Annotated in this window: 46 protein-coding genes (2 of these 46 cut by a window edge); 16 read left to right on the top strand and 30 right to left on the bottom strand. The window is 59.1% G+C overall.

What is annotated here, in order from left to right; all coding sequences use genetic code 11:
• Positions 1 to 370: the 3' portion of a sulfite exporter TauE/SafE family protein gene (locus tag ACA052_RS19290; protein ID WP_497646314.1), read on the top strand. Its footprint begins 380 nt before the window's first position; only the last 370 of its 750 coding nucleotides appear in the window; its start codon lies beyond the left edge, outside the window; the stop codon is at positions 368 to 370.
• Here ACA052_RS19290 and ACA052_RS19285 read toward each other — a convergent pair.
• The gene (locus ACA052_RS19285) at positions 360 to 1214 is read right to left on the bottom strand and encodes a LysR substrate-binding domain-containing protein (RefSeq protein WP_497646313.1); all 855 of its coding nucleotides are present in this window, start codon (positions 1212 to 1214) and stop codon (positions 360 to 362) included. The two genes, ACA052_RS19290 and ACA052_RS19285, sit on opposite strands and share 11 nt — an antisense overlap.
• Positions 1215 to 1309: 95 nt before the next feature.
• Here ACA052_RS19285 and ACA052_RS19280 point away from each other — a divergent pair, with 95 nt between their 5' ends.
• Entirely contained in the window at positions 1310 to 1525 is a 216-nt protein-coding gene (locus ACA052_RS19280) for a DUF1127 domain-containing protein (protein ID WP_497646312.1), read from the top strand.
• Between the two features lie 64 nt (positions 1526 to 1589).
• Positions 1590 to 2819, top strand: a complete 1230-nt coding sequence (locus tag ACA052_RS19275; protein ID WP_497646311.1) for a winged helix-turn-helix domain-containing protein — start codon at positions 1590 to 1592, stop codon at positions 2817 to 2819.
• Positions 2820 to 2909: 90 nt separating this feature from the next.
• Here ACA052_RS19275 and ACA052_RS19270 read toward each other — a convergent pair whose 3' ends face one another.
• Positions 2910 to 4256 (bottom strand): class II 3-deoxy-7-phosphoheptulonate synthase, encoded by a 1347-nt coding sequence (locus ACA052_RS19270; RefSeq protein ID WP_461954042.1) that lies wholly within the window; start codon positions 4254 to 4256, stop codon positions 2910 to 2912.
• A gap of 147 nt (positions 4257 to 4403) precedes the next feature.
• On the opposite strand from ACA052_RS19270, the gene ACA052_RS19265 reads away from it, so the two are divergent.
• On the top strand, positions 4404 to 5159 hold the full coding sequence (locus tag ACA052_RS19265) for a spermidine synthase (RefSeq protein ID WP_497646310.1): 756 nt from the start codon (positions 4404 to 4406) through the stop codon (positions 5157 to 5159).
• A gap of 176 nt (positions 5160 to 5335) precedes the next feature.
• On the opposite strand, the gene ACA052_RS19260 is transcribed toward ACA052_RS19265, so the two are convergent.
• Positions 5336 to 6127, bottom strand: a complete 792-nt coding sequence (locus tag ACA052_RS19260) for a crotonase/enoyl-CoA hydratase family protein (protein ID WP_497646309.1) — start codon at positions 6125 to 6127, stop codon at positions 5336 to 5338.
• A gap of 432 nt (positions 6128 to 6559) precedes the next feature.
• Between ACA052_RS19260 and ACA052_RS19255 the strand changes: the two genes are divergently transcribed.
• Complete coding sequence (locus ACA052_RS19255; protein ID WP_008146183.1) at positions 6560 to 8233, top strand: DEAD/DEAH box helicase; 1674 nt, start codon at positions 6560 to 6562, stop codon at positions 8231 to 8233.
• A 247-nt stretch (positions 8234 to 8480) separates the two neighbouring features.
• On the opposite strand, the gene ACA052_RS19250 is transcribed toward ACA052_RS19255, so the two are convergent.
• The 7 genes from ACA052_RS19250 to minC all read right to left on the bottom strand — a co-directional run bounded on the left by ACA052_RS19250 (position 8481) and on the right by minC (position 15359).
• Positions 8481 to 10634, bottom strand: coding sequence for a mechanosensitive ion channel family protein (locus tag ACA052_RS19250; RefSeq protein WP_497646308.1), 2154 nt, complete (start codon positions 10632 to 10634; stop codon positions 8481 to 8483).
• Positions 10635 to 10712: 78 nt separating this feature from the next.
• On the bottom strand, positions 10713 to 10889 hold the full coding sequence (locus tag ACA052_RS19245) for a hypothetical protein (protein WP_497646307.1): 177 nt from the start codon (positions 10887 to 10889) through the stop codon (positions 10713 to 10715).
• Between the two features lie 154 nt (positions 10890 to 11043).
• Entirely contained in the window at positions 11044 to 12333 is a 1290-nt protein-coding gene (locus tag ACA052_RS19240; protein WP_497646306.1) for a M18 family aminopeptidase, read from the bottom strand.
• Between the two features lie 206 nt (positions 12334 to 12539).
• The gene (locus ACA052_RS19235) at positions 12540 to 13175 is read right to left on the bottom strand and encodes an RluA family pseudouridine synthase (protein WP_497646305.1); all 636 of its coding nucleotides are present in this window, start codon (positions 13173 to 13175) and stop codon (positions 12540 to 12542) included.
• 179 nt (positions 13176 to 13354) lie between these two features.
• Positions 13355 to 13609, bottom strand: a complete 255-nt coding sequence (minE, locus tag ACA052_RS19230) for a cell division topological specificity factor MinE (RefSeq protein ID WP_007944431.1) — start codon at positions 13607 to 13609, stop codon at positions 13355 to 13357.
• Positions 13609 to 14421 carry a septum site-determining protein MinD gene (gene minD / locus ACA052_RS19225; RefSeq protein WP_150631077.1) on the bottom strand — a complete coding sequence of 271 codons (813 nt, stop codon included), beginning with the start codon at positions 14419 to 14421 and terminating at the stop codon, positions 13609 to 13611. Before minD ends, minE begins: the two co-directional genes overlap by 1 nt.
• Positions 14422 to 14621: 200 nt before the next feature.
• Complete coding sequence (minC, locus tag ACA052_RS19220) at positions 14622 to 15359, bottom strand: septum site-determining protein MinC (RefSeq protein WP_497646304.1); 738 nt, start codon at positions 15357 to 15359, stop codon at positions 14622 to 14624.
• Positions 15360 to 15476: 117 nt separating this feature from the next.
• Between minC and ACA052_RS19215 the strand changes: the two genes are divergently transcribed.
• Positions 15477 to 16409, top strand: a complete 933-nt coding sequence (locus tag ACA052_RS19215; protein ID WP_497646303.1) for a lipid A biosynthesis lauroyl acyltransferase — start codon at positions 15477 to 15479, stop codon at positions 16407 to 16409.
• Positions 16410 to 16444: 35 nt separating this feature from the next.
• Positions 16445 to 17599, top strand: a complete 1155-nt coding sequence (locus ACA052_RS19210; RefSeq protein WP_497646302.1) for a patatin-like phospholipase family protein — start codon at positions 16445 to 16447, stop codon at positions 17597 to 17599.
• Between the two features lie 88 nt (positions 17600 to 17687).
• Here ACA052_RS19210 and ACA052_RS19205 read toward each other — a convergent pair whose 3' ends face one another.
• The 7 genes from ACA052_RS19205 to puuE form a co-directional block, all read right to left on the bottom strand.
• The gene (locus ACA052_RS19205) at positions 17688 to 18473 is read right to left on the bottom strand and encodes an outer membrane protein OmpK (protein WP_497646301.1); all 786 of its coding nucleotides are present in this window, start codon (positions 18471 to 18473) and stop codon (positions 17688 to 17690) included.
• 590 nt (positions 18474 to 19063) lie between these two features.
• Positions 19064 to 20422, bottom strand: coding sequence for a nucleobase:cation symporter-2 family protein (locus ACA052_RS19200; protein WP_497646300.1), 1359 nt, complete (start codon positions 20420 to 20422; stop codon positions 19064 to 19066).
• A 138-nt stretch (positions 20423 to 20560) separates the two neighbouring features.
• Positions 20561 to 21862 carry a urate hydroxylase PuuD gene (locus ACA052_RS19195; RefSeq protein WP_497646299.1) on the bottom strand — a complete coding sequence of 434 codons (1302 nt, stop codon included), beginning with the start codon at positions 21860 to 21862 and terminating at the stop codon, positions 20561 to 20563.
• A gap of 61 nt (positions 21863 to 21923) precedes the next feature.
• Entirely contained in the window at positions 21924 to 22427 is a 504-nt protein-coding gene (locus ACA052_RS19190) for an ureidoglycolate lyase (RefSeq protein ID WP_497646298.1), read from the bottom strand.
• A gap of 137 nt (positions 22428 to 22564) precedes the next feature.
• Positions 22565 to 23560, bottom strand: a complete 996-nt coding sequence (alc, locus tag ACA052_RS19185) for an allantoicase (protein ID WP_150656316.1) — start codon at positions 23558 to 23560, stop codon at positions 22565 to 22567.
• Positions 23561 to 23646: 86 nt separating this feature from the next.
• Positions 23647 to 24162 carry a 2-oxo-4-hydroxy-4-carboxy-5-ureidoimidazoline decarboxylase gene (gene uraD / locus ACA052_RS19180; protein WP_497646297.1) on the bottom strand — a complete coding sequence of 172 codons (516 nt, stop codon included), beginning with the start codon at positions 24160 to 24162 and terminating at the stop codon, positions 23647 to 23649.
• Entirely contained in the window at positions 24159 to 25085 is a 927-nt protein-coding gene (gene puuE / locus ACA052_RS19175) for an allantoinase PuuE (RefSeq protein ID WP_008031461.1), read from the bottom strand. The genes uraD and puuE overlap by 4 nt, the downstream gene beginning before the upstream one ends.
• Before the next feature lie 430 nt (positions 25086 to 25515).
• Here puuE and uraH point away from each other — a divergent pair, with 430 nt between their 5' ends.
• From uraH to ACA052_RS19160, 3 genes are all read left to right on the top strand, one after another.
• Positions 25516 to 25869, top strand: coding sequence for a hydroxyisourate hydrolase (gene uraH, locus ACA052_RS19170; protein WP_008031462.1), 354 nt, complete (start codon positions 25516 to 25518; stop codon positions 25867 to 25869).
• Positions 25870 to 26133: 264 nt separating this feature from the next.
• Complete coding sequence (gene hexR, locus ACA052_RS19165) at positions 26134 to 27000, top strand: transcriptional regulator HexR (RefSeq protein WP_008027445.1); 867 nt, start codon at positions 26134 to 26136, stop codon at positions 26998 to 27000.
• 180 nt (positions 27001 to 27180) lie between these two features.
• The gene (locus ACA052_RS19160) at positions 27181 to 27393 is read left to right on the top strand and encodes a PA3496 family putative envelope integrity protein (RefSeq protein ID WP_497646296.1); all 213 of its coding nucleotides are present in this window, start codon (positions 27181 to 27183) and stop codon (positions 27391 to 27393) included.
• On the opposite strand, the gene ACA052_RS19155 is transcribed toward ACA052_RS19160, so the two are convergent.
• Positions 27335 to 28297: a LysR family transcriptional regulator gene (locus ACA052_RS19155; protein WP_497646295.1), complete on the bottom strand. Its 963-nt coding sequence runs from the start codon at positions 28295 to 28297 to the stop codon at positions 27335 to 27337. The genes ACA052_RS19160 and ACA052_RS19155 overlap by 59 nt on opposite strands.
• A 190-nt stretch (positions 28298 to 28487) precedes the next feature.
• Between ACA052_RS19155 and ACA052_RS19150 the strand changes: the two genes are divergently transcribed.
• Positions 28488 to 29903: an acetyl-CoA carboxylase biotin carboxylase subunit gene (locus ACA052_RS19150; protein ID WP_046030798.1), complete on the top strand. Its 1416-nt coding sequence runs from the start codon at positions 28488 to 28490 to the stop codon at positions 29901 to 29903.
• A gap of 100 nt (positions 29904 to 30003) precedes the next feature.
• Positions 30004 to 31812, top strand: a complete 1809-nt coding sequence (oadA, locus tag ACA052_RS19145) for a sodium-extruding oxaloacetate decarboxylase subunit alpha (protein WP_497646294.1) — start codon at positions 30004 to 30006, stop codon at positions 31810 to 31812.
• Positions 31813 to 31891: 79 nt separating this feature from the next.
• Here oadA and ACA052_RS19140 read toward each other — a convergent pair whose 3' ends face one another.
• Together ACA052_RS19140 and ACA052_RS19135 are read right to left on the bottom strand one after the other, a co-directional pair.
• Complete coding sequence (locus tag ACA052_RS19140) at positions 31892 to 34189, bottom strand: autotransporter outer membrane beta-barrel domain-containing protein (RefSeq protein WP_497646293.1); 2298 nt, start codon at positions 34187 to 34189, stop codon at positions 31892 to 31894.
• A 200-nt stretch (positions 34190 to 34389) separates the two neighbouring features.
• Complete coding sequence (locus ACA052_RS19135; RefSeq protein ID WP_497646292.1) at positions 34390 to 37359, bottom strand: autotransporter outer membrane beta-barrel domain-containing protein; 2970 nt, start codon at positions 37357 to 37359, stop codon at positions 34390 to 34392.
• A gap of 234 nt (positions 37360 to 37593) precedes the next feature.
• Between ACA052_RS19135 and ACA052_RS19130 the strand changes: the two genes are divergently transcribed.
• Positions 37594 to 38916 carry a HipA domain-containing protein gene (locus ACA052_RS19130; RefSeq protein WP_497646291.1) on the top strand — a complete coding sequence of 441 codons (1323 nt, stop codon included), beginning with the start codon at positions 37594 to 37596 and terminating at the stop codon, positions 38914 to 38916.
• Positions 38913 to 39191 carry a transcriptional regulator gene (locus ACA052_RS19125; protein ID WP_497646290.1) on the top strand — a complete coding sequence of 93 codons (279 nt, stop codon included), beginning with the start codon at positions 38913 to 38915 and terminating at the stop codon, positions 39189 to 39191. The genes ACA052_RS19130 and ACA052_RS19125 overlap by 4 nt, the downstream gene beginning before the upstream one ends.
• A gap of 37 nt (positions 39192 to 39228) precedes the next feature.
• Here the strand turns inward: ACA052_RS19125 and ACA052_RS19120 are convergent, their stop codons facing one another.
• Positions 39229 to 40068 (bottom strand): amino acid ABC transporter permease, encoded by an 840-nt coding sequence (locus ACA052_RS19120; RefSeq protein WP_497646289.1) that lies wholly within the window; start codon positions 40066 to 40068, stop codon positions 39229 to 39231.
• Positions 40065 to 40886, bottom strand: a complete 822-nt coding sequence (locus ACA052_RS19115) for an ABC transporter substrate-binding protein (RefSeq protein ID WP_497646288.1) — start codon at positions 40884 to 40886, stop codon at positions 40065 to 40067. Before ACA052_RS19115 ends, ACA052_RS19120 begins: the two co-directional genes overlap by 4 nt.
• 112 nt (positions 40887 to 40998) lie before the next feature.
• Between ACA052_RS19115 and ACA052_RS19110 the strand changes: the two genes are divergently transcribed.
• Positions 40999 to 41898, top strand: a complete 900-nt coding sequence (locus tag ACA052_RS19110; protein WP_497646287.1) for a homocysteine S-methyltransferase family protein — start codon at positions 40999 to 41001, stop codon at positions 41896 to 41898.
• 94 nt (positions 41899 to 41992) lie between these two features.
• Here the strand turns inward: ACA052_RS19110 and ACA052_RS19105 are convergent, their stop codons facing one another.
• Genes ACA052_RS19105 through ACA052_RS19095 form a run of 3 tightly spaced genes read right to left on the bottom strand, consistent with a single transcriptional unit; the run spans position 41993 to position 43761 of the window.
• Positions 41993 to 42664, bottom strand: coding sequence for a GNAT family N-acetyltransferase (locus ACA052_RS19105; RefSeq protein WP_497646286.1), 672 nt, complete (start codon positions 42662 to 42664; stop codon positions 41993 to 41995).
• A 17-nt stretch (positions 42665 to 42681) separates the two neighbouring features.
• Complete coding sequence (locus ACA052_RS19100; protein WP_497646285.1) at positions 42682 to 43128, bottom strand: GNAT family N-acetyltransferase; 447 nt, start codon at positions 43126 to 43128, stop codon at positions 42682 to 42684.
• 9 nt (positions 43129 to 43137) lie between these two features.
• A complete protein-coding gene (locus ACA052_RS19095; protein WP_497646284.1) occupies positions 43138 to 43761 on the bottom strand; it encodes an FMN-binding negative transcriptional regulator in 624 nt (207 codons plus the stop codon).
• Between the two features lie 90 nt (positions 43762 to 43851).
• Here ACA052_RS19095 and pdxR point away from each other — a divergent pair, with 90 nt between their 5' ends.
• The gene (gene pdxR, locus ACA052_RS19090) at positions 43852 to 45378 is read left to right on the top strand and encodes a MocR-like pyridoxine biosynthesis transcription factor PdxR (protein WP_497646283.1); all 1527 of its coding nucleotides are present in this window, start codon (positions 43852 to 43854) and stop codon (positions 45376 to 45378) included.
• Positions 45379 to 45383: 5 nt separating this feature from the next.
• On the opposite strand, the gene ACA052_RS19085 is transcribed toward pdxR, so the two are convergent.
• The 5 genes from ACA052_RS19085 to ACA052_RS19065 form a co-directional block, all read right to left on the bottom strand.
• A complete protein-coding gene (locus ACA052_RS19085) occupies positions 45384 to 49901 on the bottom strand; it encodes a dermonecrotic toxin domain-containing protein (RefSeq protein WP_497646282.1) in 4518 nt (1505 codons plus the stop codon).
• Between the two features lie 293 nt (positions 49902 to 50194).
• Positions 50195 to 54748, bottom strand: a complete 4554-nt coding sequence (locus ACA052_RS19080) for a hypothetical protein (RefSeq protein WP_497646281.1) — start codon at positions 54746 to 54748, stop codon at positions 50195 to 50197.
• A 549-nt stretch (positions 54749 to 55297) separates the two neighbouring features.
• Positions 55298 to 56398, bottom strand: coding sequence for a polyamine ABC transporter substrate-binding protein (locus tag ACA052_RS19075; RefSeq protein WP_497646280.1), 1101 nt, complete (start codon positions 56396 to 56398; stop codon positions 55298 to 55300).
• Between the two features lie 13 nt (positions 56399 to 56411).
• The gene (locus ACA052_RS19070) at positions 56412 to 57443 is read right to left on the bottom strand and encodes a histone deacetylase family protein (RefSeq protein ID WP_497646279.1); all 1032 of its coding nucleotides are present in this window, start codon (positions 57441 to 57443) and stop codon (positions 56412 to 56414) included.
• A 211-nt stretch (positions 57444 to 57654) separates the two neighbouring features.
• On the bottom strand, positions 57655 to 57671 hold the final stretch of the coding sequence (locus ACA052_RS19065; RefSeq protein ID WP_497646278.1) for an AraC family transcriptional regulator. Its footprint extends 976 nt past the window's final position; only the last 17 of its 993 coding nucleotides appear in the window; its start codon lies beyond the right edge, outside the window — the gene reads right to left on this strand; the stop codon is at positions 57655 to 57657.

Here is a 57671-nt window from a genome sequence, read left to right as displayed (position 1 = left end):
TTCGCAAATGAATTATTCATGGCCATGGTTGGGCGTACTCGGTGCGGCATCCGGCGCCATGGGTGGGTTGTTTGGCGTGGGCGGGGCCGTGGTGGCGACGCCGGTACTGACCAGCGTGTTCGGTACCAGTCAAGTGGTTGCCCAAGGATTGTCACTGGCGCTGGCGTTGCCCAGCACGGGAGTCACTTTGGTGACCTATTCGGTACACCACCAAGTGGACTGGATAATCGGCGTGCCCTTGGCGGTCGGTGGCCTGATGAGCATCAGTTGGGGCGTGAAAATCGCCCACGCAATGCCAGAACGGCTGTTGCGCGGCCTGTTCTGTGGCTTTCTGGTGCTCTGCGCGGTGATGCTCGCCTTTAAAGTTTGAAGCCCTCGACGATGTGTTCGGCCAGGCATTCGGTGATGGGCGAAGGGTTGTGCAGGTTGCGCACCAGCATGATGCTGGCCTCGGGCAGCACCGGCAGACCTTCGGCCTCACCCAGAATGCGCATGTCGGGTGTGATCAGGCTTTCGAGTTGCGCGGTGACGGCCAGGCCGGCGCTGACCACCGCCATGATCGCCGACAGGCTGTCGCTGTTGTACGCCACGCGGTAATCGCGCCCCATGGCATCGAGGGCATTGCATGCCCACAATCTGCAGAAACAATCACTGTTGAACATCGCCAACGGCAGCGGCGTCTGCTCATGGGCGCTGAAACATTGCGCTTCGGCCCAGACGAAATGCTCCTTGCGCAACAATTGGCCGATTTCGCTGCCTGGTTCGCGGGTGACGATGGACAAGTCCAGATCCTGGCGCATCAGCAATTGTTTTGAAGATTCGCAGTGCACCTCGATCTGGATCAGCGGATAGGACTGGGCGAATCGCCGCAGGATCCCCGGCAGGAAACGCATCACATAATCGTCCGGCGTGCCGATGCGGACCATGCCCACCATGTGCGGCTCGCGCAAGGTGTTGAACACCTCGCTGTGCAGCTTGAGGATGCGTCGGGCATAACCCAACAGCACCTGGCCCTCGGCTGTCAGGCGTACCTGCCGTCCGTCACGCTGGAACAGCTGACGCTGCAACACATCCTCTTCCAGCCGCTTCATCTGCATGCTCACGGCCGACTGGGTGCGATTGACCAATTCGCCGGCCCGGGTAAATCCGCCCTGGTCGGCGATGGCGACAAAGGTGCGCAGCACTTCGGTGTCGATACTTGGGAAGGCTGACATTCATCAATCTCCGAGATATGTGACATCAGAAACATTCGTTGGATTGATCTTAGTCCTGGGGCGAGACTGGAACCACCTAAACGGAGGGCAACAAGATGAAAGGTCAACATGAGTATCCAGTCGTAGAAAAACACTCGGTCCACCTGGTATCCAACCTGCTGCATAAATTCAGTCGCTGGTACGAACTTCACCGCGAGCGCGAGCTGTTGGCGAGTTTGAGCGACGAAGCACTGAAGGACATCGGCATGAGCCGTGCGGAGGTGGAGTTCGAGTCGATCAAACCCTTCTGGAATGATCCGATGCACAAATGAGTAACGCACAACTACACAAACCGTCTCCCGGTGAGGTAGGTTGCGAGCAGACAAGGAGATGCTCATGCCCGCAACGCTGTCCTTTTCCCTCAAACAGGCTCGACGCCTGGCGCTGGCCGCCCAAGGGTTCAACGGGCGCCAGCCGCCAGCGGCGATCAAACCGCTTCAGCTCAATCGTCTGATCGAGCGGCTGGGCATTCTGCAGATCGATTCGGTCAATGCGTTGGTGCGTTCGCACTACCTTCCCCTGTTTTCCCGTCGTGGTCATTACTCATCCGACTTGCTCGACCAGGCTGCCTGGAGTTCGGGCCGGCGGCGTACGCTATTCGAGTACTGGGGCCATGAAGCTTCGTTGCTGCCGTTGTCGCTGTACCCGTTGATGCGGTGGCGCATGCTGCGGGCGACCCGTGGCGAAGACATCTATCAGCAACTGGCGCGATTCGGTCGTGAACAGCAGGACACCATCCGCCGGGTGCTGGCCTCGGTTCAGGAGCTGGGTGCGCTGGGCGCCGGAAGCCTTTCGACCCGGCAGGAGCGGGCAGGGCCCTGGTGGGACTGGAGCGCGGAAAAGCATGCGCTGGAGTGGTTGTTCGCCGCTGGTGAAGTGACTGTGGCCGGGCGCCGTGGATTCGAGCGCCTTTACGATCTGCCGGAGCGGGTGCTTCCTTCGGCGATTCTGCAGCAACCGTTGGTGAGTGAGGCTGAAGCCCAGCGGGGCCTGTTGCTGCATGCCGCGACAGCGCTGGGCGTGGGCACGGAAAAGGACCTGCGCGACTATTTTCGCTTGAACCCGACTGACAGCCGTCCGCGCCTGGCGGAATTGCTCGAGACCGGGGCGTTGCAGGCGTGTGAAGTCCAGGGCTGGCGTCAACCCGCGTACTGTCTGCCCGAACCGAAAGTGCCACGCAAAGTCGAATCCAGTGCCTTGCTTTCACCCTTCGATTCGTTGATCTGGGAGCGCAGCCGTACTGAGCGGTTGTTCGATTTTCGATATCGGCTGGAGATTTACACGCCACAGGACAAGCGGGTCTATGGCTATTACGTGTTGCCGTTTTTGCACAACGAACGAATTGCCGCGCGGGTGGACTTACGAGCAGAGCGGGCGCTGGGGAGGCTGGCGGTGCATGCCGTGCATGAGGAAGAGCCAGGGTTGGATGACGAGGGGATGACGGCGTTGGCGGTGAATCTGCGGCAGATGGCGGATTGGCTGGGGCTTGAGCGGGTGCAGTTGAATTGCCAGCGGGTGAGCGCGGCGCGATTGCGGGTGGCATTGGCCAGTATTGGCGGTGATTGATCAGACGCCTTCGCGGGCAAGCCTCGCTCCTACAGGGGTTCGTGTTCATTTGTAGGAGCGAGGCTTGCCCGCGAAGGGAACGGCGCGATGTTAACGTCGGACTTGCTTCAGGGTCTCGGCAATCAAAAACGCCAACTCCAATGACTGGTCGGCATTCATCCGCGGATCGCAATGGGTGTGATACCGGTCCGACAACCCATCCTCGGTAATCGGCCGTGCACCGCCAATACACTCGGTGACATTCTGCCCGGTCATCTCGATGTGGATGCCGCCGGCGTACGTGCCTTCGGCTTCGTGGACCTGGAAGAACTGTTTAACCTCGCCGAGGATCTGCGCAAAATCGCGGGTCTTGTAGCCGCTGCTGGCCTTGATGGTGTTGCCGTGCATCGGGTCGGAACTCCAGAGCACCTGCTTGCCTTCACGTTGCACGGCGCGAATCAGCGCCGGCAAATGATCGCCGACCTTGTTCGCGCCCATGCGCGCAATCAGGTTCAAGCGACCCGGATCGTTGTCCGGATTAAGCACGTCGATCAGCCGAATCAGGTCTTCGGGATTCATGCTCGGCCCGACTTTAACCCCGATCGGGTTGTTCACTCCGCGTAGAAATTCGACGTGAGCACCGTCCAGTTGGCGGGTGCGATCACCGATCCACAGCATGTGCGCCGAGCAATCGTAGTAGTCGTTGGTCAGGCTGTCGCGGCGCACGAAGGCTTCTTCGTAATTCAGCAGCAACGCTTCGTGGGCGGTGAAAAAACTGGTCTCGCGCAGTTGCGGCGAGCTGTCCATGCCGCAGGCGCGCATGAACGCCAGGGTTTCATCGATGCGATCGGCAAGGTGGCTGTATTTTTCCGCCAGCGCCGAGTTGGCGATGAAATCCAGGTTCCACTTGTGCACCTGATGCAGGTCGGCAAAACCGCCCTGGGCGAAGGCACGCAGCAGGTTCAAGGTGGCGGTGGACTGGTGGTAGGACTGGAGCAGACGCTCCGGGTCCGGCACACGGCTTTTCTCATCAAAACCAATGCCGTTGACGATGTCGCCACGGTAGGCGGGCAACGTCACGCCGTCGATGGTTTCGTCATTGGCCGAACGCGGTTTGGCGAACTGACCGGCCATGCGCCCAACCTTGACCACCGGGCAGCCGGCAGCGAAGGTCATGACAATCGCCATTTGCAGCAGCACTTTAAAGGTGTCGCGGATTTTTGCGGCGGAGAACTCGGCAAAGCTCTCGGCACAGTCGCCGCCCTGCAACAGAAACGCTCGGCCCTGGGTCACTTCGGCAAACTGACGTCGCAACTCCCGGGCCTCACCGGCAAACACCAGCGGTGGATAGCTGGCCAGCGTCTGCTCGACGTGCAGCAGATGCGCCGCGTCGGGGTAGTGGGGTTGTTGCTGGATCGGCAGGGCGCGCCAGCTGTCAGGGCTCCAGGGTTGGCTCATCACGGTCTCTGTTGTTTTACGCTCGGACGTTCATGTTATCAGCAATTAGTGCGTGACCTGTTCCCGTCGCTTCGCGGACAATCGCGCCTTTGCCGCTGCATGTTGCGGCGTTTGCGTTGCCGGACCCGGTGACGATCAGGAGACGAAATGACTGAGGAGCGCGTCGAGCATCTGCTCGCCGAGGTACAGGATGAGTTCGGCGTGATTCGCGTGCTGGAAGTGGCCGACTACCGTTTTCTCGAGTTCGGCGATGCCATCGAACAGAGCTGCGTGTTCACGGCCGACCCGAGCTGGCTCGAATATGATTACACCCGTGCGATGCTGATCGGCGCGTTGTGCCACGAGCAACCGGAAAGTGCGCTGTTTCTTGGCCTGGGTGCCGGAACGCTGACCCAAGCCTGCCTGAAGTTCCTGCCGCTGGAAGATGTCGAGGCCATCGAGCTGCGCCCCGACGTGCCGCGCCTGGCGATCGAATACCTTGGGCTGGACGATGACCCGCGGCTGTATATCCGCGTCGGCGATGCGCTGGAGCTGCTGGATACCGCCGAGCCGGCAGACCTGATTTTTGTCGACCTCTATACCGACGTCGGGCCGGGCGTCGGGCACCTCGCGTGGAGCTTCCTCGAAAACTGTCAAAAACGCTTGAATCCTGGCGGTTGGCTGGTGATCAACCAATGGGCCACCGACGACGGTAAACCGCTAGGCGCGGCCTTGTTGCGCGGGCTTTATCACCGGCATTATTGGGAGCTGCCGGTGAAGGAGGGCAACGTGATTCTGATCGTGCCTTCAGAGCTGGATCAGGAATTGGACATGCACGGCCTGATCGCCCGGGCCGAAGGGCTGGCGCCGAGATTGGGCTATTCGTTGCAGTCGTTGATCAAGGCCATCCGCCCGGCTACCTAAAGTTTCGAAGGGCACTGTGGCGAGGGGATTTATCCCCGTTCGGTTGCGCAGCAGTCGTAAAATCCGGCTGATGCGGTGTAGCTGTTATCACCGGGTTGAATGGTTTTGGGGCTGCTTCGCAGCCCAACGGGGATAAATCCCCTCGCCACGGAAACCCCCTCACCAACGGTTAGACGTCAGCAGCCTTTGAAAACGCCCGGCCGCTTCTCAAGCATCGACCGCACCCCCTCCTTGGCGTCCTCACTCGCCAACAATTTCTTCACCAGTGGCGGCAATCCCTGGGCCGCTGCGGTTTCCCCTTCATAGCGCGCCTGCCGGGCAGACATCAACGTTGCCTGAACCCCCAGCGGCGCTTGCCGGGCGATCCGTTCAGCCAGTTCAATCGCCCGCGGCAGCAGATCCTCGCTGGCCATGACTTCCTGCACCAACCCCAGGTGCAGCGCGTCATGGGCGTCAAATTCATCGCCGGTCAGCAACCAGCGCATGGCATTGCCCCAGCCGGCGACCTGATGCAGGCGCAACGTGGCGCCGCCGAACGGAAAGATCCCGCGCTGCACTTCTTTCTGGGCGAAGCGAGTGTTACTGGCGCAGAGGTTGATATCGGCGGCCAGCATTAATTCGATACCGATGGTCAGGCAGTAGCCCTGCGCAGCGACAATCACCGGTTTACTGACTCTCGGCCCCGCAAACACACCCCACGGATCGCAGCCGCCGGATGGCGCCTGCCAGCCTTCGGCGAGGGCCGCGCTGGCATTGACCAGGTCGAGCCCTGCGGTGAAATGCTCGCCATGGCCAAAAACCACCGCGACACGCAGTTCGCTGTCGGCCTCGAACTCGCCATAGGCCAGACTCAGTTCGTTGAGCAGGTCGAGGTCGAATGCGTTGCGCTTGGCCACCCGATCCAGGCCAATCAACAGGACATGACCGTGTCGTTCACGGCTGACGCGACTGGAGCTGGGCTCATTCATAGTGCATTTCCTTGGGCGGGAAGGGGCGGGATGGGCGATGTGAGATCGCGGGTCTGCGTCACAACGGTGAACCGTTTTAGCGCTATCGCCAGCAGGGCCGGGCCTTTGAAAAATAGACCGTTGCACGATTATCCGCAAAGCCTGTGACACAACGGTGTATCCGTCAGTTTTCCGACAAATAATGCTCCCTTTTCGGGCGAATTCCGGTATAGTGCGCGCCGGCCTTTAACCGGGCCGCGTTTAGGTAGCGCAATTCCCCGAAGCCAGCTTCGGCTGCACATCCGCACAGCGGACTCTCCCTTGACGAATCTTTTTCATTCATTCGTTTTCGCAAATCCCCGCCGACAAAGCAGCCAGGGCGACTCTTGAGTCTTACACGGCATGCGCAGCTTTGGAGCATGGGTCTTTGCGGATGCACTTAGAGGCAGACCCATGACCCAGGAAACCGGCGGCTTCGCCGCTTTTAATCTTAATCCGAACATTCTTGCAGCCGTCATCGCGACCGGCTACGAAGAACCTTCGGCTATTCAGCAGCAATCGATCCCGATCATCATGGCCGGCCACGACATGATTGGCCAGGCGCAAACCGGTACGGGTAAAACCGCCGCGTTCGCCCTGCCGATCCTGCATCGCATCGATCCTGCCAAGCGCGAGCCGCAAGCCCTGATCCTGGCGCCAACCCGTGAGTTGGCGCTGCAAGTAGCAACCGCTTTCGAAACCTACGCCAAGCAAATGCCGGGCGTTACCGTTGTGGCCGTTTACGGCGGCGCCCCTATGGGTCCACAACTGAAAGCAATCCGTAATGGCGCACAGATCGTTGTCGCCACTCCGGGCCGTCTGTGCGACCACCTGCGTCGTGACGAAAAAGTGCTGTCGACCGTGAACCACCTGGTTCTCGACGAAGCTGACGAAATGCTCAAACTGGGTTTCATGGACGACCTCGAAGTTATCTTCAAGGCTCTGCCGCCAACCCGTCAGACCGTATTGTTCTCGGCCACCCTGCCGCAGTCGATCCGTGCTATCGCCGAACGTCACCTGCGTGATCCGCAGCACGTGAAGATCCAGACCAAGACTCAGACCGTTACCGCGATCGAACAGGCTCACCTGTTGGTTCACGCTGACCAGAAGACCTCGGCTGTATTGAGCTTGCTGGAAGTCGAAGATTTCGACGCCCTGATCATGTTCGTGCGCACCAAGCAAGCGACCCTGGACCTGGCCAGTGCCCTGGAAGCCAAAGGCTACAAAGCCGCTGCGCTGAACGGTGACATTGCTCAGAACCAACGTGAGCGCGTGATCGAATCCCTCAAGGATGGCCGTCTGGACATCGTTGTGGCGACCGACGTAGCAGCTCGTGGCCTGGACGTTCCGCGCATCACTCACGTATTCAACGTTGACATGCCGTACGACCCGGAATCCTACGTTCACCGTATCGGCCGTACCGGCCGTGCCGGTCGCGAAGGTCGTGCACTGCTGCTGGTGACTCCGCGTGAGCGCCGCATGCTGCAAGTGATCGAGCGTGTAACCGGTCAAAAGGTTGCCGAAGTTCGCCTGCCGGACGCTCAAGCTGTTCTCGATGCTCGCATCAAGAAGTTGACCAACAGCCTGTCGCCGCTGGTTGCTGATGCCGAATCGACCCACGGTGATCTGCTGGATCGCCTGACTGCCGACATCGGTTGCACTCCACGTGCACTGGCCGCTGCTCTGCTGCGCAAAGCCACCAACGCCCAGGCGCTGACCCTGGCCGCGATCGAGAAAGAACGTCCACTGGTGCCTAACAACGCACCGCGTGGCGATCGTCCAGAGCGTACCGGTGATCGTCCGGACCGTGGTGATCGTGAGCGTCGTGCTCCGGTTCCATTGGCTGAAGGCCGTGCTCGTTGCCGTACCGCGCTGGGTGCGCGTGACGGTATTGCTGCCAAAAACCTGCTGGGCGCCATCCTCAACGAAGGTGGCTTGGCTCGTGAAGCGATCGGTCGCATCCAGGTGCGTGACAGCTTCAGCCTCGTCGAGCTGCCGGAAGATGGTCTGGAGCGTCTGCTGACCAAGCTGAAGGACACTCGCGTTGCTGGCAAGCAGTTGAAGCTGCGTCGCTACCGCGAAGATTGATCCGCTCTCGAGCTGATTGATCGAACATAAAAATCCCCGACTGGTTCGGGGATTTTTTTTGCCTGCGATTTTGGAGCCGCTTGTAGCAGCTGCCGAGCCTGCGAGGCTGCGTCCGGCTGCGCAGCAGCCGTAAAATCAGGCGCCACGGTCTTGCAGATATACCGTGCATGCAGGGTTTACGACTGCTGCGCAGCCGGACGCAGCCTCGCAGGCTCGGCAGCTGCTACATGGGATAGGGTTTCGGCAATTACTCCGTTACTTGCCCACCACCCGCAGTGACCACTTGCACGCTCATGCGCGGCGTCGCCAGGTCGAGTCCAGCCTCATCCAGGTGCCGTTTCAGCGACAGGTTAAACGCCCGGGACACTTCCCACTGCTTGATCGGCGCCGTCTTGAACCGGGCTCGGAGAATGGCGTTGCCGGACTCGAAGCTTTCCACACCTTGAATCTCCAGTGGCGACCAGATGTTGCGGCGCTGCAACGGATCGGTGCGCATCTTCTGGCCGACTTCGCGCATCAGTTTGATCGCATTATCGATGTCCATGTTGGACGGCACCGCCACGCGGAAAATGGCGTAGCCGAATTCCCGCGAGTAGTTCTTGATGCTTTTGATTTCGCTGAACGGGATGGTGTGGACGATGCCGTCGATGTCTCGCAGGCGCACGGTTCTGATGGTCAGGCCTTCGACCGTGCCCAGGTGCCCGCCGACATCCACGTAGTCGTCGATGGCCAGGGAGTCTTCGATGATGATGAACAGCCCGGTGATCAGGTCGGCCACCAGCGACTGCGCGCCGAAACCGATGGCCAGGCCGATCACGCCGGCACCGGCCAGCAGTGGCGTGACGTTCATTCCCATGTTGGCCAGCGCAACAATCAGCGCAACGATAAAAATCGCCACGAACAGTACGTTTCGGATCAGCGGCATCATGGTTTGCGCCCGGGCGTTCGCCAGGCCTTTGCGCGAGCGAGTCAGGGCGTGGTGCACCGCGGTGTCGCTGAGAATCCAGATCAGCCAGGCAAAAATCAGTGTGCCGGCGAGGCTGAACAGTTTGACACTGACTTCATGGCCTTCGCCCTCGGTGAAGGTGATCAGCGACATGCCCCAGACCCGCAGGCCGAGTTCGATGAACGTCAACCACACCAGCAAGTGGGCGAGGGTGTAGAAGAAGCTTTTCAGCCGATCCGAATACAGCGCATGACGTTTCACGCCGCGCTGCGGTTTCAGCGAATGACGGCGCACCAGCCCATTGATGACCATGCACAACACCAGCAACACGGTGCAGATCAGCGCCTGACGCAGCGCGGTGCTGGTGTCGCCGGCCGATACGAACGTGGCGAACAGCGAGATGCACACCAGCACCAGGGCCGGAACGTACCAGAAGGTGCCAAGAATATCGATGGTGTCACTGAGGGCGCGGCGAGTCAGGCGCCGGGACAGCGGCTGGTTGCGGATCAGGTGGGCGATGGGGCGACGGAATCGCAAGATAAACAGCCCGGTAGACAGCGCGGCCAGGACATTCGCAACCGTGGCGGCGGTGTGAGCCAGGTGGCTGCCGAGGCTTTCGACCAGGCGCGGATCGTTCAGGGCTTCGCCGAAAGCGGCGAAACTGCCGATCAACCACAGCGGGCGGAACGCTTGATGTCGCAGGATGTAAAGCGCGCGATGGCGGTGGGAGCCGTCGAGCACGGAAAATGCGATCACGCAGATGGCGGAAAAGCAGGTGCCGACCACCAAGGCGTAGGCCAACACCATGGCCAGGCTTTTACCCAATGACGAAGGCAGGGCATAGCTCATGTAAACGGTGATCACCAAGGCTATCAGCCATGGCCCGAGTTTGCGCAAGGCGAAACGCAGCATGTCCAGGGCCTTGGGGTGTTGAGGCAGTTCTTCGGTCAGGCCGAAGCGCATCCGTACTCGGTGACCGAGCCAAATCAATGCGGCAGCCAACAGGCTCCAGACCATCAGAATCATGGCGAAGGCGAAGATGATCGGCAGCCATTCATTGGCCGGCATCATCAGAGCCTTCAATTCGTCTGCGGCCAGGTCAAACTCTTCCGACCAGCGTGTGATCGGGCTGTCTGCCCCGGAAAATTGTTTTTCGAAATTGGCCAGCGTGCCGCCAATCAGGCCCAGCACGCCTTCGTCGGTGCCGGGTTGGGCTTTCTTGGTGGCATCGCGGAGTTTCTTCAGATCGGCGAGCAGTTTGCTGCGCTGCTGATCGTTTTCCAGGGACTTGATGACCTCATCCAGCGATTGCCCCAAGGGTTCCTGGGCTTCTGGCTGAGCCTTCGTGGAGTTGAGCAAGCTCGGCAAACCGACTGCCTGGGCAGGCGCCGTCGGCAGCAACGTCATGAGGCAGACAAGGAAAAAACACGGCAGGGCGAAAAGACGAGCGAACACTAGGCGGTCAACCTTGGAATATGCAGATCGACCGAGTGTACGAGCCCGCCTAAATCAATGCGAGCCGGGGGCGAGGATTTATTCGTTGAGCTTGGCGAGGATCTTGAACACCACGGTGGCGAGGATCATCAGCATGCCGATCCACATCGCGAAGACACCGGCGTTCTTGTCGCGGAAGTTGAAACCGACTGCCAGCATGATCATCCCGGCGAGAATCGGGACCAGCATGGCGTGAAATGAAGACAGAGAGATCATGGCGACTGCCTTGTCGAAAAGAATAATTTAATTGTAGGAGCTGCCGCAGGCTGCGATCTTTTGATCATGAAAAATCAAGATCAAAAGATCGCAGCCTGCGGCAGCTCCTACATGGAATGGTGGCGCCGCCCGAAGACGGCGGTGTTTTGGGGAGTTATGGCAAGTCTTGGCAGGCGTAGAACGCGCTCAGCACTTTGACCAGGTGTGCCAGGTCATGACTGCCGCACAGTTCACGGATCGAGTGCATGGCGAATGTCGGCAGGCCGATGTCCACGGTGCGCACGCCCAGATGGCTGGCGGTGATCGGGCCGATCGTCGAACCGCAGCCCATGTCGCTTCGCACCACGAAGCTTTGTACCGGTACTTCTTCGGCCATGCACAGGTGGCGGAAGAAGCCTGCGGTTTCGCTGTTGGTGGCGTAGCGCTGGTTGCTGTTGACCTTGATCACCGGGCCGGCGTTGAGTTTCGGGCCGTGATTGGCATCGTGCTTGTCGGCATAGTTCGGGTGCACGCCGTGGGCGTTGTCGGCCGAAACCAGCAGGGATTTCTGAATGGTCCGGACGAATTCATCACCTTCAGGCAGCAGGCGACGCAGGGTTTGCTCAAGCATCGGGCCGTCCGCGCCGCAGGCCGAGCAGGAGCCGACTTCTTCGTGGTCGTTGGCGACCAGGACACAGGTTTCGTCGGTTTCGGCAGTCAGCAACGCTTGTAGGCCGGCGTAGCACGACAACAGGTTATCCAGGCGGGCGCCAGCAATGAAATCGCCATGCAGGCCGATGACGGCAGCGCTTTGGGTGTCGTAGAAACTCAACTCGTAATCGAGTACCACGTCGGCGTTCAGGCCGTGCTCGCGGGCAAGTTGGTCGGTGAGCACTGCGCGAAAGTCCACGCGTTCGTCACCGGCGAATTGCGCGAGGATCGGCGGCAGTTCGGTCTGGGCATTGATCGCCCAGCCCATGTTGGCTTCGCGATTGAGGTGAATGGCCAGGTTCGGAATGGTGGCAATCGGTGCCCTGAAGTCGATCAACTGGCTCTCGACCTTGCCGTCGCGGCGGAAGGTCACGCGGCCGGCCAGGGACAGGTCGCGGTCGAACCACGGCGCCAGCAGTGCCCCGCCGTAGACTTCGACACCCAACTGCCAGAAGCCCTGGCGCTGCAGTTCCGGCTGGGGTTTGACCCGCAGGCATGGGCTGTCGGTATGGGCGCCGACCAGGCGAATGCCGCCGTGCAGAGGTGAGTGACGGCCCATCTTGATGGCAACGATCGAAGAGTCATTACGGGTGACGTAATAGCGGCCGTTGGCTTCGGTAGTCCATGGCTCACGCTCATCAAGACGCTGATAGCCTGCCGCTTCCAGGCGCTGAACAAGGCTGGCGGTGGCATGGAATGGGGTAGGGGAGGCCTTGAGGAAGTCGATCAGGCCTTGGTTCAACTCTTCGCGCATAAATAGCTCCAGACAGCAATGGCGCCAGTTTACCGTATTGGTCACATTTTTGGCGGTGGGCGGCTGTAGAAGATCCCTGTAGGAGCGAGCTTGCTCGCGATGGATCTGAGAACGCCGCGGGGTGTCAGGTTTCCAGCGTTATCGTTGACGACCTTCGTCGGAGCGCCGCCCGGAGCAAGCTCGCTCCTACAGTTTTCGGGCAGACATCAGAACGGTGCAGGGCACTCGAAGCGCAGGCGTTCGCCGCTTTGCGGATGAGTGAAGCTGAGCATGCTCGCGTGCAGGCACAGCCGTGGCCAGGCGGCCAGCGCCTGTTCGTGGGCATAAAGCCCGTCACCCAGCAGAGGATGGCCGATGGAAAGCATGTGTACGCGCAACTGATGGGAGCGACCGGTGATCGGTGTCAGTTCGACACGGCACCAGTCGCCGCAACGTTCCAGTACACGCCAGAACGTCAGGGCATGTTTGCCGAACTCATGGTCCACCACATGGCGTGGCTTGGTCGGCGGATCGTAGCGCAAGGGCAAATCGATGCTTCCACTGTCCAGCCCAGGTTGGCCCCAACACAGGGCGGTGTAGGCCTTTTCTGTTTCGCGGTCGTGAAATTGCCGAGACAGCTCGCGATGCGTATCCGGGTCACGGGCCAGCAGGATGATGCCGGAGGTTTCCCAATCCAGCCGATGGACGATTCGCGCTTCCGGGTAGCCATTTTCTTGCAGGCGGGTAATCAGGCAGTCCTTGTTGTCGTCGGCCCGGCCAGGGACGGAGAGCAACAGGGTCGGTTTATCCACCACCAGGACGGCGGCGTCCTGATGGATGATGCGGATGTTGGACAACGGCATTAAAACAGCCTCGTAACAAACGCCAACGGCGACTCAAAACCTTGATTGTCCCCTGTAGGAGCTGCCGCAGGCGGCGATCTTTTGATTTTGCTTTTGAAACAAGATCAAAAGATCGCAGCCTGCGGCAGCTCCTACAAGGGCCCGAAGGTTCTGAGCCGCCGTGGCTCCTGACTGATCGACTAGCGGTCAGGCAGGGTGATATTGAGTTCCAGAATCGAGCAGCTGCCCTGGTTTTCCAGTGCGACGTGCACGTCATCGGACCCGATATTGACGTACTTGCGGATCACTTCGACCAGTTCCTTTTGCAAGGCTGGCAGGTAGTCCGGCGTACTGCGTTGGCCGCGTTCATGCGCCACGATGATCTGTAGACGCTCTTTCGCTACCGAGGCGGTACTTGGCTTCTTATTAGCCCGAAAGAAGTCAAAAATGTTCATTACCGGCCTCCAAACAGACGCTCAAAGAATCCTTTCTTCGTCACATCGAGAAACCGATGCTCCACGGTTTTGCCCAGCAGACGATCCACGGCATCGCTGTACGCCTGGCCGGCGTCGCTCTGGTCGTCAAGGATCACCGGCACGCCGGAGTTGGAAGCCTTGAGGACCGCCTGGGATTCCGGAATCACACCCAGCAGGGTAACGGCAAGAATTTCCTTGACGTCTTCGACGCCAAGCATTTCACCGTCACTGACGCGTTGCGGGTTGTAGCGGGTCAGCAGCAGGTGTTCCTTGATCGGTTCTTCGCCGTTTTCAGCGCGGCGCGACTTGCTGGCCAGCAAGCCCAGCATGCGGTCCGAGTCACGAACCGAGGACACTTCCGGGTTGGTCACGACAATCGCTTCGTCTGCGAAGTACATGGCCAGGTGGGCGCCTTTCTCGATGCCCGCTGGCGAATCGCACACCACGAATTCGAAATCTTCTTTGAGTGCCATCAGCACTTTTTCCACGCCCTCCACGGTCAGCGCGTCTTTATCGCGGGTCTGACTGGCGGCCAGGACGTAGAGGTTTTCCAGGCGTTTGTCTTTGATCAGGGCTTGCTGCAGGTTGGCTTCGCCGTTCACCACGTTGACGAAGTCATACACCACGCGACGTTCGCAACCCATGATCAGGTCGAGGTTACGCAAGCCGACGTCGAAGTCGACGATGACTGTTTTGTGACCGCGCAATGCGAGGCCGGTACCGATAGCGGCGCTGGTGGTGGTCTTACCCACACCACCCTTGCCGGATGTAACCACGAGAATCTTGGCCAAGGTGTTTCACCCCTAAGGAAAAAGGACTTTTAGCCCCTGAAAAACATCTCTTGAAAAACTACTGCAGTCGGACAGCCTTGGTGAAATCGGGCCCTTAACGGCGCTTACCTCCGGTAAACACTGCTTTTGGCCTTTTTCCTACTTCGTTTGAGCCGTTTTCGCTACGTTTTAGAGATGCTTGGAAAATGCGGCAGTATCCGTTAAAGCCGAATGATGTTCAACACATCGCCCGACAGACTCACTTGCACGCCGGCCCCCCATAAAGGATCGCGGCGCAGATCTTCGGAAACCTTGTAGTGGCCTGCGATGGAGACCAGTTCAGCGCTCATTTGCTGACAGAAAATCCTGGCTTTCGTATCGCCTTTGACCCCGGCCAATACGCGACCGCGCATCGGCCCGTATACATGGATGTTCCCATCGGCGAGAAGTTCCGCCCCCGGGCTGACGGAGGAGATCACCACCAAATCGCAACCCTGGGCATAAATCTGCTGGCCGCCGCGGACGGGCGACGTGATGATTTTCGTCGGTTTGACGGTCGGCTCCGGTGGTTTTTCCGGTTTTTTCTTCACTGGCGCTTCGTGCGTCTCCAGTGGTCGCTCCCGGGCACCGGACGGCGGTAGCACGGGCAGGTCGACCGCGATGGCCGCTGCGATGTCTTCGATGCGGCTGGCGCGGATTGCCAGGGTGCGCAAGCCATGCTGGCGGCAAACGCGCATCAGCCCTGGCAGATCGACGGCACCTTCACTGGCCGGGAGCTTGTCCAGGGCCAGCACCAGCGGCGCGTTACTGAAAAAGTTGGGCGCCTGGGCGACTTTCGCGGCCAGCTGCCGATCGAGGCTCTCGAGGTCGTTGCGGGCCAGCTCCAGCACGGTAATGGCGAGCATGCTGCCCTTCAACTGGAACACGGGATCTTGGTCTAGCGGTTCGGTTTGGCTCATGTCGGCATACAACGGCTTGTCACTAAAAGTGCCGAGACTTATAACGAGAACGCCCGCGAGCCGCAAGCCGGGTCGAACGATGTAGAATGCGCGGCCATCGTCTTATCGGAAGCTTTAATGGATCGCCCGCGGTTTCGAACAGCATTTCTTTCCCCACGTTTCTGGCCGCTGTGGTGTGGCTTGGGGCTGTTGTGGCTGATTGTTCAGTTGCCGTATCCGGCGTTGCTGTTTGTCGGTCGCGTCCTCGGTGCATTGATGTATCGAGTGGCCGGCGACAGACGGCGCATCGCCAAGCGTAACCTCGAGCTGTGTTTCCCTGAGAAAACCGCCGACGAGCGCAAGCGCCTGCTCAAGGAAAACTTCGCCTCCACCGGCATCGCGTTTTTCGAAATGGCGATGAGCTGGTGGTGGTCGCGCGAGCGTCTGGCCGGACTCGCCCACGTCGAAGGGCTGGAGCATCTGAAAAAAGCCCAGCGCGAAGGCAAGGGCGTGATTCTGATGGCCGTGCATTTCACCACGCTGGAAATCGGCGCGGCACTGTTGGGTCAGCAGCACACCATCGACGGCATGTACCGTGAGCACAAGAACCCGCTGTTCGATTTCATCCAGCGAAGTGGCCGCGAGCGGCACAACGTTGATTCGCTGGCCGTCGAGCGCGAAGACGTGCGCGGCATGCTCAAGCTGCTGCGGGCCGGTCGGGCGATCTGGTACGCACCCGATCAGGACTACGGCGCCAAGCAAAGTATCTTTGTGCCGCTGTTCGGGATTCAGGCTGCGACAGTCACCGCCACCAGCAAGTTTGCGCGATTGGGCAAGGCGCTGGTGGTGCCGTTCACCCAGGAACGCCTGGCGGACGGCAGCGGTTATCGACTGGTGATCCACGCGCCGCTCGATAACTTCCCCGGTGAGACTGATGAAGCCGATTGCCTGCGGATCAACCAATGGATCGAAGGCGTCTTGCGTGAGTGCCCGGAGCAATACCTCTGGGCCCATCGCCGCTTCAAGAGTCGTCCACCGGGCGAGCCGAAGTTGTACAAGAAACGCGGTTAAGTATTCGACCCCCTTAAGCACCATGGAGCGTTGCGATGAGTCCTGCTGAACCGGTTACAGGGTTGATTCTTTCCGGCGGCGGGGCTCGGGCGGCTTATCAGGTCGGGGTGCTGGCGGCGATTGCCGAGCTGTTGCCGATCGGTGCGAACAATCCGTTTCCGGTGATCGTCGGCACTTCAGCCGGTGCGATCAACGCCGTCAGCCTCGCCAGTGGGGCGATGGACTTCCGTGGCGCTGTCGAGCGCCTGACGGCCTTCTGGCAGGGATTTCGCAGTCATCTGGTGTTACGCAGTGACTGGCCGGGGGTGATCCATCAGGCCAGCCGTTTTGTCGGGCACAGTTTGCTCGGTATCGGCGCGCAGGTTCCCGTGGCCCTGCTCAACAGTTCGCCGCTGCGCAGGTTGCTCAACGACAAACTGCACATGACCGGCATTGCCGACGCCATCGCCCAAAAGCAGTTGCAGGCGGTAGCGGTGACGGCATTCGGCTACGAATCCGGCCAGGCCGTCACGTTCTATCAGGGCGGCGGGACCATCGATGCCTGGTTGCGTCATCGGCGGATCGGCATTCCGATGCAATTGACCGTCGACCATTTGCTCGCCAGTTCTGCCATTCCCCTGTTGTTCGCGCCGGTGAAAATCGGCGAAGAGTATTTCGGCGACGGCGCGGTGCGTCAGTCGGCCCCCATCAGCCCGGCCCTGCACCTGGGCGCCAGTCGAGTGCTGGTGGTGGGGGTCAGTGGCAATCCGCGCGGTGTCGATCCGCATCAGCCGCTGCAACGCGCCTACACCGGTCAACAGCCAACGCTGGCGCAGATTGGCGGGCACATGCTCAACAGTACGTTCATCGACAGCCTGGAGAGTGACATCGAGTTGCTGCAGCGCCTGAATCAGTTCAGTCACCTGTTGCCCGACGGCACGCCGACCCGCGCGCTCGGTGTGGCACCGGTGGAGGTCCTGGTGATTTCGCCGAGCCAGCCGATCGATGAGATTGCGGCTCGGCACCGGCAGGAGTTGCCAGCGGCATTGCGCCTGTTTTTGCGTGGGCCGGGGGCGACCAAGACGAGTGGGGCGGGGGTGTTGAGCTACCTGCTGTTCGAGGCGGGGTATTGCAGCGAGTTGATTGATCTTGGGCGGCGGGATGCGTTGGCCAAGCGGGATGAGTTGTGCCGGTTTCTCGGGTTGTCATAAAGCAAAAGATCGCAGCCTGCGGCAGCTCCTACAAGGGAGTGCGTACCCCTGTAGGAGCTGGCGAAGCCTGCGATCTTTTGACTTCAAATCAGAAGTGGAACTTCACCAGGAAGCTCGTGGTGCTCTGGTCGGTTTTGAAGCCCTGACTGTCTTCAATACCGTACTTGTTTTTCCAGTAGTCATACTCGACACCCACGTACAACTGCTTCTCGCCCAGGCTCAGCGCTTTGCCCAAGTCGTACTTGATCTGCGGATTGAAGTGCAGGTTGGCGTGGTATTCGCCTTTTTTGTTGACGTCGTTGTCGACCACCCAGTCCATGAAACCGTCGATCAGGATGTTCGAATCGCCCACCGGGATGGTGTAGGACCAGACCGGCGTGACCTGCCAGATATTGTCGCCTGGACGGTCGCCTTCGGTATGACGGTTGTAGAAGTTCAGCTGGAAGTAGTCGAAGCCCGGTATGGCCAGGTCGAAACCCGGACCGATCAAGTAGGACTCGGTATCGTCTTCACCGAACTCGTAAGTCATGGCCAGCAGCACGTCTTTGATCGGGCCAAACTCGAGTTTCTGGTCGAAGATCTTGCCGAAGGACAGGCGCGGGCTGATTTCGCCATAGTAGGTGTTCTCACCCGCGAAGGCGTCTTCCTTGCCGTTGTAGTAAATCTTGTCGATGAACATGAAGTTGTCGCCGTACTTCCAGCCATCGGCGTGTTCGAAGGTCACGGTCTGCTGAATGCGCGGGTTGACCTGGAAGTCCTTGCCATACAGGTAGGACAGGCTGTTGTTCTGCCATTGCAGCAAGTCGCCGGCCATGGCCTGGCCCCCAGCCAGCAAAGATCCCGCCAGCATCAGGCTAGTGCACGTGCGTTTCATTCGGTTGCTCCCAAAAAGTAGGTGGTTCCACATTATTTTTCTAAGGTCGGCGCTCTGGTGTGGCGCCTTTTTCTGTAGCTGTAAAAAAATCATCCATTCGGTCAGCTTTAGTGCTGTTAGCAAGAGCTGAGCCAAGGCTTTAAAAAAGCAAAAAAACTCCCGCTCGGCTGCTCAAGAACAGTCGATTGAGTGGGGTTTTGGAGTGCCTTGGTACCGTCCAGAGCCGGGATAAATTGGCTTTCTGGTCAGGAATTAAATCCGGGCTTTTTTTTAAAGCGGATTCAGGCGGCCGCGGAGAATACTGACTCCTTGGCCAGGTCTCAAGTGCCCCGCAACAGCGCACCGACGACAGGTTTGGGGCACGGTTGTCGGCGGTGGGCCTGTTATCGCTGGACAGCAGGCTTGAGTCGGTAAAAACCATCTGTTGCTCCCTCTTGTTTTTATTCTTCAAGGCGCAAGAATCCACCGACCCTGTAGGAGCGAGCTTGCTCGCGATGGTCGCTAACGATGACGCGTGCTATGTGGATAAACGCGGTGCTGATGCGTTCATCGCGAGCAAGCTCGCTCCTACAGGGTTGTGGGGTTTTCAGTCAGTTCGGGTGAGCGTGGCAATCGTTGATGGCCGCGCGTTCGGCGCCACCAAGGATGTTGAACAGCAGGTTCAGCGCCAGCGCACTCAACGTTGCCATCGCAATTCCGCTGTGGGTAATCGGACTCATCCACAGAGGCAGGTGCGCGAAAAACTCCGGGCGCACCACTGGAATCAACCCCATGCCGATGCTCACCGCCACCAACAACTGATTGCGACGGTCACCAATGTCGGCTTCCTGCAGAATCTTGATCCCGGTGGCGGCGACCATGCCGAACATCGCGATCGCTGCACCGCCGAGCACGGCAGGCGGAATCGATGCCACCAGGAACGCCGCTTTCGGCAGCAGGCTCAGCACCACCAGCAAACCGCCGGCGACGATAGTGACCGAACGGCAGCGCACGCCGGTCATCTGTACCAGGCCGATATTCTGCGCGAAGGAGGAGTGGGTGAAGGTGTTGAAGAAGCCGGCGAAGAACGAGGCGCCCGCATCGCAGAGCAAGCCGCGACGGAGCATGCGTGGGCAGACTTCCTGGCCGGTGATTTTGCCCAGCGCGAGGAACATTCCGGTGGACTCGACGAAGATGATTACCACCACCAGGCACATGGACAGGATCGGTGCCAGTTCAAATTTCGGCATGCCGAAATGCAGCGGGGTGACGATCTGCAGCCAGGGTGCTTGAGCCATGCCGCTGAGGTCGACCATGCCGATCAAACCGCAGGTGATATACCCGAGGCACATGCCGATCAGCACGGAAATGTTGACCCAGAAACCGCGCATGAAGCGGTGGACCAGCAGGATGGTGGCCAGCACCAGTGCAGCGATCGCCAGGTAAATCGGTGAGCCGAATTGAGCGGCGCCAGCACCGCCGCCCGCCCAATTCACGGCCACGGGAAACAGCGACAAACCGATCGAGGTGATGACGGTGCCAGTCACCAGCGGCGGGAAAAAGCGCACGACTTTGGACATGAACGGCGCGATGAGCATGCCGAAGAAACCGGCAGCGATAGTAGCGCCGAAGATGCCTTGCAGACCGATGCCCGGCATGCCGGCCATGGCGACCATGCTGCCGACGGCGGCGAAACTGGCGCCCATCATCACGGGCATGCGGATACCCATCGGGCCGATGCCCAGCGATTGCACGATGGTCGCGATGCCGGCGACCAGCAGGTCGGCGTTGATCAGGAAGGCGATTTCTTCACGATTCAAGCCAGCGGCCTGTCCGATGATCAGCGGCACCGCGATGGCTCCGCCGTACATCAGCAAAACGTGTTGCAGGCCGACCAGGATCAGTTGCAAAAGGGGTAAACGCTGAATGGCGGGTGCGTCGGGGATGCGCGCTTCGGATAGCTCGGACATGCAACACCTCGGATCTTTTTTATTCTTGTGATTTTGTGCGTCAGGTTGACCGCGTTGCGGCCATTCGCGAGCAGGCTCGCTCCCACACAGGCCATACAAATCCTGTGGGAGCGAGCCTGCTCGCGAAGCTTTTGTTACTTAATTGGTCTGGGCTCCCTGGACAATCCATGCGCCGATCAGGTCACGTTCCTGCTGGGTCATCTGCGTGATGTTGCCCAGTGGCATGATCTGGCTGGCGACGGCTTGCGCCTGGATACGCGGGGCGTTCTGGCGGATTTGCTCGGGGGTATCGAACATCACTCCGGCCGGTGCGGCACTGAACAGCGGGCTGGTCGGTTTGGCCGAATGGCACACCGCGCAACGTTCCTGAATCACGCTGTGAACCTTGTCGAAACCAGGGCCGGCGTTGGACGCTTGCGCCGGTGCGGCGGCAGGCGCTTCTGCTGGCTTGTCTTCAGCCGGTTTCAAACCGCCACCCAGTGCCGTTTCCGGCAGCGGTTGGTATTCGATTTTAGCCGGTGCCTTGGCCACGTCCGGAGTCATCATCGGCGCTGGGCCGGTAACGTAAGCCAGGCTGATCATCCCGACCGCTGCCACTGGCAGTGTCCAGGCAAACTTGTGGCTGTCGTGACGGGTGTTGAAGTAGTGACGCACCAACACCGCCAGCACCGCGATCCCGGCCAGGATCAGCCAGTTGTACTGGCTGCCGTAGGTGCTCGGGAAGTGGTTGCTGATCATGATGAACAGCACCGGCAAGGTGAAGTAGTTGTTGTGGCGTGAACGCAGCAAACCTTTGGCCGGCAGTGCCGGATCGGGTGTGCGGTTCTCGGCAATCGCCGCCACCAGTGCGCGTTGCGCCGGCATGATGATGCGGAACACGTTGCCGACCATGATGGTGCCGATAATCGCGCCGACGTGCAGGTACGCACCACGACCGCTGAACACTTTGCTGAAGCCGTAGGCGGCGCCGATGATCAGCACGAACAGGATGAAACCGAGCAGGGCAGGGCGTTTGCCCAGTGCCGAGTCACAGAGGAAGGAATAGACGAACCAGCCGATGAACAGCGAGCCGATACCGATGGCCACGCCTTCAGGACCGCTCAGGGTGCTGCCCGGAGCCAGCAAGTAGAGCGTCGGGTTGGAGTAGAACACCACGCACAGCAGCGCGATCCCCGACATCCAGGTGAAGTAGGCTTCCCACTTGAACCAGTGCAGGTTGTCCGGCATGGTCGGTGGGGCCAGTTTGTATTTTTCCAGGTGATAGATACCGCCGCCGTGGATCGCCCACAAATCGCCCGCCAGACCGCTTTTCGGGTTGACCCGATTGAGGTTGTTTTCCAGCCAGACGAAATAGAACGATGCGCCGATCCAGGCCACGCCAGTAATCATGTGAACCCAGCGCACGCTCAGGTTCAGCCATTCCAACAGATGTGCTTCCACAGTCTTTACCTCTCGCTTGTCACTCTGTTGTCGAGTGATCGGAGCGCTTTTTGGGTGGGTCTTATAGGTGGGGGGCAAGGATCAAACGCTCATCCTCTTTGAAAAAATGCTCATCGCAGTTATTGCCTGTGCCACTGCGATCAACCACCAGGAAGTCATCCCGCTTTTCGATCGTCAGCACCGGATGGTGCCAAACGCCGCGATGGTAATTAATGCCCTGCCTGCCGTTGGTGACGAAGGCGCGGACCAAGCCTGATACAGGTTCATCGCCAAGTGGCGCGACCACGATCAGAAAGGGGTTGCCGAGCAGCGGGATGAAAGCCTGGCTGCCCAACGGGTGACGCTCCAGCATGCAGACGGTCAGCGGCATGTCCTGCGCGTCGGCGCGGAAGATGCTGATGATCGCGTTGTCTTCTGGCGTGGCGGTTTCAACCGTAGCCAGTTTATGGAAGCGCATGGTCGAACCGTTGTTGATCATGAAGTGATCGCTGCCGTCGGTTTCGATCACGTCACCGAAAGGGGCGAAGGCTTCTTTGGTCAGCGGTTCAATCGTCAGTGTGCGCATGCTGGTCTTCTTATCCCATTTCGTTGTTGGTTCACTGCACCCCTGTAGGAGCTGGCGAAGCCTGCGATCTTTTGATTTTGACCTTAAAAAACAAGATCAGAAGATCGCAGCCTGCGGCAGCTCCTACAGGCTCAGCATTACTTCGCGACCTTGCCCAAAACGCGCAGGCGGCTCACACCACCGTCCGGGAACACGTTCAGGCGGATGTGGGTGATCGGGCCCAGCGCTTTGATCTGTTCGGCGAAGGTGTGTTCGGCGTGCATTTCCAGTTTCTGCGCTGGCAGCAATTCGCGCCAGAACAGCGATTGGGTTTCGATCTGGCTGTCGGTGCCGCCCTTGACGAACGCGCCCTGGATCGAGCAAGTGTCCGGGTAGTTACCCTTGAAGTGCAGGGTGTCGACGATGACTTTCTCGATCTCGCCCGCATGGCCCAGCGCGACGATCACCCAGTCATTGCCCGGCGTGCGACGACGCGCGGTCTCCCAGCCATCGCCCATGTTGATGCCACGGCCCGGGTTGAGGATGTTGCTCATGCGGCCGAAATGTTCATCGGAGCAGGCGAGTGCGCGGCCACCGTTGAGGGCTGCGGCCAGGTCGACTTGCTCGTTGTCGCCGACAGCCGACCAGTCGCGGAACGGAACGCCGTACACGCGCAGACGGGCCACGCCACCATCCGGGTAGATGTTGAAACGCAGGTGGCTGAAGGCCTGGTCGTTGTTGATTTCGTGGAAGTGGTGGCTGTTGCCCTGCAGCTCGACGGCCGACAGCACTTCAGTCCACTGGGTGTTTTCGTCTGGCTCGCCCGAGGCCAGGAAGCAGGCTTCCAGGGAGGCCGACGGCGGGAAGTTGCCGGTGAAGAATGAAGTGTCGATGTCCACGCCTTTGATCGAGCCCGGAACGCCGAGGCGGATCACCGCGCTGTCGTAGCCTTCGAAGCGCTTGCGGCGCGACTCCCAGCCGTCCATCCACTTGCCGTTGTCATCGAACACGCCTTCTTTCCACACAGCCGGTGTCGGCTGGAACAGGCGGTTGGCATCAGCGAACCAGTCATCGGTGACCGAAATGATTTTGGTGCCCAGGCGGGCGTCGGCCAGGTTGACGAACTTCTCGAAAGGTACGGCGTAAGCTTTCATTCTTCTAGTCTGCCTTTAATTAGTTGGCTTGGGATGCTTGCCGTGCCCTGGGTGTTGTCGCGTTTGTAACACTCGGGCAAGGCTCGCTATAGGGTCAGTAATCGGAACAGGGCGATCTTGTTGATCTCCGCCAGCGCGCATTTGAATTCGGTGTCTGCCGAGTTGTGAATGCGCGTTTCGAACGCCGCGAGGATCTGATGCCGGTTGCTGCCTTTTACCGCCATGATGAAGGGAAACTTGAACTTGGCCTTGTAGGCGTCGTTCAGCTCGGTGAAGCGCTGGAACTCTTCGGCCGTGCATTGGTGAATCCCCGCGCCAGACTGTTCTTCAGTGCTGGCTGCGGTAAGTTGGCCCTGGACGGCGGCTTTGCCGGCCAGGTCCGGGTGAGCGTTGATCAGGGCCAGCTGGCTGGCGTGATCGGCGCTCAACAGGATGTCGCTCATGCGCTGGTGCAGGGTTTCGATCTCGTCGATCGAAGCGTCCTGGCCCACGTCGAAGGCCTTCTCGGCCACCCATGGCGAGTGTTCGTAGATGTCGGCGAAGGCTTTGACGAAGGCGTCGCGGCTCAGGGTCGATGGCTTCAGGGATTGAAAGGTGCTCATTGGGCAGCCCCTTGGTACGGGTGGGTTTCATGCCAGTGGCGAGCGATGTCGACGCGACGGCTGAACCACACCTGTTCATGACTTTTAGCGTATTCGATAAAGCGCTTGAGCGAGGCCAGACGCGCCGGACGGCCAATCAAACGACAGTGCAGGCCGATCGAGAGCATCTTCGGGGCTTCAGCGCCTTCGGCGTACAGCACGTCGAACGCGTCTTTGAGGTATTCAAAGAAATCGTCGCCCTTGTTGAAACCCTGGACCTGGGTGAAGCGCATGTCGTTGGTGTCCAGGGTGTACGGGATCACCAAATGCGGCTTGCCGGTCGGGTTGTTCGGTTCCCAGTAGGGCAGGTCGTCGTCGTAGGTGTCGCAGTCGTAGAGGAAACCGCCTTCTTCCATCACCAGTCGACGGGTATTCGGCCCAGTGCGGCCGGTGTACCAGCCCAGCGGGCGTTCGCCGGTGATTTCGGTCAGCACGCGGATCGCTTCGAGCATGTGCTCGCGTTCCTGCGCTTCGTCCATGTACTGATAGTCGATCCAGCGATAGCCGTGGCTGCAGATTTCGTGGCCGGCATCGACCATGGCGCGGATCACATCCGGGTGGCGCTGGGCGGCCATGGCCACGGCGAAGATGGTCAGCGGAATGTCGAACTCCTTGAACAGTTTCAGAATCCGCCAGACGCCGGCACGGCTGCCATACTCGTAAAGGGATTCCATGCTCATGTTGCGCGCGCCTTGCAGCGGCTGCGCCGAGACCATTTCCGAAAGGAAGGCTTCGGATTCTTTATCGCCGTGCAGGATGTTGCGCTCGCCGCCTTCCTCGTAATTGAGCACGAAGGACAAGGCGATGCGGGCATTGCCCGGCCAGTGTGGGTGAGGAGGGTTACTGCCGTAACCGATCAGGTCGCGTGGGTAGTCAGCGCTCACTGCAGTCTTCCTTCTTATTCGTTGACAGGTTGCGTGGCGGCCTGGCGGTGGGATGACAGGCTGGCGTCACAGCGATGGGCTGATTGTATACAACTTTATATTCACTTTGTAAGCCTGATTTTTTGCATTTTTGATGAACTGTCATCTTTACTTGCTTTAGATACAGAGAGTGCAAGAAACCTGCCTGAATGGTCAGCTAATGGAAAGGAAGTCCGCTGACGGTATGGTTTTGCTGTAGATGCGCCGGGAAATCCCGGATGGCGGGGCTGGACGTAAAAATGTCGTTTTTATTGTGTACAATTTTTTTCAAAAGTGTCTTAATTAGTCGCTCGCCGCAGCGTTTCGTGCTCCGAATCGGTGCGGTCTCCTTTCATCTGACTTCGGGAGGCGCGAGGCCTGACTGCTCCACGCAAGCAGGCGCGCAGAATCAATGGGACGTTTGACTACACACGTTTTGGACGCTGCACATGGTTGCCCGGGCAGCTCGATCAAGGTCGAGTTGTACCGTGTTGAAGGCTCGCAGCTGGAATTGGTCGCCAGCGCGATCACCAACAGCGATGGCCGTGTCGATGCGCCACTGCTGCAAGGTGATGACTACCGCACCGGGGTTTATCAGGTTCAGTTTCATGCGGGCGATTACTACCGTGCTCGTGGCGTCCAGCTGCCGGAGCCCGCGTTCCTGGATGTGGTGGTGCTGCGTTTTGGCATCTCTGCCGAACAGGATCATTACCACGTGCCGCTGCTGATTTCGCCGTACAGCTATTCAACGTACCGAGGAAGCTGATCCCCCAAGCAGCTTTCTCCACATCGAAGCGACTGCGCATATAGCTTCTTTGGTCTTTCGCCCGCTCACACTGCGGGCTTTTTTTTGGGAAAAAATCCGCTCGGGTTCAGGCTGCATAAGCTGCTACATGGAGCTCAACCCGCCAAAACAGGGTGTAGCAAGACAATTCAGTAACTTATTGAGCGGGCAAAAAGCCAATTCATGTAGTATAACTACAAGCGTGCTACATCCCCGGCACCTGCCAATAACAAAGAGTCCAGCCCCTTGAATCTGCTGCAACACATCGCCCAGTCTCGCCACCTGTTACGCAAGTCGGAGCTCAAGGTCGCCGACCATGTGCTGCTCGATCCTGCGGCCGTGATGCACAGCTCCATGGCCGATCTGGCCCACAGCGTGGGTATCAGCGAACCGACCATCGTGCGTTTTTGTCGCGCCATCGGTTGTTCCGGGTTTCAGGACTTGAAGTTGAAGCTGGCGCAAAGCCTGGCAGCAGGCGCGAGTTTCGGGCAGTTCGCAATCCATGAAGATGACTCGGTCGCTGACTACAGCCTGAAAATCTTTGACACCACCTTGCACACGCTGATGGAGGTGCGCGAGAAGCTCGATCCGGTGGAGTTGCAACGGGCTGTGTCGCTCATGTCCCAGGCTCAGCGTGTCGAGTTTTACGGCTTCGGTGCGTCGGGTGCGGTGGCGGCAGATGCCCAGCACAAGTTCTTCCGTTTGCTGCTGACCGCGGCGGCGTATTCCGATCCGCACATGCAGGCGATGTCGGCGGTAACGCTGAAGCCAACCGACGTGGCGATCTGTATTTCCCAGTCGGGGCGCTCCAAAGACCTGTTGATCACGGCCAACCTGGTGCGCGAAAGCGGTGCATCGTTGATCACCTTGTGCCCAAGCCAGACGCCGCTGGCCGAGTTGTCGACCGTGAATCTGGCGATCGATGTGCACGAAGATACTGAAATCTATACACCGCTGACCTCGCGTATCGCCCACCTGGTGGTGATCGACGTGTTGGCGATGGGTGTGGCCATGGCTCGCGGGCCGAGCCTGGTCAACCACCTCAAGAGCGTCAAGCGCAGCCTGCGCAGCTTGCGGTTGTCGCCCAAATCGGTGAAAGCGCTGGACGACTGACAAGATCAAAAGATCGCAGCCTGCGGCAGCTCCTACAGGAATACGCATTACCCTGTAGGAGCTGTCGAAGGCTGCGATCTTTGCTTTTTTAAAGTTCATCAGTCTGTAACGTCCGAGCCGCCAAACCGTCATCCCGCGCGCCTATCTTGAAGTTCCCGCACTCGCCTTGGGAGACCCGAAATGGCCCAGCCCTACGAAGAACGCAACAGTGCTGTCAAAACCCGTCGTCAGCAAGAAGACCAACGCCGCATGGAGTTTCGTCGCGCCATAGAAGATCGCTGCGAACGTCGTCAGCTTCTGGCTGAGATTGGCGATTTTCCTGACGCCCCAGAACTCAATTACTGGCACGCAGCGCCGGCAACTTCCCGTCGAAACGCTCAACCAGCGCGCTGATCTGTACCCGTTCGCTGCGGATAAACGCAAGGAATGCGTGAGCCACCGGTGACAGCCGTTTGGCCTTGGCCTGCACCAGGCACCAGCTGCGAAACAGCGGAAGCTCTTCGACCGGCAACTCAATCAGTCCGCCGGTCGCCAACTCCAGGTTCAGGGCGTGACGAGTCAACAGCGCCACGCCCAGGCCCGCCACGACACACTCACGCTGGGCTTCGGCTGAAGACACTTCCTGGGTCTGGTTGAAGTGCACACGTTTTTCCTTGAAATACTCTTCACAAGCCAGTCGTGTCCCGGAGCCGTGTTCACGCATCAGCAGTGTGTAAGGCTCAAGATCCTGCAAGCGCAGGGGTCCCATATGGCACAACGGATGATCCGGCGGCGCCACGGCGACGATAGGGTTATTGAGGAACGGCAAGAATTCCAGCCCCATGTCTTGCGGCACCATGGACATGATCACCAGATCATCCCGGTTGTCCGACAAGCGCCGAATCACCTGTCCGCGATTGACCACCGTCAGTTGCAGATTCACTTCGGGATGCTGACGCTTGAATGCCGCAAACAGATGCGGCACGAAATACTTGGCGCTGGATTCCACTGCCAGTTTCAGCTGGCCTTGCAGTGATCCCTGCATGTCCGAAAGCTGCATGTCGAGGTTTTCCAGACGGCCGAAAATGTCTCGACTGGCACGCTGGAGGGCTTCCGCTGCCTCGGTCATGTAGAGCTTTTTGCCCACGTAGTCGAATAAAGGCTGGCCGATCAGCTCCTCAAGTTGACGAATCTGCAGGCTCACGGCAGGTTGTGTGAGCGACATTTCTTCTGCTGCACGGCTGTAGGACCTCAAATCGCAGACTTCGTTGAAGATCTGCAATTGACGCAATGTCATACGCATCAAGGACTTACGCATTTTATAAGAGCTCTCGCCGCAGGTTGATGAATCAACTATAAGTCTTTGCTAATGGCTAACCCAATTATTATTCATTTTTGTTAATCCCTTGTGAGCGCTAGTGTGGTGTCGCGACTGAATTGAAACATTTGGTCACGCGTCGACCTGTTCTAGCAGGTCGTGGCTACCACCGGCTCAAGGGAACCTCCAAGTGATAAAAAAGATCCTGATCGCCAACCGTGGTGAGATTGCCGTACGAATCGTGCGTGCCTGCGCCGAGATGGGCATTCGCTCGGTCGCGATCTATTCCGACGCCGACCGCCATGCCTTGCATGTGAAGCGTGCGGACGAAGCCCACAGCATCGGTGCCGAGCCACTGGCCGGTTACCTGAACGCTCGCAAATTGGTGAATCTGGCGGTGGAAACCGGTTGTGATGCATTGCATCCCGGCTACGGCTTCCTCTCGGAAAACGCTGAACTGGCGGACATCTGCGCCGAGCGCGGCATCAAGTTCATTGGTCCCTCGGCTGAAGTGATTCGCCGCATGGGCGACAAAACTGAAGCCCGTCGCAGCATGATCAAGGCGGGCGTGCCCGTCACTCCGGGCACCGAAGGCAACGTCGCGGACATCGCCGAAGCCTTGGTTGAAGGCGACCGCATCGGTTATCCGGTCATGCTTAAGGCCACCTCCGGTGGCGGCGGCCGGGGTATCCGTCGTTGCGACAGCCGGGAAGAACTTGAACAAGCGTTCCCTCGAGTCATTTCCGAGGCGACCAAAGCCTTCGGTTCCGCCGAAGTGTTCCTCGAAAAATGCATCGTCAATCCAAAGCACATCGAAGCGCAGATCCTCGGCGACAGCTTTGGCAACGTGGTGCACCTGTTCGAGCGTGACTGCTCGATCCAGCGCCGCAACCAGAAGCTCATCGAGATCGCCCCGAGCCCGCAACTGACCCCGGAACAGCGCGCCTACATCGGCGACCTGTCGGTGCGCGCAGCCAAAGCCGTGGGTTACGAGAACGCCGGCACCGTGGAGTTCCTGCTCGCCGAGGGCGAGGTGTACTTCATGGAGATGAACACTCGGGTGCAGGTCGAACACACCATCACTGAAGAAATCACCGGCATCGACATCGTGCGTGAGCAGATCCGCATCGCGTCCGGCCTGCCGCTTTCGGTGAAACAGGAAGACATCCAGCACCGCGGTTTCGCGCTGCAATTCCGGATCAACGCCGAAGACCCGAAAAACAACTTCCTGCCGAGCTTCGGCAAGATCACCCGTTACTACGCACCCGGCGGCCCAGGCGTGCGTACCGACACGGCGATCTACACCGGCTACACCATTCCGCCGTTCTACGATTCCATGTGCCTGAAACTGGTGGTGTGGGCGTTGACCTGGGAAGAAGCGATGGACCGTGGCTTGCGCGCCCTCGACGACATGCGTCTGCAAGGGGTCAAGACCACCGCCGCGTACTACCAGGAAATCCTGCGTAACCCGGAATTCCGTAGCGGCCAGTTCAATACCAGCTTTGTTGAAAGCCATCCTGAACTGACCAACTACTCGATCAAGCGCAAACCCGAAGAGCTTGCCCTGGCCATCGCCGCCGCCATCGCCGCCCACGCGGGTTTATGAATAAACAGCGGCAAGCTTTTAGCTGCAAGCGGCAAGTAAGAGCAGATTGGCTTTTTCTTGCGGCTTGTAGCTTGGAGCTTGCAGCTCTGAGGAGACACCAATGACTAAGAAGATCTTCGTTACTGACACAATCCTGCGCGACGCCCACCAATCGCTGCTCGCGACTCGCATGCGCACCGAAGACATGCTGCCGATCTGCGACAAGCTCGACAAAGTCGGCTATTGGTCGCTGGAATGCTGGGGCGGCGCGACCTTCGACGCCTGCGTACGTTTTCTGAAGGAAGATCCGTGGGAGCGTCTGCGCCAACTGCGTGCCGCACTGCCTAACACGCGCCTGCAAATGCTCCTGCGTGGCCAGAACCTGCTGGGCTATCGCCATTACAGCGATGACGTGGTCAGGGCCTTTGTTGCCAAGGCTGCGGTCAACGGCATCGACGTGTTCCGCATCTTCGACGCAATGAACGACGTGCGTAACCTGCGCGTGGCCATCGAAGCGGTGAAAGCTGCCGGCAAACACGCCCAAGGCACCATCGCCTACACCACCAGCCCGGTGCACACCATCGAGGCCTTCGTGGCGCAAGCCAAGCAAATGGAAGCCATGGGTTGCGACTCTGTGGCGATCAAGGACATGGCTGGCCTGCTGACCCCGTACGCTACCGGCGAACTGGTCAGGGCACTGAAAAGCGAGCAGTCGCTGCCCGTGTTCATTCACTCGCACGACACCGCTGGCCTGGCCACCATGTGCCAACTCAAGGCCATCGAAAACGGTGCCGATCACATCGACACCGCGATCTCCAGCTTCGCCTCGGGTACCAGCCACCCAGGCACCGAATCGATGGTTGCTGCCCTTAAAGGCACCGAGTTCGACACCGGCCTGAACCTGGAACTGCTGCAAGAGATCGGCCTGTACTTCTACGCCGTGCGCAAGAAGTACCACCAGTTTGAAAGCGAATTCACTGCCGTCGACACCCGTGTCCAAGTCAACCAGGTTCCGGGCGGGATGATTTCCAACCTGGCGAACCAGTTGAAAGAGCAGGGCGCCCTGAATCGTATGGGCGAAGTGCTGGCCGAAATCCCGCGCGTTCGTGAAGACCTCGGCTTCCCGCCGCTGGTAACCCCGACCTCGCAGATCGTCGGCACCCAGGCATTTTTCAACGTGCTGGCCGGCGAGCGCTACAAGACCATTACCAACGAAGTGAAGCTCTATCTGCAAGGTGGCTACGGCAAAGCGCCGGGCACGGTTAACGAAAAACTGCGTCGCCAGGCGATTGGCAGCGAGGAGGTGATCGACGTCCGTCCAGCCGATTTGCTCAAGCCGGAAATGACCAAGCTGCGTGCCGAAATCGGCGCTGTGGCCAAGTCTGAAGAAGACGTGCTGACCTATGCCATGTTCCCGGACATCGGCCGCAAGTTCCTCGAAGAACGTGCTGCTGGCACCTTGACTCCAGAAGTGCTGCTGCCGATTCCTGAAGCCGGTGGTGTGGCTTCGGCGGGTGGCGAAGGCGTGCCGACCGAATTCGTCATCGACGTCCACGGCGAAACCTACCGCGTCGACATCACCGGTGTTGGCGTCAAGGCTGAAGGCAAGCGTCACTTCTACCTGTCCATCGACGGCATGCCGGAAGAAGTGGTGTTCGAGCCGCTCAACGAGTTCGTCAGCGGCGGCAGCAGCAAGCGCAAGCAAGCCACTGCGCCGGGCCACGTCAGCACCACCATGCCGGGCAACATCGTCGACGTGCTGGTCAACGAAGGCGACACCGTCAAGGCAGGCCAGGCCGTGCTGATCACCGAAGCGATGAAGATGGAAACCGAAGTCCAATCGGCCATCGCCGGCAAAGTCACCGCCATTCACGTGGCCAAGGGCGACCGGGTGAATCCGGGCGAAATCCTGATCGAGATCGAAGGCTGAGTTAACAGCCTCGATAGACCGCTTTAAACCTCGGGGGGGCATGTGCTCCCCTTTTTTTTCGCCCGGGATTTGAGGGGGGTTAGAAGGTCATTCGCCATTGTCCCATTACGCCGTGGGAGCGGCTGTCGGTGCCGATGTCACCGTTGAGGCCGACACCCAGTGTGTGTTTGGCCGACAAACCGAGGTCCAGACCTGCATCCAGCATCAGGCTGTCACGATCCAGTGGTGCACCGTAAACGGTGAAGTTCTCCCCACCCGTTGCCAATCGTTGTCGGGTATCGCTGTAGATATCTCCATAAGTGTGTTTCCAGCCGGCGCTGAATCGCGGCGTCAGTTGCATGCCGTTATCCAGCGTGCTGAGTTTTGCCAGTCGCAGGCCGAATGTACTGTTTATGTTGTTCCGGGTTTGCCCCAGGACTTTGAGTGCTGCTGCGCCCCCTTTTTCTGTGTAACTGTCGCGCTGATAACGTTGATAACCCAGGCTGGCAAAAGGTTCGATGCTGACGTTGGCGCGGCCGAGGTTGTAACCAAACTCGGCGAATGCTTGCTGAGTGTTGGCATCGTAGCGGCCTTCAGGTCGGTCGCTGAAACCGTTGAAGGCAATCCGGCGCTTGGTGTTGCCGTCGTGGCTACTGAAAGTCGCACCAAGGCGCAGCGACATTGGGCCATTTTGACGCATGGCGTAGGCGCCCAAATGCCAGCTGTCGAGTTGGCCGTCGATTCCACGACTGTCCAGACGAGTTTCGGACTTGCCGCCCATTACACCCAGACGCCATTCCTCATCAATACTCCAATCTGCGCCAAGAACTAAACCTTCAGTAGAGTGTTTCAAGGGATCGTAATAGCGATCCAGCGTCCCGCGGTGTCCCAGCGCCTGGAGCCAGACTCTGCCGTTGTCTGCATCGTTGCTGGCGAGGTGCGGTGCATTTTTCTGACTACCGAATACTGCAGCACTGTCCATTTGGCGCATGGCGGAGAGGAGGGTGGCACTGACAGGACTGTCACTGTTGATAGTCGCTTTGGCGAGGTTGGCGTTGCCGCCGCCCGACAACTGTTCGAGAGCAAGAGATGCAGTGAATTTGTTGGCGCTGAGCAGCGCAGCGACAGCCGCGTTTGTCGGGGTGGATGGATTTTTTGCCGTGGCAACGGGGTTGCTGGCCGTCGGGGGATTTGAGGCGGTGACGGGCGTATCAACCGGGGGGAGAGTTGCAGCGGTTGAAGGAGTTTCGGTAGTGGGCGTCGTCGCGGAGCCAGGAGCTGAAGTGTCGGTAGCTGCAGCTGGATTTAGAGATGCAGCGATTGAAGACGAACTGTCAGACGGGACCTGTTCGTTCGGTATGACCTTAGGCTCCTCAGTAATGCTTAGTGCGGCTTCCTTACCATTTTTACTGATCGCGGCGCTTTCGAAGGGCACGTCGTTACGGATGAAAGCCAGATCAACCTGCTTTCCCTTGTAGTCGAGCGTCGGAGATAAAAAGGCAAGATTATTGAGAACTTTGCCAAATTCCCCCTCCACTTTATTGGCAGTAAGAATGGTGTTTTCGTTGACGTGCAGGTAGTCATTCGTTGCCGAAACGATGTTCAGCGTGGCGCCTCCAAGACTGGCGGTTCCACCAACAACTATCGTTTCACTTTTGTGGCTGGCATTGACCTCGTAGGCCAGTTCCGCTGTTTTGGAAAGTTTTAAGTCTCCACGTACTTTCGGGGCGCCGTGCAAGCTGTCGACGGAAAGTTTTCCGTTTATATCAAGAGTGCGAACCTGGCCGTTGCCAGCAAAAAAACCTTTTTCTCTTACAAAAACGTCACCCTCGATGGTTCCCGGATTGGTCAGGGTGCCGCCTGATTCCACGCTCACGTTTCTGTCAATCCTGCCGTTGTTGACTAACGTACCTTGGGCCCACGCATTTCCTGCAATATGGCCATCGTTTATCAGCGTTGCCTTGGGGCGTACCCAGACGCCATCGCTGAAGTCACCGGAACCTTTCAGGGTCCAGGTGCTTCGTTTGGTCTCCAGAACCTGGAAGCGGCGACTCTCGCCCAGCGTGCCACCGCTTGCAGTATCAAGTTGCAGGTAGTTGGAACCTTCACCACCGTCTACCAGCCCGGTCAAACTTCCGCGGCCAGACACCGTGACTAGATCATTTCCGTCGCTGAATGTCGGATCAATACCCTCCTCTTTGGTTTTGATCGTGAATTTATGGGTGTCGGGATCATTAGCGAACGCAGCGAGAGCCATTGCGAGCTGATCCGCTGTTTCCATCGGTGGTGCAGTGGTACCCACCGAGAGTTCTTGAGCAAGCGAAAACTCCGCGCATCCGAGCGCAAGCGCAACGGCCAAAGCCAGGTGATGTGGGCGATATTTGTGTTGAACGGGCATCGTGTTCGGCCTCTGTTGACAGGAGGCCAAACTCTAAAGACAAGGCTATAGGTGCCGATGTCAGCTACTTCTGGCTGAGTTGCGGGCGGCGTGAGTTCCTTACGTAGAAAATTGCCAGTTGCCTGGCTGCGGTCGTTTTTAACCGTTCGAGCTGACGAACTTTCTTACAACGAATGGAGACACCGCCCGCTATCACAATTTCAAAAACTCATCTGCCACTGCCCAATCAACCCATGATTGCGGCTGTTGCTCCCAATCTCCCCGCTGTAACCCACCCCCACCGAATGACGCGCCGAAATCCCCAGGTCCAACCCAGTCTCCAGCACCAGGCTGTCGCGATCCAGCGAAGTGCCATCGACACTAAAGGCCGTGCCGCCCGTCACAAACGCCTGTCGTGTCGAGCTGCTGACATCGCCATAGGTATGCTTCCAGCCCGCGGTCATGCGCGGGGTCAGGCTCATGCCGTTGTCCAGTGAACTCAGGTGCGCCAGGCGCAAACCGAAGGTGCTGCTGAAGTTGTCCTGGGTTTGCTCATCGACTTGAAGCGCAGCAGCACCGCCTTTTTCCTGGTAGCTGTCGCGGTGATAACGCTGGTAGCCAAGGTTGGCAAACGGTTCGGCGCTGAGCCGGCCGCTGCCCATTGCGTAGCCGAGCTCGGCGAAGGCTTGTTGGCTGTCGGCATCGTAATCACCTTTAGGTCGATCGCTGAAACCGTTGAAGGCGATGGTGCGTTTGCTGTCGCCTTGGTGGCCGCTGTAGGCCGCGCCGAGGCGCAAGGCGAACGGGCCGCTTTGGCGCAGGGCATAGACGCCGGCGTGCCAGCTCTCGACATTGCCATCGACACCCGTGGCATCGAGGTCGGTCTTCGAATAGCCGCCGAGCACGCCCAGGCGCCATTGCGGATTGAGCGCCCAGTCGGCACCGAGCACGCTGCCTTTGGTGCGTTGTTCCAGACCGCTGCTGCCATGTTCGCCATCGAGCTTGCCGTAGCCGCCGATGGCTTGTAGCCAGAGTCTGCCCTTGGCGTTCGGATCGTTGAGGTTGCGGGCTTCGGACGGGACACCGGTCGAGGCGAGCACCGGTGTGTCGCGTTGATCGAGACCCACCAACAACCCTGAACTGCCACCCATTTGCTGCATTGCGGACAGCATGCTACCGCCGACCTGGCTGCTGGCACCGAGTGTTGCGCTGGTCAGGTTGGCGTTGCTGGTGCCAGCCAATTGTTCAATCGCCGCACCCGCCGTGGCGCTGGTGGTGTTCAGTAAGGCGTTGTACAGCGCGTTGTTTTTGCTCAGGGAGCCCAGGCTGTTGGCGGCGCTGCTGCCGTTGCCGGTGACTGCGAACTGGTTGAAGGCGACATCGTTGCGGGTATAAGTCAGGTCGACTTGGGTCGGGCTGTAAGCGAGGGTCGGCGTGATGAACGCGTAGTCACTGGTGACGTTGCTGAAACTGCCGTTGATGCTGGCGGCTCGCAATACGGTGTAGTGGTTCTGCCAAGGATACGTGCCGCTGGCGGGGTTCACCGCCAGGGTTGCGCCGTTCAGGTTGGCCACGCCACCGACCTTGATCGGGGCGCTGCTGCCGTCGGCATTCACACCATAGGCCAGGGTTGAACCGCTGCCCATGGTCAGATCGTGGGTGATGGTAGCGGTGCCGAGCCGGGTGTTGGTTTGCAAAGTACCGTTGACCAGCAAGTTGCCTACCGACCCACCACCGGCATATACACCGCCGGCGTCGACAGTCAGGTTACCGGCAATCCCGCCCTGGTTGACCAGCGTGGCGCCATTGCGCACCGCTCCGCCGTCGCTGAAATCGCCGTTGCCATTCAGGGTCCACGCGCCTTGCTTGACCTCCAGCCATTCGAAGTTGCGGCTCGCGCCGAAGCTGCCGCCCGCGGCGTCGTCCATCACCACGCGGTCATAACCGGTGCCGCCGTCGACCACGCCGACAAAGCGGCTGCCGTTGCGCAGCATCAGGCTGTCGTTGCCGCCGCCGAGGTCGAGCGCCAGGCCGTTGCTGCCGGCAATGGTGCCGCCGTTGACGACGCTGTCGGCAAACTCGCCGACCAGCTTCACGCCAAAACCATCCAGGCCCTGGATCGTGCCGTAGTTTTCCAAAGTGGTCGCAGCAACGCCTGCACCGCCACTGCCATCGTCCACCAGAATCGCGCTGTTGGCGCCGCTGATCAGCGCACCCTTGGCGTTCAACACATAACCACCGCCCAACGCGATGCCTTCGCTGCCGTTGGCAAACCCACCCTTGTCGACGCCACCCGCGCCAACACCCTGGATGACGCCGTAGTTTTCGATGTGGGCGAGCTTGTCGATGTCCACGCCATCGCCGTCGCCGTTCGGCTGCAGCCCCGAGTACGCACCGGTGATGGTGCCGTGGTTGATCACCGTGCCGTCACCATCGGAACCGAAACCGGAGCCGTTGCGGCCGGTGATTTGCCCGTAGTTGGTCAGTGTCGCGCCAAGGTCGGTGGTGATGCCATGGCGGCCGCCGGAAATGCTGCCGTAGTTGGTCACCGTCACGCCGGTGGCGGTGTCGATGTCGATACCGTCGAATTTGTCGTCGGCAGTTCTGGAGTCGCCGGTAGAAATCTCACCGTAGTTGGTGATCGTCGCGTTCGCGCCGGTCTTCATGCCATCGCTGGCGTCACCTCGAATCAATCCGCCCGCGCGGTTAATGAGAGTGGTGGTGACGCCGGCGCTGCGCAACGCATCCAGATCCAGCCCCTGGCCGGTGGTGGAGCGGATGATGCCACTGTTGTCGATCAACAGACTGCCGCTGGCGAAATTGCTGTTGATGCGCAGCGCGTCGTTGGCGCCGAGGATCTGCCCGCCGGCACGGTTATAAATGCTGTAGTTGCGCGCTTGGGTGATGTCACCCGAACTGTCGATTGCCCGGCCCGTGGTGGCGACGATCTTGCCCGAGTTGTCGATGACCACGCCGGCGCCGCTGGTGCCATCCTTCAGGCTCACGGTCTTGTCGGTGCTGGTGATGCTGCCGGGTGCCGAGATTGTCAGGGTGTCGCTGCCGCCGAGGGTTTGCGCGGTCGTGGTGGCGGTATCGATCTGCACGGTTTTCGGAGGGCCAGGGACGGCGTTGGCACTGGTACTGATCAGCAGGGCGATGGTGAGCGCCAGACGCTGCGGCGAGAAGGGCATGAGTGAACGGCCTTTTTGTTATAAGCGGGACGTTCTGTATAGCGGAAGGTTTTTACAGAACGATGTCTGCGTCCTGAAGGCAAATCTGCATTTTAATGCGTGTATCTTTGACTTAATGTGCAAAAAATGCATTTTAATGCATGAAATGATCGAGCAAATAGTGGATAACTGCACTATATTGCGTTCCATGCATCATATTCAAGCGAAAGAACGCATTTAATTGCAGGTGGCTTTGTGCACACACTAACTCTGCAGGTCTATACGTCCGGGAAATGGTTGGACGCGATGACCCTGGTTTTTGTCGAGCCGGAAAAGGGTTTTGAAGGCCCTTGCCGATTCGGTTACAAAAACGACTATGTATCAAACAGCTTTGAATACATCGAATCGCCATTCTCTAAAGCGGTTAGCGCCAGATTGCCAATCGATTGGGATAGCACTTCGCTGAAAAAAGCGCCCGCTTTCCTGCTCGATATAGCGCCCGCTGGAGCCGCCAAGCGCTTTCTCATGGCACGCGTTGGCCAGGAAAAACCCGAAGGAATCAGCGATTTGTTTCTGCTGGGTCGAAGCACTCCCGCGCCGATTGGCCATATGCGCATCAAAGAATCGATTGAAGCTATGGGTGAAAGGACTGCGATGGGCTTTCGTCGCGAAGAGGTGATCGCGCGCGACAATACTTTTTTGGAGTATGCCTACGAACAGGGCGCCGCCATTGGTGGTGCAACCGGGGCCGGCGGTGAAGCTCCCAAGCTGCTGATGTCTGAAGGTCGCGACGGTTTGCTGTATCCGGATGCTGTGTTGAGCGACGATCAAGTGGTGCAGCACTGGTTTGTGAAGTTTGCTCGCAACAGGACTAACCAGACAGATCAGATCATTCTCAGAAGCGAGTATCACTACTACAAGGCGTTGCAAACCCTGGGTATTGAGACCGTCGCTGCAGATGGGCTCGCGTTGGAAGAAGCGACAAAACCCAGCCTTTGGATGAAGCGCTTTGACCGCAACGTGACAGATCAGGGTGTTGAGCGGTTGGCAATTGAATCCATCTACTCGCTCGCGGGTGTGACGGTGCCTGGCAGTTACATGAGCCATTTGGAGGTGGTCCAGTTACTCGCTCGACTCTGGACAGAGGCCGGACAGGCCGATCAAATTCCTGATCTGGTAGCCGATTACCTGCGTCGGGATTTGCTCAACAAAATTCTTGGAAACTCCGATAACCACGGTCGCAATACTTCAATTATTCGCGATGTCGATTCCTTGCGCCTCGCTCCGATCTACGATTTGGCTCCAATGGTGATGGACGACGAGGGTGTCACACGTACGACCAAATGGCCCAAAGATCTGGAGGTGGCGGGCGAGGTGAAATGGCGCGAAGTGTGTAATGCGTTAGCGATGATCGGAGACCCTCAAGCACTCTTTGAAGGTCTGCGAAAGGACGCTGATCACTTACTGGCGTTGCCGGACGTTCTGACCGCTAGTGGTCTTCCTGAAGCCACCCTGAATCATCCAGGGATTGCATTGAGAAATCTTGAGCTGCGCTTGAAAAACTGGGGGCTGAAATGACCATTACCATTGACGCTCGGGCGCTGTTGATCGAGAGCATTCAAGAGGGCCTTGCCCAAGGCACGATTGAAATGGGTGAAGCAGTCCGCCGCTTGCGGGTTGAAGTCACTGGCCTGAACCAGAACCAGTTCGCGAAGATGTGCAAAATCTCCGTACGCACGCTCGTGCATATCGAACATGCGGAAGGTAATCAGACTCTGAAATCGCTAAACGCCGTGTTTCGGCCGTTCGGACTGAAGATGGGGGTGGTAAGGATTCGGCGCGAATTCAGCTGAGACAGCTCAATGCAGGGGTTACCGAAGGCTACGACCTTCACTCACCCCGACTCAAATACGCCTTCCCGTAATGCCGCTCCATCCGCGCCTGAATCAGCTCCAGCCCGATCGACATCACCCAATAAATCACCGCAGCGGTCGTCAGCATCTCGATATACCGGTAGCTCGACCGCCCGTACGACTGCGCCAGAAACATCACTTCCCAAACCCCCATCACCGAGATCAGCGACGAGTCCTTGAGCATGGAGATGAATTGGTTGGTGGTCGGCGGGATGATGGTGCGCATCGCCTGGGGCAGGGTAACGCGCCAGAAGATCACGGTTTCGCGCAGGCCCAGGGCGAGGGACGCTTCGCGCTGGCCATGGGGGACGCCGAGGATGCCGGCGCGGAAGATTTCGCTGAGGTAGGCCCCGTAGTTCAGCGACAGGGCGATGATGCCGGCGGCGACGGCGCCGGGCACGATGCCGAGTTGCGGCAGGCCGAGGTAGATCAGCAGGATCTGGATCAGCAACGGCGTGCCGCGAAAGAACGAGGCATAGAAACTCGCGATGCCGAAGGCCACGGCGCTTTTTGACAGCCGCGCGAGGGCGGTGATGAAACCGAGCAGCGACGAGGTGACGATCGAGCACAGGCACAAAAACAGTGTCAGTGCCGCGCCTTGCAGGAAGCCGTTGGGCGCCATGTGCAGGCCGATCAAGTTGGGCAGTTTGTCGAGGATGATCGAGAACTTCAGGTCGAAGCTCAGGAAGAAACTGGCGAACAAACCGAGCATCGCTGCCCACGTCAGGTACAGCCGCGTACGAAAACCGAAGATCCGTTGCAGCCGCGACTCAGCCACCGGTTGCGGCGGCTGAGGAGGTTTTGGGAAGGAAGTCATTTGCTGATGTCGGCGCCGATCCATTTTTGCGAAAGCTTGCTCAGGGTACCGTCCTGTTTCAGTTGGGCGAAGACGTTACGCACCTTGGCATCCCACTGCGCGTCGCCCTTTTCGATGGCGACCGAGTTCGGCTCCGAGTACAGCGGCTCGCCGGCGAGTTTGAAACGTTTGTCTTCGGTCAAGCGCGGTTGCGCGGTGACGAGGTTGGTCAGGATCGCGTCCAGTCGAACCCCGGCGCCCAGGCCCAAGTCCTGAAAGGCCACGTTGTCAGTGTCATACGGGGCGATCTGCACGTCCTCGAACGGGTACTGCAATTGGGTGTCTTCGGCGCCTTCGATCACCAGGTTTTTGTTCAGGTAGCTTTCATAGCTGGAGGCGCTGGTGAGGCCGACTTTCTTGCCGCTCAGGTCTTTGGCGCTGTGAATGCTGTTGTCCTTGGCATTGACCACGATCACGGCCGGCGAGGCGTAGTACTCCACCGGGAAATCGAAGACTTCGGCGCGGGCCTTGCTCGGCGTCATGGAGCAGATGCAAATGTCGTAGCGCCCGCTCCAGCGGCCGGCAGCGATCACGTCCCAGGACGGTGTTTCGAGGCGCAATTTGACCCCCAGTTTTTCCGCGACGGCTTTGGCCACATCGACATCGAAACCGTCTAGCTGGTTCTGGTCATTGAGGAACGAGAAGGGTGGATAGCTCTCCATTAACACGCCCACCAGTTCTTTCTTCTGTTCGACGCGGTCCAGCGTGGCGCCACCAAAGGCGTGGGTGGAGGCAGCTAAAATCGTCAGGCCCAGGGCCAGTAGCGGTTGAAGTTTCAAAGTCGATCCCTGATAAAAAAGAGGTTGTTATTAACAGAATGGTGCGTATTAAATAGTTATAAGAACGGCTCCGGTAGTGAGTAATTTTCATAAGTTTATGAGTGAAATGAATATGGGCGCAGGAAGCACAGTTGTTCTGGATGGTGGCATGGGCCGTGAGCTGCAACGCCGAGGGGCGCCATTCAGACAGCCCGAGTGGTCGGCGCTGGCGTTGAGCGAAGCACCGCAGGCGGTGGAGGCGGTGCACGCGGCTTATATCGAAAGCGGCGCCAACGTGATTACCAGCAACAGTTATGCAGTGGTGCCGTTTCACATTGGCGAAGCGCGTTTTGCCGCAGAAGGTCAGGCCCTCGCGGCGTTGGCCGGCGAGTTGGCCCAGCGTGCGGTGGTGGCTTCGGGCAAATCCGTGCGAGTGGCCGGTTCATTGCCACCGCTGTTTGGTTCTTATCGTCCGGACCTGTTCAACGCGGCTCGAGTGTCTGAGTTGCTGGCGCCGTTGGTGAACGGTCTGGCGCCGCATGTCGACCTGTGGCTGGCTGAAACCCAGAGTTCAATCGCCGAGGCGCGGGCGATCCACGGCGGTCTGCCGAGAGACGGCAAGCCGTTCTGGCTGTCGTTTACCTTGAAGGATGAAGACACGGACGACGTGCCGCGTCTGCGATCCGGTGAACCGGTGTTTGAAGCGGCCGGGGTGGCTGCCGAGCTGGGTGTCGAGACGCTGCTGTTCAATTGCAGCCAGCCGGAAGTGATCGGTGCGGCGATTGATGCCGCGCGCGAAACATTCGAGCGTTTAGGTGTGAAGATTCACATCGGCGCGTACGCCAACGCCTTCCCGCCACAACCGAAAGAGGCCACGGCCAATGACGGGCTGGACCCGTTGCGTGAAGACCTTGATCCGCCGGGTTACTTGCAGTGGGCCGCCGACTGGAAAGAACGCGGCGCCAGCCATTTGGGTGGTTGCTGCGGGATTGGACCGGAGCATATTGCGGTGCTTGTGCAGAAATTGGCTTAAAGATCAAAAGATCGCAGCCTTCGGCAGCTCCTACAGGGGATCACGTTCCCCTGTAGGAGCTGCCGAAGGCTGCGATCTTTTGCTGTTGATTCCTCTACTCGCGACACTCCGCCAGGGTTTTCACCTGCCCCGAACCCGTCTGGTTCTCATCGCTCAACCACTGCTCAAACCCAGCCCCGATCACCGGCCATTCCGAATCCAGAATCGAGTACCAAGCGGTATCGCGGTTCTGGCCCTTGACCACCATGTGCTGGCGAAACACCCCTTCAAAACTGAACCCCAGCCGCTCGGCCGCGTACTTGGAGCGGGCGTTGCCGTTGTTGCACTTCCACTCGAGGCGCCGATAACCCAGGGCAAACGACTCCTTCGCCAACAGATAAATGGCTTCGGTACTTTTTGGCGAACGCTGCATCGGCGCACCAAATGTCACGTGGCCGATTTCGATGCGGCCCTGCGCCGGGACGATCGACATCAAGCTGAGGATGCCTTGTACGTCGCCGCTGGCACGGTCGATCACGCTGAAGAAATACGGATCACTGGCGGCGGCATGATTGTCCAGCCAATCGTTGAAAGCGCTGCGCTCCGGGAAAGGGCCGTAAGGTAAGTAATCCCAGAGTTTCGGGTCGGAGCCCGGGCCTTGCAGGGCTTTCCATAAACCGTCGGCGTGACGCGCCGGGTCGAGTTTTTCCAGGCGAATGTAACGCCCTTCGAGGGTTTGAACCGTCGGCGCAGGGACGCCTTTCCAGTCCGCGAGTGAAGTCGACATGCTGTTCTCCTTGAACCTTAAATGGCTTTGCGAAACTGGATGTAACCGGGGCGCTCGGCGATGCGCTCGTAAAGCTGGATCGCGGTGGCGTTGGTTTCGTGGGTCAGCCAGTGGACCTTGTTGCAGCCGTCGGCCTTGGCCGTGGTGTAGACGAACTCGATCAACTGGCGACCGACGCCGGTGCCGCGGGTTTCCTCAGCCACCAGCAGATCTTGCAGGTAGCAGGAGTTTTCGATGGCCCAGTTCGAACGATGGTAAATGAAATGCACCATGCCCACCGCTTTGCCGTCAGCCCAGGCGAGGGCGGCGTGGGTCGGTTCGTTCGGGTCGAGCATACGCTGCCAGGAACTTTGGGTGACAGCTTGCGGCAATTCGGTTTTATAGAAACGCAGGTAGGCCTGCCAAAGCGGCAGCCACGCGGCGTAGTCGTTGGCGCTGACCTGGCGGATGTCGATCTGACTCATGTTGATTCCTTAACGCATCAAGTGGGCGAGGGCCTGGTCGTGCACGTCAGGGCTGGCGGCCAGCCCCTCGCGTACGCCGGTGATGTCTGCGGTGTTGCGGTTCTGGCTGAGCTTGCGCTTGCCTTCCAGGCGCTGGATCGGCAGGGCAAAGCCGACGATGGCCTTGAGCATGCCGTCGATGTAGTCGGCGGGAGCATCGGCGACTTTCCACGGTTGGGCACGACCGGCTTCATGGCGATCGGTCAGCGCGCTGACCAGATTGCGCAGGCGATCGGCGTCGGTGAACACCTCTGCGATACCGTAAGCGTGAACGGCGACGTAGTTCCAGGTCGGCACGACTTTGCCGTGCTCGGCTTTACTTGGATAAAACCCCGGGCTCACGTAAGCATCGGCGCCGGCAAAAATTACCAGCGCTTCGGCGCCGTTTTGCAGTTCCTTCCATTGCGGATTGGCCTTGGCGAAGTGGCCATACAGCGTGCCATTCGGTCCCTGGTCGGTGTTCAGCAGCAATGGCAGATGGCTGGCCTGCAGGCCTTGTTCGCCATGGGTAATCAGCATGGCGAGGCGGGTGCCGAGTATCTGTTGCTGCAGTTCGTGCAAATCATTGATGGCAAATGCGCTGGGCGTATACATGGAAATATTCCTTGGCGAATGCCTGCATCCTAGGCAGGCTATTGGTCTGTTGTAAGAGCCATTACAGACCAATTTAATAGGTCCAATGCCATGTCAAGCGAGCCACTGTCCTTATCGTTCAACCCGGCGGGAATCGAACTCGATCGGCGCCAAGGCCTGAGCCGTCAGCTCTATCAGGCATTACGCGTGCGAGTGCTCGATGGGCGGCTGGCCAGTGGCACACGTTTGCCCGCCAGTCGGGATCTGGCGGAGGCACTGACGATTTCTCGCAACAGTGTGGTGCGTGCCTACGATCAGCTCTACGCCGAAGGGTTTATCGAGGGACGAGTGGGCGACGGCACCTATGTCGCGCAATTGCCGCAGGCACGGGTATCGGCGAAAAAAACATCCCTGAAAGCGCCGAAAGTCGACGCCACCAACAGTCCGGATGTGCCGTTGGTTCCGTCCGCCAAAACCAGATACGGCAGCGCATTGGCGCGTGTTGAAAACAACCATTTGCCCACGCCGCCGAGTGGTCCGCCCCGGGCATTTCGGGTTGGCGTTCCGGCGTTCGATCTGTTTCCGTTTGAAGTGTGGGGCAAGCTGAACGCGGCGTTCTGGCGCAAACCGGATTTGCAGCAGCTGTGTTATGGCGCGCCTGAAGGGGACGCGCGCTTGCGCGGGCTGATCGCCGCGTACCTGCGCAGCTCTCGCGGCATGCAGTGCACGGCAGAGCAGATTGTGATCACCAGTGGTGCGCAACAGGCGATTAGCCTTTGTGCTCAGTTGCTGGTGGAACCGGGTGATGTGGTGGGGATTGAAAATCCCGGGTATCGGGCCGCTGGTCATGCGTTTGCGGTGGCGGGAGCGCGGTTGAAGGGTGTGGCGGTCGACAATGAGGGCATCGACTGTACGGAGCTGGCAGCGCTGGGCGATTGTCGTCTGGTGTATGTCACGCCTTCTCATCAATACCCGACTGGCGTGGTGATGAGCCTGGCGCGGCGCCTGGAGTTGCTGGCCTGGGCTGAACGCTCCCAAGGCTGGATCGTCGAGGACGACTACGATGGCGAATACCGCTACAGCGGCGCGCCACTGGCGCCGTTGGCGGCACTCGACCGGCAGGGACGGGTGTTGTACGTCGGGACCTTCGGCAAAGTCGCTTTCCCGGCGCTGCGTCTGGGCTATCTGGTGTTGCCACCGGCACTGGTGGCGGCGTTTTCTCAACGTCGCGCGGTGGATGTCCGGCATTCCGAGGTGAGCACTCAAGCGGTGATGGCCGAGTTCATGGCCGCCGGGCACTTTCAGCGGCACATCCGCCGCATGCGCCGGGCGGCGCTGAGCCGGCGCAACACGCTGTTGACCGGTTGGCCGCAAAACATTGCCGGAGTTGGCAGCCTGCCAAGTGTTCCGGCAGGGCTGCATTTGACGGTCGCGGTCGACTCCCAGGCTCGCGAGCGTGAGTTGATCGGGAAGGCTGCCAGCGTCGATGTCGAGATCAATGCGCTGAGCAGCTATTGGTTGCCGGACTCGCAAACACCGGACGACCAGCGTGCCGGGCTGGTCCTGGGTTTTGCGGCAGTGCCCGAGGCCGCGATAATCGAGGCGCTCGGACGATTGGAAACCGTCTGGCGTCGCTAGCGCGCTTACGTCTTGGGCTCCAGATCCACAAACAGTTTGCGCAGACCCGGATCGTCGAGCTTTCGGAACACCCCATCAATCGGCTCGAAGGTACTCAATGCCTGTTGCTGTTCAGGCGTGAGTGTCTTCAGATAAACCTCCGAGACTTTCAGATGCGCGGTCGACGGCTTGTCCGCCGGGCTGATGGATGTTTCGTAATGGAAGTGCGCTACCCACAATTCCTGATCGTTGCCGGTCTTGTCGAGAACGCGGTACTCCTGGAAATAGTCGCCCAGTTGCTTGGTGCGGATCCGCCCCTGTTCGTTGCGGTTGAGGGCTACCTGTTGATTTTCGTGCATCCACTTGAGGGCGCTTTGGGTGGGTTTGCGCAGCTTGTACAGGTTCGCTCGAACGCGCACGCCCTCAGTGCGCAGGGTGCTTGCGGCCTGACGCAGTTCCGCGCTGAGGTTGGCGACCGGGGGAGGGTTTTTCATTCGGGCCATGGCCAGGTCAACGCTGGCGGCGCTCTGTTCAATCTTCAGCGCTTGTTGGTCAAACAGGTCCTGTATGTCCGCGGGGATACGTTTTGGGCGCAGTGCATCTTTACGGGTGCGCTCAATAAATTTCGTTGTATCCAGATTCAGCTCCAGGCCAGCCTCGATGATCTGCAGGTCTTTCAACAGGGGGGCCGGTGGCTGACTCAACGTGGGCATAAATGGCTTGAGCGGCGCTTCGTCAGACGTCGTCGCCTCGCTGGTGCCCGGCTCGCGTGGACGCGACTTGCTCACTTTGACGGGCTGACGTGAAGGCCCCGGGCGGACCCGCACTGGCGGATTCTGCACAGGCAGCAGCTCGTTCTCTGGCAGCAATGCCTGAAGTCGGATAAGCGCCAACTGCGAGAATTCGTCGATAAGCGTGCGCAAATGTTCAAGCTGATTGTGCTTGAGTAAACCAGGGTAGGTGTCGGGCAATTCCTTGAGGCGCTGATCGGCATCGGAAAACGTCTCGACAAGCCCACCGAGTAATTCGACCTGGGCTATAACGTCAGTAGCGCTGGTGGCCACTTTTACCAGGTCCGCGACGTGATGAGCGGCGGTGGCGGCACTGATGATGACTTTGCCGATGTCGGTTCGGGCCGCAGTCATCAGCGGGCTAGCCTGTTCTTCCATGCAAAGCTCTTGTGACATGCCCATTTCATTGGCTTTAAGTTGCAGCGCGGTGAATGACGGCATCAGCTTGCTGATGGCCAGCGCTTCAACGAAACCGGGCCGTCCCGCCGCGCGAATGCCTTTAAGTGTCGATTGGGATAGTGTCAGCTTATCGACCATCTCATGACTCAGGTCGGTCGCCTGCTGGATGCTCTCAACATAGGAATGCCGCGACTCCTCGCCAGGCTTTGGCATCTCGGTCAGGACGGCGGTGGCCTGGACATACTGGTGTTTTTTTAACGTCAACCAGAAAGACAGATGCTTCTGCAACTCGGTGCTCAAACGCAGCAAGTCGTAGGTGTAACCGGTGGTGCCACCGAGGTTTCGCCATTCTTTCAGTTGGTCGAGCGCCTGTTGATACGCCTCAATCTGCCCTTCCAGTTTTCTCGAATACGGCAATGACAGTGGGTCGTACGCACCGGCCTTGGCGTGCAGCATCTCGTTTTGGGCTTTCAGCAGCTCCGACTGCTTGGACGCTTCCTCGGTTTTGAATGCCTGCAGCGCCGTTTCGAGTTCATGTTTGCGATGTTCTTTCGCGGCTTTCAAGGCTTTGAGCCGGCTTTTCGGCCCGCCACCGCGCAGGCGTAAACGCAGGTCCAGGACCCATTGTCCTTTTGCGTCATTCGCCAGCAGCGGGCCGGTTCTGCTGACGTCATCGGGGTGGACGATGGTGACCTGTTCGTCGCCATCGACCAAGACGTTGAACCAGCGTTCAGCCACCTTGGCGTACGTTTTATCATCGAGTTGATAAAGATGCGGCGGCGCTTCGTTCACCGTGGTCAGCGCTTCGTCGCTGAGGTTGGGTGCAGCGACCTTGAGCGTGTCCAGGTAGACGCCCAGCGCCGTAACAGTGCGGCGCGGGATTGCCCCACCAATCTCCAGCGAAGAGCAATGGCTTGCCGGAAGCTCGGCAGCGAGCGGGGCAGGGTTGAGTGTGAGGACGTTTGGCAGGACGGGGGGTTTTTCCTGGGCCATTGGCAATTCTGGCGTGCGCGGTTGACGGGAAACCACCTTGCGTCGCATCACCGCATGATGGCTGATGACGATGCCCACCATCAGTAACACGTCCGCCAGCGACGTCCATTCAATGAAGCTGTCGTCCTGTTCACGGGCATCCAGTGCCTGCTGTATTTCGTTGACGACTTGCCAGACCCAGACGGCGCTGCCGACGGCGCCGCTGAGGAAGTTCGAGGTGACACTGAATAATGCCCAACCGCTGTCTTTGAGCAGGCTCCAGCGTCGCTCGGCATTGGATTGGGATTGCCGGTCAGCGAGGTCGACGACTGCCCGTGCGTTGCTTTTGAACAGGGTCGATAGAACGTTGCCGGTGATTTCCTCCTGCACAAATTCCACCTGGCCGAATCGGTTCGCCCGTTGCAGCGGGTTGACCACCTGTTCAGCCAGCAGCCAGGGGGAGGGCAGTCCAACTGGAAACACATATTGGGCGTACTCAAAACTCAAGGTCTTGTCGGGCAGCCACGCCAGCACTGAATCCCGTAATTCACCGGGTTGGTGCAACGCATAGAGCAGGTTCTGTCGCGAGGGAAATTGCATCAGGGGTTGATCCAGCATCGGACGGTAAAGCAGGCAAGGACCGCCGAGGGCATCTCGAGGGCTGATGATGAACATGTTCGCGACTGTGTCGCTGGTGCTGATCACACGATGCTTGGGCGTCAGCGCCAGAGGGTAGATGGCAACGGCCTGCCGGGTGTTGCTGTCGGGATCGAACAGCGCACGGATGTATTGGTAACCACGCTCGTCGATACCGGCTTGTTGCTTGATCTTGCCTTCCAGCGCCATGAGCGGCAGCAGCAACCGCAACTGGTCGCTGTAGAGATGCTCCTGGCGTTTGGACTCGACCGGGTCATCGATCAGTTTCCGTTTGATCTCTGTGAGATAGGATTGACCCACATCGACCTGAGCGGAAAGGGCCAGGAGGAAATCTGGCGTCAGCCAGGTCGGGACCGCCTCGCCGTGGATGAACGATACCGTCGCCATATAGGGCGCCTCGTTTTCCATGGCAAATTCGGCAAGCGTCTCGGTGCGGTGGTCGAGGGGGTTGGGAAGCGTTAAGTTGTTGACGGTGAAACTGTGGGTGATCCTGATCCGCAGGTCGCCCAAAGGCAGGCTCGCAGCATCGATTGAGCGAGTGTCCGCAATGATCGCTTCTTGCATCTTTCGCTGCGAAAAATCATGGATGGACGCTATTTCTCCTTTGGCAGCGAGCCGGTCAGGTTGCAGGTACAGCTTGCCCAGTGCGCTGATGTAGCGGCCGTAATCTTGTACATCGCGGGCCTGCGCATCGTGCAGCCAATCGGGAATCGCGGCCTCCAGTTGCTTGAACTGCGCATCGTCTTTTCTGCAGAGACCGGTCCTGGACTCAAACTCATCCCTCGTCGGTCTTTGCGGCAATGGCAATGACGCAATGTCATCCAATTGAGCGGCGATCAACGCCCAGGCCATATGGTCGAAGATGTTGCCTTCCGGTTGAAAAAGCCGCCATTCCAGCGTGAGACCCGTCTGGAGCTCAGGCAGGCGCGCGGGCAGCGAGACACCCAATAGCGCCATCGAATCGAAGGACTCAAAACCACGCTCAATGGTGAACATCACCAGCAAATCGCGCTGGCGAAAAGTTGCCCTGAGCACTAAAGCGCCTCCGATCACCAGGTGGCTGGAGAGCTCGTTTTCGACCGTGTCGATATCGATCAGGCAGGCCTGAATCGCTGAAAGCTCGCTGTTCACATTTTTGCGTGAGGCGCTGTCCGGTTCGATAAATACCTCTCGCACCATGGCGCATTCATCAGCATTCAGACCTTTTGCCTTGTGTACATTTAGTGCCTTGCGCAGCGAGTTAGATAGGGCCTCCCAGCGTGCAACCGTGGCAACCTTGCTGTTCCAGAAATCCAGCTGGCGTGCCTGGAATTCGACGAACAATAACGACGCGGCGTCGTTGAGTGCGTCGGCGATTTCCTCGACGCTGACGGCGAGATGAATCGGATTGTCGGCTTTGGGCTCAACGGTCAGGAAGTGTTCGCCTTCGATGTAATTGGCCTTGGCCCCGTAAAGGCCCAGTCGCATCAACGCATGGGTCAGGGACTCAAACCGGGTCGTGCCTGCCTCGATGTGATTGTCCGCCGCCTGCCAGCGTGGTGTCGCGATGAGCGCCAGGTCGGGGTCGATAGCCAGATCGGGATAAAGCGTTTGCAAAGAGTCACGCAGGAGGCTCGAAGCCACGTCATCGAGTGTGGGTCCATGACTGGTCTGGCCGAGCAGATTGCTTTTCTCAACCAGTGGCGTTGAGCTTTCCGGGAGTTGCGGGGAACTGTTAAGTGTCATGACGGATACCTTGGTGCAGGGGTTGAGGCGCCAGCCTCATCTGTTGCACCGAAGGTAAAGGGGCGTTGAATGCCCCAGGTGGTAACTAAATATACGTTTGAAAAAAAGACCCGCCCGGGGCGTAATGCTGTGCACTCAAGAAGACTTTGAACTGGCTAGGGCAGGTCAAAAGATCGCAGCCTGCGGCAGCTCCTACAGGGGGAATGCGTGCTCTCTGTAGGAGCTGCCGAAGGCTGCGATCTTTTGATCTTGAGGCACCGCCCCCTCACGCCCTGAGCCTGTCCGTCAACCTGTCAGGCAAAAAACAACGAACTGGCCAGACGGTGATTGATCTCCGCGCGATAAATGGCAATGGACTGAAGATCGTCCACTGCGCCGCGTTTTTCGTAGGCGCCGCCCAATCCGCGCTGCTCGATGGTCTTCAGGTGAGCGGCCATAAACGCCGTTCGGGGGGTGTCCTGTGCCGGATAATGGAAGTGCGCATACCACAGCACTTTGCCGGTTTCGTGATCGAGGATGCCGTATTCGTCCATGTAATCCTTGCGCTTGCCCTTCAGGCGCTGGCGTTTCGCCGGTTTATCGATCTTCACCCGGCCTTTGTTGTGCAGCCATTCAACACGGCCAGCGGTGGGTGGTTGTCGTTTGGTCATGCTGATACGGATATCGCATCCCTTCTTGTACAGCTCGGCGGCCCGATCGTTGAGCCGCTTGCTGACATCGGATGCCGACCCCGGGCCGCCCTCGGTGACGTTGTTGTCGTTCAGCGCTTTGTCGATTGCGGTCGCGGCCTCTTCCAGCCGGTTGGCGTGCTGATGGAACATCTCCTCGATCTCCCACGGAATGCGCTGCGCACCTTTTGCATGCGCCTCGGTTCGTCGAGTAAAGGCGGGCAACTGTTCCAGCAATGTTTCGCCGCTCTGGACGCTGACGTTGAGCGTGAGGCGGGTTGCCGCCGGCACCTGTTTTTTAGGCGATACCTGTTCAACCCAGACGCCGGGCGTTTTCTCATGGAAGGTGGCGATGACCTTGCCGGTGAGGGGGGAGGTCACATCCACCAGGTCGGTGTCGGTGCTGTTCACTCGGGTTCTGGATTTGCCGACCACGGTGCCTTTGAACCGCGTCTTGATCAGGCGTTGCGGTGCGGCAGCCGCTCGGGAGGGCCCCGGTGTTGGCTCAAGGGTTCTGCGTTCATTCAGCAGGCTCGCCAGATGCTTCACGGCGTGCTGGTTGAACGCCTCGATACGCTGACGCATGAGGTCCAGTAATGGTTGCAGCAGTTGCTCCGGATACTCGCCAGGCAAATCCACAATGCGTTGGTCGATGGTTGCGAACTGTTCGACCAGATCATTGAAACCGTCGATTTGCTCGGATAGCGCGAGGGTGTGCTCATCTTTAGCCAGGCCCAGTGACGACTGAATGGTCAGGCACACGTCTTCGACCAGTGTTTCCAGTGCCTGACGGGCCGAGTCCGTGGCAACCGTGCCTGCGTCGTTGAGGCACAGTTCTTGAGCAAGGCTGATCTGAAACAGTTTCAGGTCCTGCAAGTCAAACCTGGGCAGCGCAGCGGTGTATTCGCCGGCGATTTCGGTCGCCTCTCGGCCCAGTTTTTTAAGCTCATCGATCCGGGCCTGGGCAAATTCGATTTTTTCGATAAAGCCCTGGGTCTGATCGCTGGTTTGTTGATGAGTCTGGCGGGGTGTCTGGGTGTGTTCGGTCGGTTCGTTATCGAGCAGTGCCAAAGAGCGACGCATGCAGGTGCCAAAAAACGGGTTTTGCTGATCGAACCATTTGTCCGTCAGCAATAACTGATGGTCGAGGCAACTGATCATCACCGCCCGGTAGTTGGGGATGGACTCAAGCGAGTTGAAGGTTTTGAGCTGGTCGATGTAGACAGCGTAAACCGCCAGCTGCGATTCCAGCGTTTCGATCAGTCGCTGACTGTTGGGGGTGTGACCCGCCGCTGATGGCTTGCCGGCAGCGCTCTCAGCGGTCTCAAGCGCCGACTTCAGCGTGAGTTTGTGGGCATCGAAAGTGGTCAGTTGTTGTTTCAGTTCAGCCTTTCGTCGTTCATTTTCCCGTGCCATCTCTTTACGGCTGCGACCGCCGCCGCGCAACCTCAGGCGCGTATCGACGACCCATCCCGTGGTCGCGGAATGGCGCAGCAGCGGGCCGGTTCGCGGCGGTGACTGGCGTGTATCAATGATTTGCACATCCTCATCGTCTCTGAGCGCGATTTCAAACCAGCGCTGACCCACTTTGGCGTACCACTGTTGGTTGAGCGGGTACAAATGCCGATGAGGTCCAGCCTCGGTCGGAGCGGTCGTCAGACCAGTGGGTTCGGTAATCGCCAGCTCGTTCAGCAGGACTCCCAAGCCCGTACGGGACGTGGCGCCATGGGTGTACAAGGCGGTTTGGTGAGTCACGGGCAGCGTCTGGACGGCAATATCGGGCAGTTGCGTCACGGTGATTTTTGGCGGTGGCTCTTCCACGGGGTTATCAGTGGGCGTTGCAACTTGCGTTTCCGCTGCGCGTGTTGCCGGTTTATTGCGCATCGCCGCGTGATGGGCGAGCACCATACCCAGCGACAGGAACAAGTCGGTCAATGCCGCCCAAGTGTGTTCACTGTCGCCTAGTTCGCTGGCTTCGTTGGCCTCATGCAAGTCGTCCATGATTTGCCAGACCCAGGCGGCCGTTGCCGCTGTTTTGCCCAGAAACGGCAGCGCGAGGTTGAACAGCATCCAGGCACCGTGCTTGAGCGTCTCCCAGCGACTTTGCGCATTGGAGACCGACTGCCGATCCGCCAGGGTGATCATCGCGTTGGCATTGGCGGTGAACAGCGTGTCCAGCGCCGGTTCGGCGAGTGGCGTTGCAGCCAGCGTCACGGCCCCCATCATGCCGAGGGCGGATGTTGGATCGACCAACCATTGCGACAGTGTCCAGGCCGAAGGCAGCTGACCCGGGAACACGTACTGCGAGTAGTTGAAACGCACATCGTCCGGTAGCCAGGCGAGGACCGACTGACGAAGCGTCTGATTGTGTTTGATCGCATACAGCAGGTTGGCTTCACAGGGGTACTGCAACAGCGGGTGATCGAGCAGCGGGCGAAAGAGCAGGCAAGGTCCTGAGTCGGCGAGCCGTGGACCGATGACGAACATGTTGGCAACTTCATCGGCCTTGTTGTCGGTGCGCCCCCCGGGAATAAACGCCAGCGGGCGGATGATAATCTCCAGGCCATTTACCGAGCGCTCGGCAGCCTTTTGCTGCATCGCGGCGACCACATATTGATAGCCCAGATCGTCAATGCCGGCCTCGCCGCGAATCTTGTATTGCAACGCTTGTAGCGGTAGCTGGATACGCAAGTGGCTGGTAAAAAGGTCTTGTCTGCGCTGTGTTTCCTTGGCGTCCCCGAACAGCTTGTCTTTGATCAGGTCGGGGTAGATTTTGCCGATGTTGACGTCGGTGACCAGTTTTTCCAGGTACTCCGGTGTCAACCATGACGCGACCGCGCGGTCGTCGGTGCGGCGCACGGTCTTGTTGCCCAGCGGCACGGCAATCAGGTTTTGCAGGGCCAGGTCGACCAGCGACAGTGTGACGGTATCGATCTTGCCCGGTACCGCGAGGGTGCCGAGAATGACGGGGCTGGTGATGCTGATTTCAATGTTCTGCAGCTTCAGGTCGCTGGCTTGGGGATGATCTTTCAGTACTTGGGCTTTCAAGGTTTGCAGCGTAAACACCGGCAGCGCGGGTATGTCATCCATGAAAGTTTTTCCGGCGTGCTGTTCCCGCAGCAGGGCCAGGTCCATCAAGTGTCGGCTGTAGCGGGTCAGGTCCGCAGGCGGGGCGTTGAGCAGCCAGTAGGGCAGCAATCGCTGGACCTGGTTAAAGCGATCCTCGTGAGCGGCCTTGGGTTTTTCGGCGGTGGCACTGACCTTGGGTGCCAGAACGCGGGTAGAGATTGAGTCATTGAGCTGACCGATGGCTGCGAGTTCAAGTGCGATCAACGCACAGGCTTGATGGTCGAAAAAATTACCCGTGGGTTCATACAAACGCCACTTCAAGGCTTGCGGAGTGGCTGTCTGGGTGACGCGTCCGGGAAGTGACTCACCGAATGCATCCAGCGAATCGTAGTGCTTGAAACCCTCGGTAATCGAATGGGTAAGCACCCGTGTGCGTGCGCCCTGTGTTCCCACCAGCACGACCATGTCCAGAATCCACAGGTGCTCACCCGATTCTCCCAAGTCGACGTCGACCAGGCAGGCTCTGGTTTTGTAGGTGTCGTCTCGTTGTCGAATGGCCTGCTCGGGTTGAGTGAACAAGGCCAGTGCCATTGCCTTCTGGTCCGCGTCCCAATCTGAGGGCTGTTCAAACTGCCAGAGGTTATGCAGTGACTTCGAGAGTTGATGCCAGCGCGGGGTTGTGCCTTCAACCTGCTGGTTCCAGTAATCGAGTTGTTGCTCTTGGTAGGCGATGAACAGTAATGGAATCAGATGGTTGACCAGTCGCCCGATGGCATCGATTTTAACCGGGAGCTGGATCACTGGATTGACGCCCGGTTGCAGGGTCAGGAAATGCTCGCCGTCGAGGTAGGTCACGGTCTTTGCCGACAGCGTGGACCTCACCAGCGCATCGGTGAGTGACTCGAATCGGCTATCGCCGGCGGTGACCTGGCCGTTGCTGAGGTTCCAGGTTGGCGTCACGACCATCGCTTGGGAGGGTTCAATGTTCAGATTCGGGTACTCAACGTCGAGCACCGCGCGCAATGCGTTCGACGCCACTTCCCGGAGCGAGGGGCCAGTGATCAATTGGGTCAGGATATCTTCGGGGCTGCTGGAGGGAGTATCGGGCATGGCCGTTTCCTTTTTGCCGGTGAGGGCGCTGGCCGTGGGCCGCGCTGTACTGGGGCAAGGTAGAGGGCCGTCGAGGGCAAGAGGTGGTAGATAGTTATCGCAGGCAAAAAAACCGCATCCGTGCGGGTAATGTCAGTCAGTTAAGGCATGAAACTTGTGCGAGCCTGCTCGCGATAGCGGTCTTACATTCAACGTCAATGTTGACTGGTACGGCCCCATCGCGAGCGGGCTCGCTCCCACAGGTTTTTGGGCCTGGCACGCCACCCTTGTAGGAGCTGCCGCAGGCTGCGATCTTTTGATCTTGTCTTTAAAAAATCAACGTCAAAAGATCGCAGCCTTTGGCAGCTCCTACAGGTGTCATGCAGTGATCCCGCATTTTCGCAAGGCTTGATCCCATCACCCCTGTGGAGCCTGCTCGCGAAGAGGCCAGAACTCCCGCCACATCTGCTGTGGTTGGAATACCGCCTTCGCGAGCAGGCTCGCTCCCACAGGGATTACGCTTAACTGATCGGCATTGATCCATGCGGGTCTTCATTTTCAAGTGCTGCTTCAGGTCCCGGATTTGATCTTGGTCCAGGCCCGGGTGCGTGCACGTTCGGCATCACGCGGCAGCGGTTGCAGGGTGTAAAGCGTGCTCATTGCCGTTTCGGTCGGGTACAGGTTCGGGTTGTTGCGGATCGCCGGGTCGACCAATTCGGTGGCGTCCTTGTTTGGGTTTGGGTAGCCGACGAAGTCGCTGACCGGCGCGATCACCTGGGGTTGCAGCAAGTAGTTAATGAAGGTGTAGGCGTCTTCCGTATTCTTCGCACCCTTCGGAATGGCGAGCATGTCGAACCAGATCGGCGCGCCTTCTTTGGGCAAGCGCATGTCGACGATCACACCGTTCTTCGCCTCTTTGGCGCGGTTGGCGGCCTGGGAGAAGCTGCCGGAGTAGCCGACAGCAACGCAGATGTCACCGTTGGCGATGTCGGCCATGTACTTGGAGGAGTGGAAGTAAGTGATGTACGGGCGGATCTTCATCAACAACGCTTCGGCTTTGTCGTAGTCCGCAGGCTTCTTGCTGTTGGGGTCCAGGCCGAGGTGTTGCAGGGCCAGCGGCAGGATCTCCGACGGCGAGTCGAGCAGGGCGACGCCGCACTGCTTGAGCTTGCTGATATTTTCTTCCTTGAAGATCAGGTCCCAACTGTCCACCGGCGCGTTGTCACCCAGCGCGGCTTTGACCTTGTCCGGGTTGAAGCCGATCAGGATGGTGCCGTACATGTACGGTACGGCAAATTTGTTGCCCGGGTCGTTGGCTTCGATCAACTTCATCAGCTTGGGATCCAGGTGGTTCCGGTTCGGCAGTTTGCTGCGGTCCAGGGGCTGGAACACGCCGGCTTCGATCTGCTTGGCGAGGAACACGTTGGACGGCACCACGACGTCGTAGCCGGAGTTGCCGGTCAGCAGCTTGGCCTCCAGCGCTTCGTTGGTGTCGAAGATGTCGTAGACCAGTTTGGTCTGGGTGTTCTGGGCCTTGAAGTCTTCCAGGGCCTTGGGGGTGATGTAGTCGAACCAGTTGTAGACGCGCAACGTTCGCTCTTCGGCATGAACGGCACCACTGAGCACCATGGCGCTCAGGGCTGGAACGATAAAACGCTTGAGTCTGTTCATTGTTCTTGTTTCCTCATTGGGCGCTTTCAAAACCTTCGAGAACGTTCACGGCATTGATGCCGATTTCTTCTACTGCGTAACCGCCTTCCATCACGAACAGCGTCGGCTTGCCGAGGCCCGCGATGCGCGCGCCCATCGCCAGGTAATCCGGGCTGTCGAGCTTGAACTGGGAGATGGGGTCGTCCTTGAAGGTGTCAACGCCCAGGGAGACGACGATAATGTCGGCACCGTACTTTTCGATCTCTTTGCAGGCTTGCTCCAGCGCAGCGCTCCAGGCGCCCCAGCCTGAGCCAGCGGGCAAGGGGTAGTTGAAGTTGAAGCCTTCGCCCGAGCCTTCGCCGAGTTCATCGTCGTAACCGAGGAAGAACGGGAATTCGGCTTCCGGATGGCCATGGATCGAGGTGAACAGCACATCGCTGCGCTCGTAGAAAATCGACTGGGTACCGTTGCCGTGGTGGTAGTCGACGTCGAGGATCGCAACCTTTTTGTGGCCCTGATCGAGGAACGCCTGGGCGGCGATGGCCGCGTTGTTCAGGTAGCAATAACCGCCCATCAGGTCGCTGGCGGCGTGGTGTCCCGGCGGACGGCACAGGGCGAAGGCGCTGCGGGCGCCGCGTTGAATCGCGGCTTGGGCAGTGAGGGCAACTTGTGCTGCGCTGTACGCCGCTTGCCAGGTGCCGGCAGTGATTGGCGCACCTCCGTCGAAGCTGTAATAACCGAGCTGGCCGTGCAGGCTGGTGGGGATGATCCGGCGCAATGTGCGAGCCGGCCAGGTGTAGGGCAGCAAGTCGCCATCGGTACCGAATTCGGTCCAGCGCGCCCAGGCGCCTTCGAAGAAATCGAGGTAGTCGCGGCTGTGAACGCGCGCGATCGGGTCGAGGCCGAAATCCTGCGGCGCTTCAACCGGGCCGAGGTCTTGGTGTTGCACGCGTTGCAGAACGTGGTCGGCCCGCGAGGGCATTTCGAAGCAGGGCATCAGTTGCCCGTCCATCAGTTCACAACGGCCGTGGTGCAGGTGGTGATCGTCCGAGTAGATCGTCAGCATTTCTTGTTCTCCGCAGGCTGATTCGGTTGAACACAGTCTTAAGGCGAGCGACTTTTCGGAGAACGGCAGGAAAGGCCAAAAGGGGATTGATATGGCCAAAAGGTTTGACCGAAATTCGCCCCATGATGAAACGGAAAATCAAAAGATCGCAGCCTGCGGCAGCTCCTACAAGGTTCTGTAGGAGCTGCCGCAGGCTGCGATCTTTTGATCTTCAGGGCCGGAACTGGC

Source organism: Pseudomonas sp. LBUM1644, assembly GCF_059716195.1.
This window is presented reverse-complemented; position numbering and strand designations above follow the sequence as displayed.

What these genes read in the sequence shown, in the direction of transcription:
- ACA052_RS19285 (WP_497646313.1), bottom strand. Translation starts at nt 1,214, where the DNA reads ATGTCAGCCTTCCCAAGTATCGACACCGAAGTGCTGCGCACCTTTGTC.
- ACA052_RS19280 (WP_497646312.1), top strand. Translation starts at nt 1,310, where the DNA reads ATGAAAGGTCAACATGAGTATCCAGTCGTAGAAAAACACTCGGTCCAC.
- ACA052_RS19275 (WP_497646311.1), top strand. Translation starts at nt 1,590, where the DNA reads ATGCCCGCAACGCTGTCCTTTTCCCTCAAACAGGCTCGACGCCTGGCG.
- ACA052_RS19270 (WP_461954042.1), bottom strand. Translation starts at nt 4,256, where the DNA reads ATGAGCCAACCCTGGAGCCCTGACAGCTGGCGCGCCCTGCCGATCCAG.
- ACA052_RS19265 (WP_497646310.1), top strand. Translation starts at nt 4,404, where the DNA reads ATGACTGAGGAGCGCGTCGAGCATCTGCTCGCCGAGGTACAGGATGAG.
- ACA052_RS19260 (WP_497646309.1), bottom strand. Translation starts at nt 6,127, where the DNA reads ATGAATGAGCCCAGCTCCAGTCGCGTCAGCCGTGAACGACACGGTCAT.
- ACA052_RS19255 (WP_008146183.1), top strand. Translation starts at nt 6,560, where the DNA reads ATGACCCAGGAAACCGGCGGCTTCGCCGCTTTTAATCTTAATCCGAAC.
- ACA052_RS19245 (WP_497646307.1), bottom strand. Translation starts at nt 10,889, where the DNA reads ATGATCTCTCTGTCTTCATTTCACGCCATGCTGGTCCCGATTCTCGCC.
- ACA052_RS19240 (WP_497646306.1), bottom strand. Translation starts at nt 12,333, where the DNA reads ATGCGCGAAGAGTTGAACCAAGGCCTGATCGACTTCCTCAAGGCCTCC.
- ACA052_RS19235 (WP_497646305.1), bottom strand. Translation starts at nt 13,175, where the DNA reads ATGCCGTTGTCCAACATCCGCATCATCCATCAGGACGCCGCCGTCCTG.
- minE (WP_007944431.1), bottom strand. Translation starts at nt 13,609, where the DNA reads ATGAACATTTTTGACTTCTTTCGGGCTAATAAGAAGCCAAGTACCGCC.
- minC (WP_497646304.1), bottom strand. Translation starts at nt 15,359, where the DNA reads ATGAGCCAAACCGAACCGCTAGACCAAGATCCCGTGTTCCAGTTGAAG.
- ACA052_RS19215 (WP_497646303.1), top strand. Translation starts at nt 15,477, where the DNA reads ATGGATCGCCCGCGGTTTCGAACAGCATTTCTTTCCCCACGTTTCTGG.
- ACA052_RS19210 (WP_497646302.1), top strand. Translation starts at nt 16,445, where the DNA reads ATGAGTCCTGCTGAACCGGTTACAGGGTTGATTCTTTCCGGCGGCGGG.
- ACA052_RS19205 (WP_497646301.1), bottom strand. Translation starts at nt 18,473, where the DNA reads ATGAAACGCACGTGCACTAGCCTGATGCTGGCGGGATCTTTGCTGGCT.
- ACA052_RS19200 (WP_497646300.1), bottom strand. Translation starts at nt 20,422, where the DNA reads ATGTCCGAGCTATCCGAAGCGCGCATCCCCGACGCACCCGCCATTCAG.
- ACA052_RS19190 (WP_497646298.1), bottom strand. Translation starts at nt 22,427, where the DNA reads ATGCGCACACTGACGATTGAACCGCTGACCAAAGAAGCCTTCGCCCCT.
- alc (WP_150656316.1), bottom strand. Translation starts at nt 23,560, where the DNA reads ATGAAAGCTTACGCCGTACCTTTCGAGAAGTTCGTCAACCTGGCCGAC.
- uraD (WP_497646297.1), bottom strand. Translation starts at nt 24,162, where the DNA reads ATGAGCACCTTTCAATCCCTGAAGCCATCGACCCTGAGCCGCGACGCC.
- uraH (WP_008031462.1), top strand. Translation starts at nt 25,516, where the DNA reads ATGGGACGTTTGACTACACACGTTTTGGACGCTGCACATGGTTGCCCG.
- ACA052_RS19160 (WP_497646296.1), top strand. Translation starts at nt 27,181, where the DNA reads ATGGCCCAGCCCTACGAAGAACGCAACAGTGCTGTCAAAACCCGTCGT.
- ACA052_RS19155 (WP_497646295.1), bottom strand. Translation starts at nt 28,297, where the DNA reads ATGCGTAAGTCCTTGATGCGTATGACATTGCGTCAATTGCAGATCTTC.
- oadA (WP_497646294.1), top strand. Translation starts at nt 30,004, where the DNA reads ATGACTAAGAAGATCTTCGTTACTGACACAATCCTGCGCGACGCCCAC.
- ACA052_RS19140 (WP_497646293.1), bottom strand. Translation starts at nt 34,189, where the DNA reads ATGCCCGTTCAACACAAATATCGCCCACATCACCTGGCTTTGGCCGTT.
- ACA052_RS19135 (WP_497646292.1), bottom strand. Translation starts at nt 37,359, where the DNA reads ATGCCCTTCTCGCCGCAGCGTCTGGCGCTCACCATCGCCCTGCTGATC.
- ACA052_RS19125 (WP_497646290.1), top strand. Translation starts at nt 38,913, where the DNA reads ATGACCATTACCATTGACGCTCGGGCGCTGTTGATCGAGAGCATTCAA.
- ACA052_RS19120 (WP_497646289.1), bottom strand. Translation starts at nt 40,068, where the DNA reads ATGACTTCCTTCCCAAAACCTCCTCAGCCGCCGCAACCGGTGGCTGAG.
- ACA052_RS19110 (WP_497646287.1), top strand. Translation starts at nt 40,999, where the DNA reads ATGGGCGCAGGAAGCACAGTTGTTCTGGATGGTGGCATGGGCCGTGAG.
- ACA052_RS19105 (WP_497646286.1), bottom strand. Translation starts at nt 42,664, where the DNA reads ATGTCGACTTCACTCGCGGACTGGAAAGGCGTCCCTGCGCCGACGGTT.
- ACA052_RS19100 (WP_497646285.1), bottom strand. Translation starts at nt 43,128, where the DNA reads ATGAGTCAGATCGACATCCGCCAGGTCAGCGCCAACGACTACGCCGCG.
- ACA052_RS19095 (WP_497646284.1), bottom strand. Translation starts at nt 43,761, where the DNA reads ATGTATACGCCCAGCGCATTTGCCATCAATGATTTGCACGAACTGCAG.
- pdxR (WP_497646283.1), top strand. Translation starts at nt 43,852, where the DNA reads ATGTCAAGCGAGCCACTGTCCTTATCGTTCAACCCGGCGGGAATCGAA.
- ACA052_RS19085 (WP_497646282.1), bottom strand. Translation starts at nt 49,901, where the DNA reads ATGACACTTAACAGTTCCCCGCAACTCCCGGAAAGCTCAACGCCACTG.
- ACA052_RS19080 (WP_497646281.1), bottom strand. Translation starts at nt 54,748, where the DNA reads ATGCCCGATACTCCCTCCAGCAGCCCCGAAGATATCCTGACCCAATTG.
- ACA052_RS19075 (WP_497646280.1), bottom strand. Translation starts at nt 56,398, where the DNA reads ATGAACAGACTCAAGCGTTTTATCGTTCCAGCCCTGAGCGCCATGGTG.
- ACA052_RS19070 (WP_497646279.1), bottom strand. Translation starts at nt 57,443, where the DNA reads ATGCTGACGATCTACTCGGACGATCACCACCTGCACCACGGCCGTTGT.